Source organism: Streptomyces turgidiscabies Car8 (genome assembly GCF_000331005.1).
GTDB lineage: Bacteria > Actinomycetota > Actinomycetes > Streptomycetales > Streptomycetaceae > Streptomyces > Streptomyces turgidiscabies.
Window position 1 is genome coordinate 1 of sequence record NZ_AEJB01000123.1, and the last position, 57,671, is coordinate 57,671.

41 protein-coding genes and 1 pseudogene (1 of these 42 running past the window's edge) are annotated in these 57,671 nt (G+C 70.8%); 20 read left to right on the forward strand and 22 right to left on the reverse strand.

What is annotated here, in order from left to right; all coding sequences use genetic code 11:
- Nucleotides 1-238: 238 nt before the first annotated feature.
- From STRTUCAR8_RS07440 to STRTUCAR8_RS07470, 7 genes are all read right to left on the reverse strand, one after another.
- Entirely contained in the window at nucleotides 239-3,850 is a 3,612-nt protein-coding gene (locus STRTUCAR8_RS07440) for a DUF4082 domain-containing protein (protein ID WP_006374951.1), read from the reverse strand.
- Between the two features lie 76 nt (nucleotides 3,851-3,926).
- On the reverse strand, nucleotides 3,927-5,045 hold the full coding sequence (locus tag STRTUCAR8_RS07445) for a DegT/DnrJ/EryC1/StrS family aminotransferase (protein ID WP_006374938.1): 1,119 nt from the start codon (nucleotides 5,043-5,045) through the stop codon (nucleotides 3,927-3,929).
- The gene (locus tag STRTUCAR8_RS07450; RefSeq protein ID WP_006374920.1) at nucleotides 5,042-5,734 is read right to left on the reverse strand and encodes an acetyltransferase; all 693 of its coding nucleotides are present in this window, start codon (nucleotides 5,732-5,734) and stop codon (nucleotides 5,042-5,044) included. Before STRTUCAR8_RS07450 ends, STRTUCAR8_RS07445 begins: the two co-directional genes overlap by 4 nt.
- The gene (locus tag STRTUCAR8_RS07455; RefSeq protein ID WP_006374930.1) at nucleotides 5,731-6,870 is read right to left on the reverse strand and encodes a DegT/DnrJ/EryC1/StrS family aminotransferase; all 1,140 of its coding nucleotides are present in this window, start codon (nucleotides 6,868-6,870) and stop codon (nucleotides 5,731-5,733) included. The genes STRTUCAR8_RS07450 and STRTUCAR8_RS07455 overlap by 4 nt, the downstream gene beginning before the upstream one ends.
- The gene (locus STRTUCAR8_RS07460) at nucleotides 6,867-7,859 is read right to left on the reverse strand and encodes an NAD-dependent epimerase/dehydratase family protein (RefSeq protein ID WP_044471796.1); all 993 of its coding nucleotides are present in this window, start codon (nucleotides 7,857-7,859) and stop codon (nucleotides 6,867-6,869) included. The genes STRTUCAR8_RS07455 and STRTUCAR8_RS07460 overlap by 4 nt, the downstream gene beginning before the upstream one ends.
- 29 nt (nucleotides 7,860-7,888) lie before the next feature.
- Nucleotides 7,889-8,944 (reverse strand): Gfo/Idh/MocA family protein, encoded by a 1,056-nt coding sequence (locus STRTUCAR8_RS07465; protein ID WP_006374949.1) that lies wholly within the window; start codon nucleotides 8,942-8,944, stop codon nucleotides 7,889-7,891.
- A gap of 23 nt (nucleotides 8,945-8,967) precedes the next feature.
- On the reverse strand, nucleotides 8,968-10,407 hold the full coding sequence (locus STRTUCAR8_RS07470) for a sugar transferase (protein ID WP_048818724.1): 1,440 nt from the start codon (nucleotides 10,405-10,407) through the stop codon (nucleotides 8,968-8,970).
- Nucleotides 10,408-10,693: 286 nt separating this feature from the next.
- Between STRTUCAR8_RS07470 and STRTUCAR8_RS07475 the strand changes: the two genes are divergently transcribed.
- Genes STRTUCAR8_RS07475 through STRTUCAR8_RS07485 form a run of 3 tightly spaced genes read left to right on the forward strand, consistent with a single transcriptional unit; the run spans nucleotide 10,694 to nucleotide 13,892 of the window.
- Entirely contained in the window at nucleotides 10,694-11,542 is an 849-nt protein-coding gene (locus STRTUCAR8_RS07475; protein WP_006374945.1) for a glycosyltransferase family 2 protein, read from the forward strand.
- Nucleotides 11,543-11,566: 24 nt separating this feature from the next.
- The gene (locus STRTUCAR8_RS07480) at nucleotides 11,567-12,838 is read left to right on the forward strand and encodes an MFS transporter (protein ID WP_006374922.1); all 1,272 of its coding nucleotides are present in this window, start codon (nucleotides 11,567-11,569) and stop codon (nucleotides 12,836-12,838) included.
- Nucleotides 12,839-12,869: 31 nt separating this feature from the next.
- Complete coding sequence (locus tag STRTUCAR8_RS07485; RefSeq protein ID WP_006374936.1) at nucleotides 12,870-13,892, forward strand: TolB-like translocation protein; 1,023 nt, start codon at nucleotides 12,870-12,872, stop codon at nucleotides 13,890-13,892.
- 69 nt (nucleotides 13,893-13,961) lie between these two features.
- Here the strand turns inward: STRTUCAR8_RS07485 and STRTUCAR8_RS07490 are convergent, their stop codons facing one another.
- The 6 genes from STRTUCAR8_RS07490 to STRTUCAR8_RS07510 all read right to left on the reverse strand — a co-directional run bounded on the left by STRTUCAR8_RS07490 (nucleotide 13,962) and on the right by STRTUCAR8_RS07510 (nucleotide 22,100).
- Nucleotides 13,962-15,245 carry an SGNH/GDSL hydrolase family protein gene (locus STRTUCAR8_RS07490; protein ID WP_006374963.1) on the reverse strand — a complete coding sequence of 428 codons (1,284 nt, stop codon included), beginning with the start codon at nucleotides 15,243-15,245 and terminating at the stop codon, nucleotides 13,962-13,964.
- A gap of 4 nt (nucleotides 15,246-15,249) precedes the next feature.
- Nucleotides 15,250-17,667 (reverse strand): glycosyl hydrolase family 95 catalytic domain-containing protein, encoded by a 2,418-nt coding sequence (locus tag STRTUCAR8_RS07495; protein WP_006374961.1) that lies wholly within the window; start codon nucleotides 17,665-17,667, stop codon nucleotides 15,250-15,252.
- Between the two features lie 33 nt (nucleotides 17,668-17,700).
- Entirely contained in the window at nucleotides 17,701-19,512 is a 1,812-nt protein-coding gene (locus STRTUCAR8_RS07500) for an alpha-galactosidase D (protein ID WP_006374905.1), read from the reverse strand.
- Nucleotides 19,513-19,649: 137 nt separating this feature from the next.
- Nucleotides 19,650-19,787 carry a hypothetical protein gene (locus tag STRTUCAR8_RS52375; RefSeq protein WP_006374927.1) on the reverse strand — a complete coding sequence of 46 codons (138 nt, stop codon included), beginning with the start codon at nucleotides 19,785-19,787 and terminating at the stop codon, nucleotides 19,650-19,652.
- A gap of 2 nt (nucleotides 19,788-19,789) precedes the next feature.
- Entirely contained in the window at nucleotides 19,790-20,971 is a 1,182-nt protein-coding gene (locus STRTUCAR8_RS07505; protein ID WP_006374913.1) for an ROK family transcriptional regulator, read from the reverse strand.
- A 97-nt stretch (nucleotides 20,972-21,068) separates the two neighbouring features.
- Nucleotides 21,069-22,100, reverse strand: a complete 1,032-nt coding sequence (locus tag STRTUCAR8_RS07510) for a WD40 repeat domain-containing protein (RefSeq protein WP_006374925.1) — start codon at nucleotides 22,098-22,100, stop codon at nucleotides 21,069-21,071.
- Between the two features lie 242 nt (nucleotides 22,101-22,342).
- Between STRTUCAR8_RS07510 and STRTUCAR8_RS07515 the strand changes: the two genes are divergently transcribed.
- On the forward strand, nucleotides 22,343-25,207 hold the full coding sequence (locus tag STRTUCAR8_RS07515) for a helix-turn-helix transcriptional regulator (protein WP_052350864.1): 2,865 nt from the start codon (nucleotides 22,343-22,345) through the stop codon (nucleotides 25,205-25,207).
- A 99-nt stretch (nucleotides 25,208-25,306) separates the two neighbouring features.
- Here STRTUCAR8_RS07515 and STRTUCAR8_RS07520 read toward each other — a convergent pair whose 3' ends face one another.
- Complete coding sequence (locus STRTUCAR8_RS07520; protein WP_006374962.1) at nucleotides 25,307-26,761, reverse strand: amino acid permease; 1,455 nt, start codon at nucleotides 26,759-26,761, stop codon at nucleotides 25,307-25,309.
- An 826-nt stretch (nucleotides 26,762-27,587) separates the two neighbouring features.
- Here STRTUCAR8_RS07520 and STRTUCAR8_RS07525 point away from each other — a divergent pair.
- From STRTUCAR8_RS07525 to STRTUCAR8_RS07585, 13 genes are all read left to right on the forward strand, one after another.
- Nucleotides 27,588-28,322: a FadR/GntR family transcriptional regulator gene (locus STRTUCAR8_RS07525; RefSeq protein WP_006374954.1), complete on the forward strand. Its 735-nt coding sequence runs from the start codon at nucleotides 27,588-27,590 to the stop codon at nucleotides 28,320-28,322.
- Nucleotides 28,323-28,437: 115 nt separating this feature from the next.
- Nucleotides 28,438-29,907 carry an APC family permease gene (locus tag STRTUCAR8_RS07530; RefSeq protein ID WP_006374950.1) on the forward strand — a complete coding sequence of 490 codons (1,470 nt, stop codon included), beginning with the start codon at nucleotides 28,438-28,440 and terminating at the stop codon, nucleotides 29,905-29,907.
- Nucleotides 29,908-30,074: 167 nt separating this feature from the next.
- Nucleotides 30,075-31,418 carry an amidohydrolase gene (locus STRTUCAR8_RS07535; protein ID WP_006374952.1) on the forward strand — a complete coding sequence of 448 codons (1,344 nt, stop codon included), beginning with the start codon at nucleotides 30,075-30,077 and terminating at the stop codon, nucleotides 31,416-31,418.
- Nucleotides 31,408-32,466, forward strand: coding sequence for a LacI family DNA-binding transcriptional regulator (locus STRTUCAR8_RS07540; RefSeq protein WP_006374959.1), 1,059 nt, complete (start codon nucleotides 31,408-31,410; stop codon nucleotides 32,464-32,466). Before STRTUCAR8_RS07535 ends, STRTUCAR8_RS07540 begins: the two co-directional genes overlap by 11 nt.
- A gap of 74 nt (nucleotides 32,467-32,540) precedes the next feature.
- Nucleotides 32,541-33,302, forward strand: a complete 762-nt coding sequence (locus tag STRTUCAR8_RS07545) for a glutamine amidotransferase (RefSeq protein WP_006374946.1) — start codon at nucleotides 32,541-32,543, stop codon at nucleotides 33,300-33,302.
- Nucleotides 33,302-34,030 (forward strand): purine-nucleoside phosphorylase, encoded by a 729-nt coding sequence (gene deoD, locus STRTUCAR8_RS07550; RefSeq protein WP_006374948.1) that lies wholly within the window; start codon nucleotides 33,302-33,304, stop codon nucleotides 34,028-34,030. The genes STRTUCAR8_RS07545 and deoD overlap by 1 nt, the downstream gene beginning before the upstream one ends.
- Before the next feature lie 99 nt (nucleotides 34,031-34,129).
- Nucleotides 34,130-35,224: a BMP family lipoprotein gene (locus tag STRTUCAR8_RS07555; RefSeq protein WP_006374932.1), complete on the forward strand. Its 1,095-nt coding sequence runs from the start codon at nucleotides 34,130-34,132 to the stop codon at nucleotides 35,222-35,224.
- A 16-nt stretch (nucleotides 35,225-35,240) separates the two neighbouring features.
- Nucleotides 35,241-36,821, forward strand: coding sequence for an ABC transporter ATP-binding protein (locus tag STRTUCAR8_RS07560; protein WP_006374910.1), 1,581 nt, complete (start codon nucleotides 35,241-35,243; stop codon nucleotides 36,819-36,821).
- The gene (locus STRTUCAR8_RS07565; RefSeq protein WP_006374923.1) at nucleotides 36,818-37,957 is read left to right on the forward strand and encodes an ABC transporter permease; all 1,140 of its coding nucleotides are present in this window, start codon (nucleotides 36,818-36,820) and stop codon (nucleotides 37,955-37,957) included. The genes STRTUCAR8_RS07560 and STRTUCAR8_RS07565 overlap by 4 nt, the downstream gene beginning before the upstream one ends.
- Nucleotides 37,957-38,922 (forward strand): ABC transporter permease, encoded by a 966-nt coding sequence (locus STRTUCAR8_RS07570; protein WP_006374912.1) that lies wholly within the window; start codon nucleotides 37,957-37,959, stop codon nucleotides 38,920-38,922. The genes STRTUCAR8_RS07565 and STRTUCAR8_RS07570 overlap by 1 nt, the downstream gene beginning before the upstream one ends.
- On the forward strand, nucleotides 38,919-40,091 hold the full coding sequence (locus STRTUCAR8_RS07575) for an esterase-like activity of phytase family protein (protein WP_006374956.1): 1,173 nt from the start codon (nucleotides 38,919-38,921) through the stop codon (nucleotides 40,089-40,091). Before STRTUCAR8_RS07570 ends, STRTUCAR8_RS07575 begins: the two co-directional genes overlap by 4 nt.
- A 113-nt stretch (nucleotides 40,092-40,204) precedes the next feature.
- Entirely contained in the window at nucleotides 40,205-41,425 is a 1,221-nt protein-coding gene (locus STRTUCAR8_RS07580) for a metallophosphoesterase (RefSeq protein WP_006374914.1), read from the forward strand.
- Between the two features lie 131 nt (nucleotides 41,426-41,556).
- Complete coding sequence (locus STRTUCAR8_RS07585) at nucleotides 41,557-42,324, forward strand: Stf0 family sulfotransferase (protein ID WP_006374918.1); 768 nt, start codon at nucleotides 41,557-41,559, stop codon at nucleotides 42,322-42,324.
- Here the strand turns inward: STRTUCAR8_RS07585 and STRTUCAR8_RS07590 are convergent.
- The 6 genes from STRTUCAR8_RS07590 to STRTUCAR8_RS52380 all read right to left on the reverse strand — a co-directional run bounded on the left by STRTUCAR8_RS07590 (nucleotide 42,289) and on the right by STRTUCAR8_RS52380 (nucleotide 48,927).
- Nucleotides 42,289-42,936, reverse strand: a complete 648-nt coding sequence (locus tag STRTUCAR8_RS07590) for a DUF5825 family protein (protein ID WP_006374915.1) — start codon at nucleotides 42,934-42,936, stop codon at nucleotides 42,289-42,291. The two genes, STRTUCAR8_RS07585 and STRTUCAR8_RS07590, sit on opposite strands and share 36 nt — an antisense overlap.
- Entirely contained in the window at nucleotides 42,933-44,876 is a 1,944-nt protein-coding gene (locus STRTUCAR8_RS07595; RefSeq protein ID WP_234372687.1) for a RiPP maturation radical SAM C-methyltransferase, read from the reverse strand. Before STRTUCAR8_RS07595 ends, STRTUCAR8_RS07590 begins: the two co-directional genes overlap by 4 nt.
- 26 nt (nucleotides 44,877-44,902) lie before the next feature.
- Complete coding sequence (locus STRTUCAR8_RS07600; RefSeq protein WP_006374953.1) at nucleotides 44,903-45,694, reverse strand: hypothetical protein; 792 nt, start codon at nucleotides 45,692-45,694, stop codon at nucleotides 44,903-44,905.
- Nucleotides 45,691-46,707 (reverse strand): multinuclear nonheme iron-dependent oxidase, encoded by a 1,017-nt coding sequence (locus tag STRTUCAR8_RS07605; protein ID WP_006374907.1) that lies wholly within the window; start codon nucleotides 46,705-46,707, stop codon nucleotides 45,691-45,693. Before STRTUCAR8_RS07605 ends, STRTUCAR8_RS07600 begins: the two co-directional genes overlap by 4 nt.
- Complete coding sequence (locus STRTUCAR8_RS07610; RefSeq protein ID WP_006374947.1) at nucleotides 46,704-48,713, reverse strand: B12-binding domain-containing radical SAM protein; 2,010 nt, start codon at nucleotides 48,711-48,713, stop codon at nucleotides 46,704-46,706. The genes STRTUCAR8_RS07605 and STRTUCAR8_RS07610 overlap by 4 nt, the downstream gene beginning before the upstream one ends.
- 61 nt (nucleotides 48,714-48,774) lie before the next feature.
- On the reverse strand, nucleotides 48,775-48,927 hold the full coding sequence (locus STRTUCAR8_RS52380) for a hypothetical protein (RefSeq protein WP_006374937.1): 153 nt from the start codon (nucleotides 48,925-48,927) through the stop codon (nucleotides 48,775-48,777).
- A gap of 218 nt (nucleotides 48,928-49,145) precedes the next feature.
- Here STRTUCAR8_RS52380 and STRTUCAR8_RS07615 point away from each other — a divergent pair, with 218 nt between their 5' ends.
- From STRTUCAR8_RS07615 to STRTUCAR8_RS53985, 3 genes and pseudogenes are all read left to right on the forward strand, one after another.
- Nucleotides 49,146-52,232 carry a lantibiotic dehydratase gene (locus STRTUCAR8_RS07615; protein ID WP_199791672.1) on the forward strand — a complete coding sequence of 1,029 codons (3,087 nt, stop codon included), beginning with the start codon at nucleotides 49,146-49,148 and terminating at the stop codon, nucleotides 52,230-52,232.
- Nucleotides 52,233-52,888: 656 nt separating this feature from the next.
- The gene (locus STRTUCAR8_RS07620; RefSeq protein ID WP_006374944.1) at nucleotides 52,889-54,028 is read left to right on the forward strand and encodes an ABC transporter substrate-binding protein; all 1,140 of its coding nucleotides are present in this window, start codon (nucleotides 52,889-52,891) and stop codon (nucleotides 54,026-54,028) included.
- Between the two features lie 243 nt (nucleotides 54,029-54,271).
- Nucleotides 54,272-54,901, forward strand: a pseudogene (locus STRTUCAR8_RS53985) (zinc-binding dehydrogenase); the annotation flags it as partial.
- Nucleotides 54,902-55,125: 224 nt separating this feature from the next.
- Here STRTUCAR8_RS53985 and STRTUCAR8_RS53990 read toward each other — a convergent pair.
- Both STRTUCAR8_RS53990 and STRTUCAR8_RS07635 read right to left on the reverse strand, forming a co-directional pair.
- Nucleotides 55,126-56,511, reverse strand: coding sequence for an MFS transporter (locus STRTUCAR8_RS53990; RefSeq protein WP_006374943.1), 1,386 nt, complete (start codon nucleotides 56,509-56,511; stop codon nucleotides 55,126-55,128).
- A 950-nt stretch (nucleotides 56,512-57,461) separates the two neighbouring features.
- Nucleotides 57,462-57,671, reverse strand: the 3' portion of a protein-coding gene (locus STRTUCAR8_RS07635; RefSeq protein ID WP_006374916.1) for an alcohol dehydrogenase catalytic domain-containing protein. The gene runs 906 nt beyond the window's last position; 210 of the gene's 1,116 nt are visible here — the last part of the coding sequence; its start codon lies off the right edge, out of view; it ends in the stop codon at nucleotides 57,462-57,464.

Sequence of the window (57,671 nt, forward strand, 5' to 3'; positions counted from 1 at the left end):
ACGCCTTCCACCTCGCAGCGTCCGCAGTCGCGGATGCCCCGAAGGCTGCCGTCCCGATCCTTGTGGCCGCAGTCGACGGCGCTCGAAGCTGACCCTTCCCGGATCGTCCGGCGGACCCCGTAGGGGGAGGGTCGGCGAACTTCCTCGGGGTCCCCGTCCCGGCCGAGTTCTCCGCGCCGGGACCTTCACTCAGTACCGCTGAAGAGGCTTCGAGGCACCGACAGTGGGTTGTGGTCGGTCAGTTCTTCTTGCGGACGGTCTTGCTGGTGAGGCTCCAGACCCGGGACGTCACCGTGTGGTGCTGCTTGTCCCGGGCCGTGACGGTGATCTTGAACCGCGTGCCGTCGGGCAGCGGGGCGGACAGGTGGACGGACACCTTGTGGGTGGCCCGGTTGTAGGAGAGGACGGCCTTGACCTTGAGCTTCCCGGCGGCCGCGGCCTGCGCGCCCGGCAGGACGGTCACTGTCGCCTTCACCGTGGACAGCTTGGCCGTGCTGGGCAGGGAGGCGACCAGCGCGTTGTCCGCGTCGGCGGTGTGTGCCAGCGAGGAACTGGTCACCTCCGAGAACGAGTTGCCCGACGTCAGCGACGCGGACGGGTCGTCGGCGGTGAAGATCGGACCGACCCAGTAGTTTGCGGATCCGTAGGACCCGTTGGGGAAGGCCACGTCACTGCCGTACCGGTACAGCCCGTTGTGGGCCGTGCTGATGTCGGCGGTGGCGGTCAGCGGGTACGACTTGTGGGCCGACGCGAAGTAGCCGCCGTCCACCGCGTAGTTGCCGTTGGGCGCGTGGTAGGAGACGACGTACGCCGTGTCGGCGCTGATCGCGACCGGGGTCGCGAACGTCATCGTCTGCCAGCCGGAGGCGGACTCGGTGGTGAAGGTGCCGGAGGCGAGGAGCGTGCCGTCGGCGGACCAGAGGCTGCCGGTGTGGGTGCCGGTGTTCGTGGCGCCCTTGTAGAAGGTGACACCGGTGACCCAGCCGCTCGCCGAGGACTGGAACCTGGTGCCCAGTTCGAGGGAGTTGGGGTCGTCGGTGACGGCCGTCCTGGCCGGCACGGTGCTGGTGTTCCACAGCGTGCAGGGGCAGGTGACCGCGGGCGGGGTGGAGCTGGTGGTGAACGACCACGTCACCGGGGCCGTCATGGCGTTGCCCCACAGGTCCTCGGCCTGGACGGACGCGGTGTACGTGGTGTGCAGTTCCAGCTCGGTCGACGGTGTGAAGGTCGCCTTGTTCGACGCGGGGAGCGTGTTGACGCCCGGCACGGTGTTGCCGTTCGGGTCCTTCAGGGTGAACGTCAGCGTGTCGGCGTCGATGGCGTGGTCGAAGACGGCCGACACCGGTGCCGTGATCGACGCGCCGGTCGCCCCCGACGTCGGTGAGGTCGAGGTGACCACGGGCGGGGTCGTACTGGCCGTCGCGGTGTCCAGCACCACGTCCACCCAGTAGTTGCTGCCCGAGGACGCCGAGGACGGGAAGGCGCTGGTCGAGCTGTAGCGGTAGACGCCGTTGCCGCCGTCGGTGCCGGACTGGAGCGCGGTGAGCGGGGCCAGGCCCGCGGCACTGCCGGAGAAGTAGCCGCCGTCGTAGGAGTATCCGCCGTTCGGGGCGAAGTACGAGGCGACGTAGGTGGTGTTGGCCTTGACGGTCACCGGGGTGGCGAAGTTCAGCTGCTGCCAGCCGGAGGCCGTCTCGTTGGTGAAGGTGCCGGTGGCCAGGCGGGTGCCGGAGGCGCTCCACAGGCTGCCGGTGTGGGTGCCGGTGTTGGCGGGTGACTTGTAGAAGCGGACGCCGGTGATCGAACCGGCCACCGTGGTACGGACCTTGACGCCTAGCTCCAGCGGACCGGCGTCACCCGCGTTGAGGGTGCCGGGCACCGCCGTGGCGGGCCAGACGGTGCAGGGGCAGGCCTGGGGGCCGACGGTCACCGAGCGGGTGGTGACGGCACCGATGTTGACGCTGTCGTCGACCGCGCGGACCTTGATGGACGCGGCGCCCGGGGCCGTCGGCGTCCAGCTGTAGGTCCAGGACGTGAGTCCGGTGGCCGCGTTCCAGGTCGTCCCGCCGTCGGTGGACACCTCGACGCGGGCCACCACACCCCCGCCGGAGTCGGTGGCGGTGCCGCTGATGGTGACCGGCTTCAGAGCCGGGACGGTGACCCCGGAGGCCGGGCTGGTCACGGTGATGGCCGGGCCGGTGGTGTCGGTGGTGGCCGTGGCGCTGACGAGGTTGCTCTGCCGGGTCAGCGGCTGGACGCCCATGTCGGCGAGGATGTTCACCGTCGCCTGCTGCATACGGGAGTCCTCGGTGACCACCGCGTCATCGGGGTCGTACGTGGGGAGGTTGGTGAGACCCCACGACCACTGCACGGTCCCCGACCCGAACACCAGGGCTCCGGAGTCCTGGTCGCGGAACTCGACGAGACTGTGCGTCGCGGTTCCGTTGCCGTACATGTTGCCCCAGTCGAGGCGGTACTTGCCGTCGTTGATGTCCACTGTCGTGGACGACACGTTGATCGCTCCGGCAGGTCTGGTGCTGTTGACGATGTCGCTGTCCCACTCGTACCCGAGGGTGCCGGTCGGGAAGGTGGCCGTCTGGCTCGCCGTGAGGTTGGCGATGGAGGTGTTGCGCCAGATCCGGTTCTTGCCGTATGAGCCGGGGACCGTGATCGCGTCGTCGCGGGAGCCGTTCACCTGGAACATGGAGCCGGTGAGGATGTTCGGCGGCTGGTAGGTCTGACCGTAGGAGGTGCTGGTCGGGTCCATCCAGGTGCCGGTCCAGGTGCCGCTGGGGTCGGCGATGCCGTTGCCCTGCGCCATCTTGGTCATCTTGTAGCAGACCATGGTCCGGTTCGCCGTGCTCGTGCCGTCGTTGCTCGCGGCGAGCCGGGTCTTCCAGAAGACCTCGTTGCCGCTGAAGAAGGCCTGCCGGACGCCGGCCTTCCTGGCCGCCAGGACGTTGGAGTACTGGCTCTGCGTCCAGTACTCGTCGTGCCCTGAGGACAGGTACACCTTGTGCTTCGGCAGCAGGGTGGCGCCGTTGGTCGACACGTCCACGCCCGACAGATAGCTGACGTCGTAGCCGTTGCGCTCCAGCCAGGACAGCATCATGAACTCGGAGCCGTAGATGCCGTTGTCACCGCCGATGTCCAGCGGCCGGTTGTAGCTGACCTCGTAGGCGCGGCCGTCCGGCGCGGGGCCGGCGCCTCCGTAGAGGTCCTGGCCGCCGTAGTCGTTGTAGGCCTGCCAGGTCTCGTCGCTCGTCTGCACGACGATGTCGGAGGTGCTGGAGTCCTTGCGGACGACGAACGGGTACGGCATCAGGCCGTCGCCGTCGTTCTGTGTCAGGTTCGCGATGTACAGGCCGGACACCGCGTCGCTGGGCACCGTCCAGTTCACCGTGACGGGCCAGTTGCCGCAGTCGACCAGGCCTGTGCTGCTCTTGGTGGTGCAACTGGCGGGATTGGCGTTCGAGTTGTAGTTGGCCGGGTAGTTCACGGCCACCTGGGCCGGGGTCGAGATCAGGCGCGCGCCGTCGCCGCCGTACCAGCCGAGCCGGTAGATCTCCACGTGGTACGTGACCGGCGACTGGATCTTGAACTGGACGGTGTCACCGGCCTGGACGCTCTCCTTGGTGGAGAACCCCTTGATGTCACCGTAGGCGTTGGGCGAGTACCAGTCGGACATGGGGCTGCCCGTCTTGGAGTTCTCGCAGACGACCGGGTTCGAGCCCGTTCCGCACGGATCGGACGCGGCCTGGGCCGGGATGGCCTGCGGAAGCACCGCCCATATCAACGCTGCTACGACGGCGAGGCGCCCGCCCCGGATCCGTCTGCTCCATCTGTTCATGTGTACCTCTCAGCGGTGCTGTGCACTGTGCCGGGCCGACCCAGAGGCCGGGGTGGAGCGGGAGTGTGGGGGCCGATCAGCTTTCGAGCGCCTTGGCGAGCGTGTCCACGACGCGCTGCTGCTGATCGGGGCTTATTTGGGGGAAGAGCGGCAGCGACAGGATCCGGTCCGCCGCCTTCTCCGCGTGGGGGAAGTCGCCCCGGGCGTGGCCGAGATGCCGGTACGCCTCGGTGAGGTGGACGGGGGCGGGGTAGTGCACGCCGGCGCCGATGCCCTCCGCGTTGAGCTTGCCCACGAGGTCGTCGCGGTCCGTGCCGGATACCTGGACGACGTAGAGGTGCCAGACGTGCAGGTTGCCTGCGGCGGTGGCCGGCAGCACGACGCGCCCGGCGGACACCAGGTCGGCGAGGAGCGCGTCGTAGCGGGCCGCAGCCGACCGCCGGGCCGCGTTGCCGTCCGCGAGCCGCGCCAGTTTCGCCCGCAGGACGACGGCCTGCAGCCCGTCCAGCCGGCTGTTGAACCCGGGGACGTCGTGGCGGTACTTGGCGACGCCACCGTGGTTGGCGATCGCGCGCACCAGGTCGGCCGACTCCTCGTCGTCGGTGAGCACCGCGCCCGCGTCGCCGTAGGCGCCCAGGTTCTTGCCCGGGTAGAAGCTGGTCGCCGCGATCCCGCCGCTGCCCGGTGACCGGCCGTCGCGGGTGGCGCCCTGGCACTGGGCGGCGTCCTCGACGACCCTTACGTGGCTGGGCAGTTGGCCGGCCAGTTGCGTCACTTCGGCCATCTGGCCGTACAGGTGCACCGGTACCACCGCGCGGGTGGCCGGGCCGACCGCGTCCAGGGCGGCCTGCGGGTCGAGCAGGTAGGTGTCGGGCAGGCAGTCCGCCAGGACGGGCCGCGCGCCGATCCGGGCCACCGCGCCCGCGGTGGCGATGAAGGTGTTGGCGGGTATGACGACCTCGTCGCCGGGCCCGACCCCGCTCGCGCGCAGGGCGAGTTCGACGGCGTCGGTGCCGTTGGCGACGCCCACGCAGTGCGCGACACCGCCGAAGTCGGCGTACTCGCGCTCGAAGGCGCGCACCTCGTCGCCGCCGATGAACGCGGTGTCGGCCAGGATCCGTTCGAATCCGGCCCGTACCTCGTCGGCGACTTCCCGGTGGGCCGCGTTCAGGTCCACAAGCGGTATCTGGTTCATCTCAGCGGTCCCCCCACTGTTGTTCCTGTCGTGAGTTCGTCGAGCGCGGGCGTCGCCGCCTCGCGCAGCCGGCGGGCCGGGCTCCCCACCCAGACCTCGCCCGGCGGCACATCGCCGAGCACGGCGCTTCCCATCCCGATCAGCGACCAGGCGCCGACCACGGTGCCCTCCCTGACCAGGGCGCCGGAGCCCACATAGGCGCCCCGCTCCAGCCGCGCTCCCCCGCCCAGCCGGACGCCGGAGGCGAGCGTGGCGAAGTCCTCGACCACGTCGTCATGGGTGAGGACGACCTGTGGCATCACCGCGACATGCGCGCCCACCTCCACGGCCGCGGTCAGGACGCAGTGCGCGAGCAGCACCGAGCCGTGGCCGACCCGCGAGGTCGCCGACACGGACGCCGTCGGGTGGATCACGGTGGCGTAGCGGTCCGCGGGCAGGCCGAGCCTGCGGACCAGGCGGGCGCGGGCCGCGTAGTCCCGGGGGTTGCCGACGCAGATCACGACCCGCGCCTCGGGCAGGCCGTGGACCAGGTCGCAGCCGCCGAGTACGGGTACGCCGTCCACCTCGGTGCCGTGCAGGTGGGCGTTGTCGTCGAGGTGCCCGAGCAACTCGACGTCACCCGCGTCCCGTACGGCCTGGGCGGTCTCCCGGGCGAAGCCGCCCGCGCCGATGATCAGCAGTCCGCTCATCTTCGGGCCTGTTCACGCAGGGCCGCCACGACGCGGTCCTGCTGGGCCTCGGTGAGCGTGTGGAACAGCGGCAGGATCAGCGAGTCGCGGCTGATCCGCTCGGTGACCGGCAGGGGGGCGCTGGGGTGGCCCTCGTAGGCGGGTTCGAGGTGCGAGGCCATGATCCCGCGCCGGGCGGAGACGCCGGCCTCGGCGAGCGCGCCGAGCAGGTCGTCCCGGCCGACGGGGAAGTCCTCGTCCAGCAGCACCCAGTAGGACTGGAAGTTGCTCTGCCCGTGCTCGGGGTCGCGTACCGGCGTGAGTCCGGGGACGTCCCGCAGCAACGCGTCGTAACGGGCCGCCAGTTCGCGGCGGCGGGCGATCATCGCGTCGAGCTTGCCGAGCTGGACCAGGCCGATCGCGGCCTGGACGTCCGTCATCCGGTAGTTGTAGCCGACCTCTAGGTAGCTCTCCAGGACCGGCTTGCTGCTCGAATGGCGTTCGGCGGCCGAGGCGTTCATCCCGTGCTCGCGCAGCCGGCGCAGGCGTACCGCCCACTCGGCGTCGTCGGTGGTGATCATGCCGCCCTCGCCGGTGGTGACGAGCTTGCGGGGGTGGAAGGACCAGGCGGCGATCAGCGCGCCCTGTCCGACGGGCTTTCCGCCGACGGTCGAGCCGATGGCGCAGGCCGCGTCCTCGACGAGGGGCAGGTCCCAGTCGGCGCAGGCGGCGCGCAGCCCGTGCACGTCGGCCGGTACACCGCCCTGGTGGACGGCGAGGACGGCCTTGGTGCGGGGGGTGCGGACCGCGTCCACGGTGGCCGTGGTCAGGTTGCCGGTGTCGGGGTCGACGTCGGCGAACACGGGTTCGGCACCGACGTAGCGCACGGCGTTGGCGGTGGCGATGAACGACAGCGAGGGCACCACGACCTCGTCGCCGGGTCCGAGTCCGAGCGCGACGAGCGCGAGGTGGAGCGCGGTGGTGCAGGAGCTGACGGCGATGCCGTGCTCGGCGCCCACCCGCTCGGCGAAGGCCTGCTCGAAGGCGGCGACGCGGGGGCCCTGGGCGACCCACCCGGACAGCACCGCGTCGGAGGCGGCCTTGGCCTCCTCCTCGCCGAGCCAGGGGATCATCACCGGGATGCGGTCGGTGCTCACTTGGCTGCCTCCGCGGCGGCGTCGGCGGCGCGCTCGGCACGCCACCACTCCACCAGGTCCTTGAGCCCCGTACGCATGTCTATCCGCGCCGTGAAGCCGAGCCGCTCGGCGGCCTGGGTGGTGTCCGCGAGCCGCCGGACCACCCCGTTCACCGCGCGGGCGGGCCCGTGCTCCGGCTCCAGGCCGGACGCGCCCATGGCCTCCAGCAGGCCGTCGGCGAGCTGACGCAGCGAGGTCTCCGTGCCGCTGGCGACGTTGAACACCTCGTCCGTCACATCCGACTCGGCGGCCAGCACGTTGGCTCTGGCGATGTCACGGACGTCGACGAAGTCCATGGTCTGGGTGCCGTCACCGAGGATCAGCGGCGGCTCGCCCGCCTCGATGCGTTCCATCCAGCGGATGAGCACCTCGGTGTAGAGGCCGTGGATGTCCATCCGGGGGCCGTACACGTTGAAGTAGCGCAGCGCCACGTAGTCCAGTCCGAACATGGCGTGGAAGCTGCGCAGCATGCCCTCGTTGAAGGCCTTCGCCGCGCCGTAGAACGTGTCGTTGTTGTACGCGTGGTGGCGTTCGGTCGTCGGGAAGGTCTCGGCCATGCCGTAGACGGACGCCGAGGACGAGGCGATCACCTTGCCGACTCCGGCTTCGGCCGCCGCCTCAAGGACGTTGAAGGTGCCGTCGACCATGACCTCGTTGGCGAGGCGGGGTTCCTGCGCGCACTGGGTGATGCGGATCGCGGCCAGGTGGAACACCAGGTCGGCGCCCTCGGTGACCTTCCGTACGGTGGCGGCGTCCCGGATGTCACCCTCGACGACCTCGACCACGCCGCTGGGCATGGCCTTGGCGAGGTTGGCTCTCCGGCCCCGGACGAAGTTGTCCAGCACCACGATCTCGCGGGCGCCGCCCTCGGCCAGGAGGTCGACAAGGTTGGAGCCGATGGTGCCGGCTCCCCCGGTGACCAGGATCTTCTTGCCTCGTACGCTGCTCAACTGCCCTGCCCTCTCAGTGATGGTGACCGTCAACGGCCGGCACGCAGGCCGACGACCGCGCCCTTGAATTCCAGGCTGCGTGACGCCGCCTCGAGAATGTCCAGCACCCGCAGGCCCGCCCGGCCGTCGGTCAGCGGCGCCCGGCGCTGTCTGATCGAGTCGCCGAACTCGTCGACCATGCTGCGCAGCGCTTCCTTCTCGCCGATGGCGGGCGCGACCATGTCTCCGGAGCGGTAGGAGACGAGCATGTCCCGGCGCTCGTCCGCACCGATCTCCTGGGGCGCGGACAGGTCCACACCCCGGTCGAAGATCGCCACGCGCTGGGCGGGGTTGAGGTCGTCCCAGATCAGGGTGCGTTTGGCGCCGCCCACCATGGTGGTGCGTACCTTCGTCGGGGACAGCCAGTTGACGTGCACGTGGGCGATGGCCCCCGTGTTGAGCTGGAGCGTGAGATAGGCCACGCAGGCCTGTCCCGCGCCGATCGGGTCGGCCCCGTGGGCGGCGACGGCGACCGGCTCGACGTTGTCGGGGAGGATGAAGTCCAGGATCGACAGGTCGTGCGGGGCCAGGTCCCACATGACGTCGATGTCCTTCTGGACGAGCCCCAGGTTGATGCGTACCGAGTCGACGAAGTGGATCTCGCCGAGTTCGCCGGAGCGGACCAGTTCCCGGATACGGCCCACGGCAGGTGTGTAGCAGTAGGTGTGGTCGCACATCAGGGTGAGACCGCGTTCCTCCGCCTCGTTGACCAGGCGCACCCCGTCGGCGTAGGTCGCCGCGAGCGGCTTCTCCACGAGGACGTGCTTTCCGGCGCGCAGGGCGGCCAGGGCGATGTCCAGGTGGGTGCCGGCGGGTGTGGCCACGGCGACGGCGTCGACGGAGGGGTCGGCGAGGACGGCCGCGTAGTCCGCGGTGGCCTGGACGGTCGAGTAACCGCCGAGGACCCGCTGGGCCCGGTCCACGTCGAGGTCGCACAGCCAGCGCAGCCGGAACTGCTCGCTGGCCTGGAAGTTGCGTACGAGGTTGGGGCCCCAGTAGCCCGCCCCGACGACCGCGATCCCCAACGGCTCCGTGGTCTGCGTCACTTGGCTCTTCTTCCTTCGGTCCATCAGTAGGCCCCCGTTCCGCGCACCACCGCGGACCCGGTGCGCGCCAGAATCTCCAGGTCGAGTCCCATCGACCAGTTGTCCACGTATCCGAGATCGAGCCGGACCGCCTCGTCCCAGGGCAGGTCGGAGCGTCCGCTGACCTGCCACAGCCCGGTGAGTCCTGGCTTGACGAGCAGTCGGCGCTTGACCTCCGGCGTGTACTCCTCGACCTCCTCCGGCAGCGGCGGGCGGGGGCCGACGAGCGACATGTGACCGCCGAGCACGTTGATCAGCTGCGGCAGTTCGTCGAGCGACGTGCGGCGCAGCACCGAGCCGACCCGGGTGATCCGTGGGTCTTCCTTCACCTTGAACAGCAGGCCGTCGCTGTTCTCGTTGAGGTGTTCCAGTTCCGCCCGGAGGGACTCCGAGTCGGGCCGCATGGTGCGGAACTTGAACATGGTGAAGTGGTCGCCGTACCGGCCCACCCGCTGCTGCCTGAACAGCGTCGGCCCGGTGCTGTCCAGCCGCACGATCAGGGCGATCAGCAGCAGGGGCAGCGCGAGGACCGCCAGGAGTACGGCGGCGAGCAAGCGGTCCAGGAGTTCCTTGGGGAGCCGGGAGATCCGGGTGAGGTTGGGTGCCTGTATCCGTACCAGCGGCACCCCGTTGGTGGGGCGTACCGCCAGCCGGGACGCGGCCACGTCGGTCAGTACGGGGGCCAGCAGGAAGTTGACGCCCTGCACGGCCGCGGTCCAGGACATCCGGCGCAGGACGGAGGCGTCGGCCTCCGGGACCGGCAGCGCGACCACGGTGCTGATGCCCATGACCCGGATGACGTCGTCCATGTCGCCGACGCCGCCGAGGACGGGAAGCCCCAGCTCATGGATCTCCGACCGGTTCTTCGGATCGCTCAGGCACACCCCCGCGACGTGCAGTTCCTGCGCGCCACCGCGACGCAGTACGGCGACCAGCTCCACGATGCCGCGAGAGGGCCCGACCAGGAGGGTCGCGCTCCGGTCCCGGCCGCGCGCCCATCTTCGGTGCAGTCGGCGGCGGAGTGCGTATCTGCCCGGCAGGGCGATCACGACAGCCGGCACCGTGGCCATGATCATGTCATGGAGGAGTCCCTCGTCGTGCGCGAACACATAGTGCGCGACCGCGGCCAGCGCCGGGAGCACGAGGGCCCCACGGAGCACCCGTCGGTACTCCTCGGTTCCCAGCCCCAGGGCGGTGCGGTCGTAGGAACGGTGGGCGACCATGGCGACGATCCACATCGGGGGCAGCACCAGTGCCACCGCCCAGCGGCCGTACACCGCGTGGATCAGGAAGGCCGCGACGACGGCGGCGAAGCCGTCAGCGACCAACAGGGCGATCCGGTATTTGCGATCCCAACGTCTTCGGCGAGCTTCCGGAGTCCTGCGTTCCACAACCAGTTGCTCATGCGTGACCTCAATGGCCATGCTCCCCCCACCACATGCGCGGCTACCCCCCGATCGAAGTGCCCTCCACACAGCGACACTGGAAAGCGAGGGAGCGTGAGCGGTTCCCCAACCGCCTCATGCCCCCCAGCATGCTTTTCCTACAAGTTCAAATTCGTGCAAAAAGCCGCACCGTGACATGTAGTCAAGGACAAGTTCCCCACCCAAACCGGTCCGGCGGCACTCAATCTAGACCACCAAACGCAGTGACGGGAACGGTTGAACGAAACACACATCGCATTAGTGACACTGACGGCATACTGCCCACGTGACGAGCATCGTGATACCGGCCCACAACGAGGCACGAGTCATCGGCCGACTCCTCGATTCGCTGGTGGCCGACTCCCCCGAGGACGAGACCGACATCGTGGTCGTGTGCAACGGCTGCACGGACGACACCGCGGGAATCGCGGCCGCGTACGGACCGCGCGTCCGGGTGGTCGAGATCCCCACCCCCTCGAAGCACGCCGCTCTGCGGGCGGGCGACGACCACGCGCACGGCTTCCCCCGCCTCTATGTGGACGCCGACGTCGTGATCACGGGCGCGGACGTACGGGCGCTGACCGAGCCCCTGGACGACGACACTTCGGACATCCTCGCCACCGCGCCCGACCGGCGGATCCCGCTGGCCGGCTGCGCCTGGCGGGTCCGCGCCTACTACCGGGTGTGGCAGCGGCTCCCCGCCGTCCGTGAGGGGCTGTTCGGCCGGGGCGTCATCGCGGTCTCCAAGACCGGGCACGCCAGGATCGCCGCGCTGCCGCCGCTGATGGCGGACGACCTGGCCGCGTCCCTGGCGTTCACCCCGCAGGAGAGGCTCGTGGTCGACGGGGCCGCTGTCGTGGTCCACCCGCCGCGCACCTGGCCGGACCTGATGAGACGGCGCGTCCGGGCCGCGGTGTCCACCGCCCAGGTGGAACAGCACCAGGGACCGGAGGAAGCCACGGCGCGCACGAGCGTGGCGGATCTGAAAGCCCTGGTCCGCAGGGATCCGAAGCTCCTGCCCAGTGTCGTAGTCTTCGTCGCGGCGGCGGTCGCGGCCCGGCGGAAGGCCGGAAAGGCCATCCGAGCACAGGACTTCGGCACCTGGCTACGGGACGAGAGCAGCCGGCAGAACTGAGCACCGCACCTGGAGTTCCCGATCATGTATCTCACCGACCGTTCCGCCCCCGCACAGGCGGACACCGAACAGGGCCGAAGACGTGGCCCGGGGCGCAGGGTCGCCCCGGTGGTGCTCGTGCTCGGCTCGGTCAGCCTGATAACCGACATCTCCTCGGAGATGGTCACCGCCGTTCTGCCGCTCTACCTCGTCACCACCCTCGGCTTCACCCCGCTGGTGTTCGGCACCCTCGACGGGGTCTACAACGGCGTCAGCGCGCTGGTCCAGCTCACCGGCGGCCACATCGCCGACCGGGTGCGCAACCACAAGCTGATGGCCGGGCTCGGGTACGGCCTGTCCGCGCTGTGCAAGCCGCTGCTCCTGCTCGTGAGCAGCATCGGCGCCCTCGGCACAATCCTCGCCCTGGACCGCACCGGCAAGGGTCTGCGTACCGCCCCGCGCGACGCGATGATCTCCCTGTCCACGCCTCCCGAGCGGCAGGGCCGCGCCTTCGGCGTGCACCGGGCGATGGACACCACGGGCGCGATGCTGGGCCCGCTGGCCGCCTTCTTCATCCTGCGCGCGGCGACCGACGGCTACGACGCCGTGTTCGGCGTGAGCGCGTGCGTCGCCGTGCTCGGTGTGCTCGTACTGGTGCTGTTCGTACCGGGCAGACGGCGGGACGAGCAGCCGCCCGAAGCGGACGCGGCCGACGGCAGACCGCCCGTGCGCGTACGGGAAGCGCTGGCCCTGCTGCGGATCCCCCGGCTGCGGGCGCTCGCCCTCTGCGCGGCGCTCCTCGGCCTGACGACGGTCAGCGACGCCTTCGTCTACCTGCTCCTGCAACGGCGCGCCGGCATCGCCGACGAGTGGTTCCCGCTGCTGCCGCTGGGCACCGCCGCCGTGTTCCTGCTGCTGGCCGTGCCCTTCGGCGCGCTGGCCGACCGGGTCGGGCGCCGCACCGTCTTCCTCGCCGGGCACGTCAGTCTGCTCACCGGCTACGGCCTGCTGCTGTGGGCCCCGGCCACGCCGGCCCTGCCCTTCCTCGTACTCGCCCTGCACGGCGTGTTCTACGCGGCAACCGACGGCGTGCTGCCGGCCGCTCTCGCCGACGTCGTGCCCGAGCAACTGCGCGCCAGCGGCCTCGCCATCGTCGGGACCAGCCAGGCGCTGGCCCGGTTCTGCTGCTCACTCGCCTTCGGCGCCGCCTGGACGGTGTGGGGCGACGGTCCCGCGCTCGCCGGCTCGGCGGTCGGTCTGCTGTGCTGCGCGGTCGTCGCGGGCATGGTCCTGCGGCCGAGCGGTGAGACCCGATGACCACCACAGCCACGACGCCCCAAGGATCCGGATGACTTCGCTGCGCCGCCGCCTGCTCATACTCGTCGCGGGAGTGCTGGTCCTCGCGGGCGTGGGAACCGGTGTGGTCCTGCACGCCGCCGACCGTGCTGACCGGGCGAACCGGTCGCAGCCCGGCGGGCCCGCCGTCAGTACGGGCAGGCTGACACTCGACCAGAAGAGCCGCCTGACGTTCGTCAACGCCGCCGCCGGCCCGCACCGCACGGCGGTCGCCTCGGTCCCGTCCACCGACCCCGGCGCCGGCCGGACCGCCTCGGACCTGAAGTGCGCGCGCTTCTACGCGGCGGCCGGCACAGGCGTCTGCCTCCAGTCCGTCCCCGGGGTCCTGAAGCAGAGCAACCGCGCCCTGCTCCTGGACGCGAACCTCCGCACCGTACGCACCTACCCGCTCGCGGGCGCCCCCAGCCGGGCCCGGGTCTCCCCCAGTGGCCGCTTCGTCGCCTGGACCGTCTTCGTGTCCGGCGAGTCCTACGCTTCCGCCTTCTTCTCCACCCGGACCTCGGTCCTGGACACCCGCACCATGAAGCTGACGCCGAGCCTGGAGACGTTCTCCGTCGTCCTGGACGGCAAGCCGTACCGCGCCTCGGACGTCAACTTCTGGGGCGTCACCTTCGCCGCCGACGACGACACCTTCTACGCCACCCTCAACACCGGCAACAAGACGTATCTGGTCCGGGGTTCGCTGTCCGAGCGCAAGGTCACCACCCTGATCGAGAACGTGGAGTGCCCCTCGCTCTCCCCGGACGGGACGCGTGTCGCCTTCAAGAAGCGGGTCCTGTCCCGTACGGCCCTGTGGCACGAGTACGTCCTCGACCTCGGCACGCTCAAGGAAACAGCGCTCGCCGAACGCCACAGCGTCGACGACCAGGCCACCTGGCTCGACGACGACACGATCGCCTACGCCCTGCCCACCGACGGCAAGGTCGGCAGCAGCGACCTGTGGACCGTGCCCGCGAACGGCACGGGCAGCCCCCGTCTGCTGATCGCCGGGGCCTCGTCCCCGGCGCCCCTGTAGACGGCGAAGGGCGGTGACACGCCCGCGTCCACCTGGTGGACGCGGGCGTACGGGCCTGTTCGCCGGGGTTCAGGGAGCGTCGCGGTCGCAGGACAGATCCGGCAGCCGTACCGCGTCGGCCATCGCCTGCATTCCGGTGTCGTTCGGGTGCAGGTGATCGCCGTTGTCGAAGAACGGCAGGATCCGCTCCTGGTCGTAGGGGCTGCGCAGGACGCGGTCGAAGTCGGCCACGGCGTCGAACTCGCCGCCGCCACGGATGAATTCGTTGACCTCCCGTCGTACGGCCTCGGCCGGCGCGTCCCACTCGGACCAGCCCTTGAAGGGACCGACCGTGGCCCCGACGACACAAACGCCGGCCGCATGGGCTCGGTTGATGATCCGGCGGTAGCCGTCGATCAGATCCGCGGCCGTGACACCGGTGTGGGCCTTGATGTCGTTGACCCCCTCGAAGAGGAGGACCGTGCGGACGCCGGGGTGGGAGAGCACGTCCCGGTGCAGTCTGTTCAGGGCGCTCTGCCCGGCTCCGTCGGCGAGGACCTTGTTACCGGAGATCCCCTCGTTGGCCACTCCCCCGATGCCGGTGCCGGCGCCCGCGTCGGTCTGGAGACGACGGGCCAGGTAGTCGGGCCAGCGCCGGTTCAGGCCGGTGCTGGACTGCCAGCCGTCGGTGATGGAGTCGCCCAGAGCGACGACCGCCCCGACGTCCGAGCCGGTCCGCACGGTGACGGCGTCCAGGTGGAACCAGGAGCCGGTGGTGCCGGTCCAGTTGTCCGGGCCCTCCTCCGCCACGTGATCGCCCGTGGAGGTGTAGGACGTCTGCATGGCCATACCGTGCCCCGTCGCCGGGCCGCCCGCCTCCGCCGCGTACAGGCTGACCGCCAGCGAGGTGGCGGCCGGCAGCCGTCCGGGCAGCGGATCGCTGAGCACGGTCTCACCGGCGGGCACGGTGACGGACCACTTCCCGCCGAACGCCAGAGGCCTGTTGCTGCCCCGGACCAGGGCGGCACCCTCCTTCTGTACGCCCACGTACGCCCGGCCGAGAGTCAGGGGCCGGTCGCCGAAGGCGTTGGACAGCCTGACACGCAGGTGGGTTCCGCCCGCACTGGTCCGTACGACGAGCCGGTAACCGCGGTCCGAGGCGGCCTCGCCCATCCGGTCGGCGCTCGCACCCCAGGTGACGATCTCGTGCGTCAGGGCAGTCGCGGAACTCGTGGCATTGGCGGAATTCGGGGCACTCGCGGCAGGGGCTGCCGTCGCCGATCCGGTCAACAGCTGCGCGGCGGCGGCATACGCGACCACTGGCACGGCGAGCCGCCGCAGTACGCCCGCGACGCTGACGGTGTGCCGACGCACCGCGTCACCGCCCCAGGTCGCGCAGCGTCACGGACCGGCCGGGCGACAGGGTGACCTTCCGGGACCTGTCCCCGTACGCCACCGTGGTCGTGCGACCGCCGACACTCGTCACCGTGACCTCGGTCGGTCTGCCGTCCCGCCAGCTCAGGTCCACGGTGAAGCCACCGCGTACGCCCACGCCCGTGATCGATCCGGAGTCGGACCAGGCCTCGGGCAGCGCCGGCAGCAGTTCGGTGCGGCCGGGACGGGAGTACACCAGCATCTCGATCATCGCGGCGGGCGTACCGAAGTTGCCGTCGATCTGGAAGATGCCCCGGCCCCGCTCGACCTCGTAGATGTCGAACAGGTTGGGCGCGGTGCCGTTGCTGCCGCCGGCGGAGGGCCGCAGGTTGTTCACCACGAGCCGGTAGGCGTTGTCGGCGTTCTTCAGGCGGGCCCAGCACAGGCTGCGCCAGGCGTTAGCCCAGCCGAAACTCTCCATGCCGCGCGCGGTGAGCAGCGCCGTCGCGCCCTCGACGATCTCCGCGGGCGTCGAGCCGTCCGGGCGGATCCGGTCGCCGGGGAACAACTGGACAAGGGGGGACAGATGCCGGTGGGTGGTCTCCCCCAGGTTGTCGGGGGACATCCACTCCTCCAACCAGCCTGTTCTCGGGCTCACTCGGGGCAGGTGGAGCTGCTTCTGCAGACCGGCGACCGTCCGGGCGTACGCAGTGTCCTTGCCCAACACCCCGCACGCTGTGCGGTAGTTGTCGAACAGGGCCCAGACGAGTTCCTGGGCGTAGGTGATGCCCTTGGCGTCGAGCGGGCCGTGTTCGGGCGACCAGTCGCTGTCGGCGACGAGGACCTCCCGTGTCTCGCCGGTGTCGGGGTCCGTGACCGTCGTCGTCAGCAGTCTCGCCTCCCAGAACTGACATGCCCCCTTGAGCATCGGGTGGATACGGGCGAGATGGGCTCGGTCCTGGGTGAACTCGTAGTGCTCGTAGAGGGAGTTGCACAGCCAGGCGTTGCCGGCGGGGTGCCACCACCAGCCCATGCCGCCGTGGATGTTGGTGGAGACGGCGACGGTCCAACCCGCGTTCTTCCCGCTGGAGTTGCGGTAGCGGTTGCGGGGGTCGTCGAAGTGGGTGCGGGTGAGTTCGGTCCAGGAGGGCAGCTGGGCCAGGCAGTAGTCGGTGAAGGCGTCGAAACAGTCGGACAGGGCGGCCCGGTCGGCCAGCCAGTAGTTCATCTGGAGGTTGATGTCGGTGTGGTAGTCGCCCATCCAGTCGGGGTCGTTGCCGTCGAGCCACAGTCCCTGGAGGTTCAGCGGCAGACTGCCGCGTGAGCCGGCGATCATCAGATAGCGCCCGAACTGCAGGTAGGACGCCTCCAGTTCGGGATCGGGCGTGTCATCGGTGTGGCGTGCCCGGATCCGCTCCCAGGTGTCCATGCCGCGTTGCAGCGCGGTGGAGGTACCGAGGGACACGTCCATGCGCTCGAACAGCCGCCGGTGGTCGGCGACATGGGTGTGCAGCAGGGTGGCCGCGGAGTGCTCGGCGGCGTCGAGGACCTTGGCGCGGGCGAGTTTTCGCGGGTCGAGCGACGGATCGCGGTAGCCGGCGGTCGCGTCGGGCGCGTAGTCGGTGCCGCCGGTGACTATCACCGTGAGGCTCACGCAGTCACGGAAGGAGATCCGTGCCCCGTCGACGGCGACGGTTCCCCCGCTCCCGTACGCGGTGACGGCCGCCCCGTACCGCAGTCCGCCTGGGAACTCGGCGCCGTAGGAGGCGTATCGGCCCGACCGTACGCCCGTGGTGGTCTCACCGTGGGTGCCGTCCAGGCTGATGGCGCCGGTGTACCGGCCGCCGCCGTCCTGGGTGAAGTGCAGGACGACGACGTCGTCGGGGAGGCTGGCGAAGACCTGCCGCCGGTACGTCACACCGGAGCGCACGTAGGAGGCGGTGACCAGGCCCTGGCGGAGGTCGAGGGCGCGTCGGTAGCCGGAGACGGCCGACAGGTCGTGGTCGGGTATGTCGACGGTCAGCTTGCCCAGCAGGGTGAACGACCCGAAGTCCGCGCGGCCGTACGGGAACTGGCCGTCGTCGTCGAGGGTGCTGTTGGGTCCGCCGGTCCACATGGTGGCGTCGGTGAGGAACAGCCGTTCCCGGCCGGGGTCGTTGCTCACGAGCGCGCCGAGGCGGCCGTTGCCGACCGGCAGACCCTGGGTGATCATCGAGCCGTCGTCGGCGGGTGCCTGCCACCACAGTTCGGTGCCGGCGCCCTTGGACAGCATCGGGGAGTGGGTGGGTCTCGTGGGTGCGGCGGAGGCGGCGAACGCGGGTGTCCCGCCGAGCGCGGCGAGGGCTCCGGAGACGGCGGCGAAGGAGAGCAGGCCGCGCCTGCTGGGAAGAGTCGGTGGCGAATCGGGGCGTGGGGTGTCCATGGATGCGCTCCCTTGTGACATGCGAGTGGGCCGTCAGGACAGGTTCGGTACGTCGACCCGGTCGATGTCAGGGGCGTAGCCGTCGCCGCTGTCGAGGGTGATGGTGTTGACGCCGGCCTTCAGGTTGAGTGGCACACTCACCGTCTCGACGGTTCCCCAGTCGCCCGTGGAGGGGAACTTGTGGCCGGTGGCGGACCCGCCGTTGGCGGAGATCCGCAGGGAGCGCGCGTCGCCGCTGACGTAGGCGATGTCCACCACGTACCGCCCCGCCTTCGCGACCTTGACTCCGTTCAGGGTGAGCTTTCCACCGAGGTAGAGGTTGCCGACCTTCTTGGCTCCGGAGCAGGCGTCGCAGCCGGCCACCGAGGCGTTGCCGCTGAGGGTGTTGGCCTCCGCCTCGTAGGCCGTCTTCGTAAGGGCGGGACCCTGCGGGGTGACGGTGAACAGGCGCGAGCCGTGCGTGGGCAGTGCCTGGGTGACCTTGTCCTTGTAGGTGCCGAGGTTCTCGTGGTTCCACAGATCGCGGACCCTGGCCTTGCCGGAGAACCCGAGGGTGGACCAGTCGGCGGTGACGGAGGCGGGCGCGTTCCCGAGGTTGAACAGGGCGACCGTGAAGCTGCCGTCGGAGTTCTTCGCCGCCCAGACCTGCTGGTCGTCGGAGGGGGTGACCGGCCTGGCGGGCGGGGTGTCGCCCTGGTCGACCGCGATGACCTCCTTGTTGGTGAGGAGGGAGAGCCCGTACGAGTCGAGGCGTGTCAGGTCGTCGCCGGTGTAGAGAGGTGACTTGGCGATCGCCCACAAGGTGGCGTAACTCTGCCGTTCGGCCTTGGTGAGTCCGTCCATCTCGCCGTTGCCGACGTTGAGGGAGTCCAGGTCGTTCCAGCCGCCGGGGCCGGCGTGGCGCGTCCAGGCGGGGGTGTCGTCCCAGCGGTCCTCGACGGAGTTCTCCCAGGTGACCAGCGTGTTGCAGTAGCACTCGACGTCGGTGTCGATGCGCCAGCCGTTGGAGTACCGCTTCCAGTCGGCGGCATGGCCGATGTCGAGGGACCAGGACAGTTCGAGGTGGATCGGCCGTCCGGTGGCGGCTATCGCCTTCTGCCATGCGGCGACGTCGGCGACGTTGTCGTAGTTGTCCCCGCTCTTGAACGAGCCCGGGCCGACACCGTCCAGTTTGAGGAAGTCGTAGCCCCAGTCCGCGAACAAACGTGCCTGGGAGTCGATGTACTTCTGGGCGCAGGGCCGCGAGAAGTCGAGCTTGTACGCGCTGTCCCACCCGTTGGTGGTGCGCAGGTCGCCGTACACCACGTCGGCGGTCGTGCAGTCCCCGGCGTTCCACAGAGGCACCCTGCCCTCGCCGTACGCCTCCTTCTCCAGTCCGGCCGGCAGGTAGATACCGGCCTTCAGGCCCTTGGCGTGGAGGTCGTCGGCGACGGCCTTCATCCCCCGGGGGAAGCGCCCGGGATCGGCGGTCTGTCTGCCGAACCCGTCGAAGCGGGGCTTCCAGGCCGTGTCCCGCCACCAGCCGGCGTCGATGTTGACGTACTCGTAGCCGTACGGCTTGAGCTTGGCGGCGAGTGCGTCGGCCTGCTTGAGCACGTTCTTCTCGGTCAGATAGCTGTAGTCGCCGTCCGGGTTGAGTCCCGGGTACCTGGACGACTGCATGCTCCAGCTCGTCCAGCCCATGTACGGCCGGGTCGACGGCGCCGGGAAGGTGTCTGCCGCCGGGGTCGCCGTGGCGGCGGGGGTGAGCGCCGCGAGGCCCGCTGTCAGGGCGAGGACGAGCAGGGCTCTGCCGGTGCGGCGGACGGGATGGGCGCGGTCGGCGCGGTGGGGGGACAACGGCATGACTGTGACCTCCAGGTCGGTGAAGGACGTACGGGTTGCCGTGCGGGGACGCCCGGTTGCGGGCGCGCGGGATCACACGCCCTGGGCTGTGCGCCCAGGGCGGGGAGATGGGGGGTGACGAGACGGAGCGGCGGGCCTCAGCGCTCTCCGCGTCCGATGACGGTCTCCGGGTGGGCGGTGGCCCCTGGCCCGGACATGCCGCCCGGCTCGCCACGGTTGAAGTCGTTACCGGCGGGGGCCGGTTCCTGTGACGTGAAGCGGCTCTGCGACGACATCGCTACTCCTTGGGCGGGTCTGATCTGATGAAGGACTGGATGGCGGTGGCCGCCGCTCCACGGGCCCACTCCTCGAAGGGCAGCGGACGCGTCCTGACGTCGCATCGCGCGGCGGCGCCGAAGGCGGAGGCGGCGAAGGTGTCCCTGATCCGCTCGGCGAACAGGTCGTAGGCGGCGAGCCCTTCGCCGGAGATGATCACTCGTTCGGGTCCGAGCAGATTGACCACGGAACCGATGGCCCGTCCGATGGCCGCGCCGGCCCGCGCGTACACCTCGCGGGCTCCGGCATCGCCGCGGTGGGCGAGTTCCAGTGCCTCGGCAGCGTCCGCCACGTCGATCCCGGTCGCGGCCCGTACGTCGCGCACGATCGCCGAGTCGGAGGCGATGGCCTCCACGCAGCCCCGGTTGCCGCAGTGGCACGGCGGGCCCGCCGGGTCGAGGGAGAGATGCCCGATCTCACCGGCCACCCCGTGGGCGCCGGAGACCACCCGGCCGCCCACGACGAGCCCGCAGCCGATGCCGGCACCCACCGTCACCAGCGCGAAGTCGGACAGCCCCACGCCGGCGCCGAACCACTGTTCGGCCACCGTGAGCGCACGGACGTCGTTGTCGACGGTGACCGGCAGACCGGTGGTCATGGCGGCGAGGTTCGCGAGCGGAACGTCCCGCCAGTCGAGAAACGGGGAGTACCGCACCATGCCTTCCGCACGGTCCACGTCGCCGGAGACTGCGACCCCCATGCCTTTGACCGGCGCCCCGAACTCCTCGGCGGCGGTGCGCAGTTCGAGGACGAGGTCGCTGAGGGTGGCGAGAACACCCCCGGGCTGTCGGTCGCCGAGCGGGATGTGCCGGGCGACCCTGATGCGGCAGCACAGATCCGTCAGTACGGCGATGATCTCGTCGCCGGTCACCTTGACCCCGAGGAACAGCGCGCGGTCGCCGTCGACCCGCACCGGGTTGGCGGGCCGGCCGAGCACCCGCCTGTGCTCCTCGTCGATGTCCTCCAGCAGGTATCCCGTCTCGATCAGCGGCCGCACCGCCTTGGTCACCGCCGCGGGGGACAGTGCGGCCCGCCGTGCGATCTCCGCGCGGGTGAGCGGGCCGTGGGAGAGCACGATGGTGAAGATCTGGGCGGCGGCGGGCGTTTGGGCCGGGAACGTCTCGGAGGGGGGCGACGGGCGCATGGCCGGAACGTACGGTTCATTCTTTTCTGTTGTCAATAAAAGAAGCAGGATTACTGTGAAGCCGCTGTGGCCGGCCCCTCAGTGGCCGTCCCCACACTCACCGGTCGATCTGCTCCATCACGTTCCACACCCGCGCCCCGTCGTCGTACCCCACGGTGACGATCAGCGGTGGCCCCTCGGACGGCTGGACCTGGCACGCGGCGCGTACCCAGCCGTGGCCGCTGAGGAAACCCGCCAGGTCCGTGCCGAGGTCGCCGACCCGCTCACCGGTGAACGGATCCCATACGGCGGTGCCCGGGCCGTCCCCGCCGACGACGAGGAGGATGCGGTCCCCGGCGGTCGCCCGGCACAGGGCGTACACGGGCCCGGAACCCGGTGTGAGCGCCCCGGCCTCCTCCCGCTTCTCCAGATCCCACAGCCGGACGACCCCGTCCCGGCCACCGGTGGCCAGCAGCCTGCGGTCGCCGTCGGAGACCTCGCACAGAGTCCACACGAACCCGTTGTGCGCGGTCAGCGACAGGTCCGACTCCGCGGACTCGACGTCCAACAGGTCCACCGTGCCGTTGCCGTGGCCGACCGCGAGCTGCGTCCGGCCGTCCCGGCGCACCTCGCACAGGGCGAAGATGTATCCCTTGCCCTTGCCGGTGTCGATCGCGCGGACCAGTCGGCCGTCGCTCGGGTCCCAGATGCACACGATGTGGTCCCGGCCCGCCGATGCCAGCAGTTCCTGTCCGGAGACCCGCACCGTACACAGCGCGTAGACCCAGCCGCGGTGACCGCTGAGGGTCGCCACCATCGAGCCGTCCTCGACGTTCCAGAGCCGGACGGTTCCGTCCCGTCCGCCGGATGCCAGCAGGGACGTACCGTCCACGTGGACCTCGCACAGCGCGCGGATCCAGGTGCGCGAAGCCTGGAGGACGGACACGTCCTCCCGCTCGGCCGGGTCCGCGAGCCGGATCGACCCGCGGTGCCCTGAGTACGCCAGGAGTTTCCGGTCGCCGACGGTGATCTCGCAGACCGCTTCGAACGACGGCCGGAACCGCCACCTGCCCGGGTACTTCCGGATCTGCCATACGACGATCACGGCGATCACCACGACGATCCCCACCACTGTGCCGGCGATCAGCATCTGCCCTCCCCGAAGTGCCCGGAACTTCCCCGATGGGGCAACAACCGTGCTCCGCCCGCCAGTTGATCGTTTCGCGTTCGCCGGGTCCTGCCGACCGTGGTGTTACGTAGGCAGTTACGTACTTCTTCGCACTCAGCTGTGACCCACGAGGTGTGAGACCCCGGGCACCAACTCCGCAGGTTGTCGGTGGCGTACGACAGGATGAGCAGGGGGAACCACCTGACGTGGAGAGATACGAGGTCATGACGACGGAACGGACACCACTGGCCGGCCGGGAACCGGAACTCGGACGACTCGACCGGCTGTTGGCGGACCTGACGGGTGACCAGGCGGGGGACGCGCACGGCCGCCCGGCGGTGCTCGACGTCAGCGGTGAGCCGGGCATCGGCAAGAGCCGTCTGGTCCACGAGCTGTGCTCGCGCGCGACGCGGCGCGGGGCGACGGTGCTGCGCGGCCGGGCGACGGAGTACGAACACCACATCCCCTTCCAGCCGTTCATCGACGCCTTCGCCGACCTCGACCCCGAGGCTGTCGCGTCCTTCCCGGCAGCCGCCGAGGTCGCCCCGGTACTCAGCGGCGCCCCGCGCCACGCGGACCGTTTCGGCCTGCACCGGGCCACCGCCGCCCTGCTGACCCACGCCGCGGCCTCCCCGCTGGTCGTGGTGCTGGACGACATGCACTGGGCGGACGACGCTTCCCTGGAACTCCTCGACCACCTCGTACGGCATCCCGTGCGCGCCCGCGTCCTGCTGGTCCTCGGCCGCCGCGACCGGCAGAGTCCCGCCCCGCTCGCCGCGACCCTCACCCGCGGCGCGGACACCGGCGCGGTACACCGGACGGTCCTCGGGCCGCTCGGCGAGCGGGAGTGCGTGGAGCTGCTCACCCCGGACCTGGCCCACGACGAGGCCGTACGGCTCTACAGGGCGAGCGAGGGCAACCCGCTGTACCTGCTGTCGCTGCTCCAGGCCCGCCGTGAGGGAGCGCCGGTCAGCAGACTGTCCACGACCGGGCTCGACGCGCTGCTGCTCGACGAGCTGACTCCGCTGACGCCCGCGCAGCGCCGGCTCGTCGAAGCGGTGGCCGTGCTGGGCGACCACGCCACGCCCGCTCTGCTCGGTCCGGTCACCGGCCGTGAGCAGGCCGAACTGGCCGCGGACCTCGCGGTGCTGACCCGCCGGGATCTGCTGCGCACCGGCCGGCACGGGCGGCTCACGCTCCGGCACCCCGTGCTGCGCGGCCTGGTCCACGACGGGACCGACCCATGGCGGCGCACGGAGACCCATCGGCTGGCCGCCGCCGAACTCGCCCTGGCCGGGGCCCCGCCGGCCGAGCGGGCGCATCACGCCGAGCGATCCATGACCGGCTGGGACCCGCAGTCGGCGGCCATGCTGACCGAGGCCGCCGAGCAGGCCTCCCACACGGCGCCCGCGAGCTGCGCACACTGGCTGGAGGTGGTGCTCAGACACCTTCCGCACACGCCGGAACACCTGCGCAGGCGGGGCGAGTTGATGCTTCTCCGCGCCCGGTCACTGGGTGCCTGCGGGCGACTCCGGGAGAGCCGCGACCTGTTGCACGAGGTGATGGCGCTGCCCGACCCGGGCGACGGCAGCGGATCGCGGACGTCCGCCGTCGTCCTGTGCGCCGTCATGGAACGCCACCTGGGGCGCTACACGGAGGCGGTGGCCCTGCTCCGCCGTGAACTGAGCCGCACCGACCCCGCGCCGTCACCCGCCGACCAGGTCGCGCTCGGGCTGGAGTTGGGCCACTCGGCACCGCACCACACGTCGTACCCGGCGGTGCGTTCCACCGTGGCACGCACGCTGGAGGTGGCCCGCTCCCTCGGGGACGAGGCCGGCGTGGCGGGCGCACTGGCCGTCGGCGCGCTCGGGGAGGCGTACGAGGGTGCCACAGCCACGGCAGCCGACTTCGCCCGCCGGGCCGCGGCCCTCGTGGACTCACTGCCGGACGACGACCTCACCGGCCTGTGCGAACCGCTGGCCCGGCTCGGCTGGGCCGAGGCGTTCCTGGAGCGCTTCGCCGACGCCGAGCGGCACGCCGACCGCGGCCTCGTCGTGGCCCGCCGCACCGGCCAGCTCCACCTCCTGCCGCACCTGCTGCTGTGCAAGGCACACGTGCGCATCCAGAGCTGCCGGCTCGCGTCGGCGGTGGAACTGGCCGACGAGGCGGAGGACATAGCCCGCGGCATCGGCAGCGACGAACTGCTCGCCTTCGTCCTCGGCACCAAGGCCCACGCCCTGGTGGACGCCTGCCCACCCGGCGATCCCCGGCCGCTCACGGTCGCGGAGGAAGCGGTGGCCGCGGCGGGGCTGGGCCTCAACTGGTGGGCCTCCATCGCCTGGTGCGCGCTCGGCTACGCGGCGCTCACCGCCGGCGATCCGGTCCGTGCCCGGGAGGCGATGCTGCGCGCCGGCGGACCCGGTCTGCACCGGCTGCAGCCGTCGATGCGCCCGCTGTTCATGGAGATCCTGGTCACCGCCACCGTCGTCACAGGTGACCTGGACGAGGCGAAGGAATGGGCCGAGCGCGCCCAGGAGGAGGCCGAGAGCCTCGACCTGCCCGTGCAGCGGGCCTCGGCCATGCGCAGCGCGGCGCACATCCACCTCGGCCTCGGTGACGGCAGAGCGGCGGCGGAACTGTTCGTGTCGGCGGCCGACGAGAGTGCCCGCAGCGGAGCGGCGTTCTGGCAGGCGTTCTCCCTGCTGCTCAGCGCGCCTGCACTGGCGGCGGACCCCTCCCCGAACGGAGCGCGGCGCGGGGAGGCCGCCTGGCGGCGCGGGCAGCGGATCGCCGCCGCCGGGGGCTGCGGGATGCTGTCCGGCCTCGCCGAGGCGGTCCGCCCCGCGGTGGCCGACGCCGCCGACGGCCCGGAGCGGCGTCTCGCCGAACTCACCGCCCGCGAAAGGGAGATCGCCGGCCTCGTCACCGAGGGCCTCACCAGCCCGGTGATAGCCGCCCGTCTCTGCCTGAGCCGCCGCACGGTGGAGACCCACATCTCCAAGATCTACCGCAAGACCGGTGTCTCGTCACGAGCAGCGCTGGCGGGCCTGATGACGGGGCGACCACCTGGGCACTCGTTCAGCGGTTGAGCAGGCAGTGACAGTCGCTCAGCACCACTTGCCCTCATGGCACCCACCGTCGCCGAGTGACGGAACCGGCGGTAGGGGCGGCCGGTACGGACCGGTCTCCTACGAGGGGCTGCTCACCTTCTGCCGGGTTTTCCGTGACGGCCGCTGGCGGACCAGCGCGAGGGCCACCACGCCCAGGGCCACCAAAGTGGACAGGACGACCTGGTCCCGGCCGCCGCCTGAGGCGGTGTCGGTGAGCATGTAGCCGAGGACGAACACGATCAGGGCGATGGTGGCCCAGGTCAGATACGGGAAGAGCCACATGCGCACGACGAGCTTCTCCGGCGACTCCGCCTGGATGATCCGGCGCATGCGCAGCTGCGAGAAGCAGATGACCAGCCAGACGAACAGGGCGATGGCACCCGAGGAGTTGAGCAGGAAGAGGAAGACGGTGTCGGGCCAGGCGTAGTTGAAGAACACCGCGACGAAGCCGAAGACGACCGAGGCGAGGATCGCGGTCTGCGGCACGCCCCGGCGCTTGGTGCGGCCGAAGGCGGCGGGTGCGTCGCCCCGGCGGCCGAGGGAGAAGGCCATGCGGGAGGCGGTGTACAGGCCGGAGTTCAGGCAGGACAGCACGGAGGTGAGAACGATGAAGTTCATGACCTGGCCGGCGTGCGCGATGCCGAGGGAGTTCAGAGCGGCGACGTACGAACCGTCCTTGGTGATGGCCGGCGAGTTCCAGGGCAGCAGGGTCAGCACGATGAAGATCGACCCGAGGTAGAACACACCGATCCGCCAGATGACGCTGTTGGTGGCCTTGGTGACCGCGCGCTGGGGGTCCTCGGACTCCCCGGCCGCCAGGGTGACGATCTCGCTGCCCATGAAGGAGAAGACGACCATCAGCACGCCGGTGAGGATCGTGCCGGGTCCGTTGGGCAGGAAGCCGCCGTGCGCGGTGAGGTTGGACAGCCCGGTGGTGTCGCTGTGCGTGCCCGGCAGGATCCCGAAGACCGCCAGGAGGCCGACCCCGATGAACGCGACGATCGCGACGACCTTGATCCCGGCGAACCAGAACTCGAACTCGCCGTAGGAGGCGACCGAGGCGAGGTTGGAGACGGTCAGCACGATCATCACGATCAGGGCCCAGGCCCACTGCGGCACACCCGGGATCCAGCCTTCCAGGATCTTCGCGCCGGCCGTCGCCTCCACGGCGAGCACCACGACCCAGAAGAACCAGTACAGCCAGCCGATGGAGAACCCGGCCCAGCGCCCGAGCGCCCGGTCGGCGTAGGCGGAGAAGGAGCCGGAGGTCGGGTTCGCGGCGGCCATCTCACCCAGCATGCGCATCACGAGCACGACCATGGCGCCCACGAGTGCGTACGACACGAGGATGCCGGGCCCCGCGGCGGCGATGCCCGAGCCGGAGCCGACGAACAGGCCCGCGCCGATCACACCGCCGATCGCGATCATCGACAGGTGACGGTTCTTCAGCCCGGCCTGCAGGCCGGGTCCTGCTGGGGCGTTTTCGGTGGTGGTCACCGTTTCGGGAGCGGTGTCCGGGGGACGTGTTGTCATCTCGACATCCAGGGGTCTGGCGGGGACGGGGGACGGAACCGGCGACAGCGGACGGAGGTGGCCGTTCGGATTCCGCCGGGCGGGGCGTGCGGGGGTGCCGGGTCATCGGCGGAGCCGGGTCGGGGGTGGCGATCACGGTCGCGAGGAGGGCATGGTGGGGCACGGCCGCCGGCCGGTGTTCCGCTGTTTCGGCCGCCCGGTGACGCTCAGGAAAATAGTTCACCACGATCAGAAAAAACAAGGGCGCGGGCGCCCGGCCGACGGCATCCCCCTGCCGCCTTCGGGGGCACCCACACCTCCCGGACGCCCCCTCGCACCCCCGTCGCCGTACCGCGCACACGCCTCCACCGAGACGCGAATCCCCTGCTCAGGGCCATGCCCGCCCGGCCGACGGCCCGGGCCTCTCCCCCGCTTGCGAACCGGCCGCAGCAAGGTCTTGTTTAACTGTTCACCTTGCTCTAATTTTTCCTGCATCGCGGCCCGCCACTCCCGGCACGACACCCGCGCCATGCCGTGGCCCGGTTTTTCAGGGCTGCGCCGGAACCTTTTCCGACGATCCCCACACCACCCCGGGAGCCCCCTTGCACCACACCGTGGCGTCGTCGCGGGAACCACCGGCGGCCCTTCCCACTGCCCCGGTTCCCGCGCGAGCCCGTCCCCGTTGGAGCGGCCGCCGACAAGCCGACGCGGGACACGCAGGAGACACAGGACACGCAGGACACCGACCGGAGTGAGCGCGCCCCCGCGACACGGGGTCCGACCCGGCGCGTCGGACCGCGGCCGACGCGTGCCGCGCCCGCGTTCAGCAGGCCGTTAGGGTGGCGTCGTGGTGAACGCAGCGGGCAAGTTCGGGCCTTACAACCAGCCGGGCCCGGCTCGGACGACGCCGGTCACCGGCGTGGGACACGCCCGCGCCCTGCCCGGCGGGGGCCAGAACGGATCCGATCTCGTCCGGTCGAGGATCGCACTGCGGGTACGGCTGCGCTCCGTGCAGCCGGGGGACCGTCTCCCCGATGCCGGGGTTCTCGCCGAGGAGCTGGGGATCAGCGAGATCACCGTGCGTCGCGCGCTGGAAGGCATGTGCCAGGACGGCCTGCTCGACCGGCGACGCGGACGGGCGGGCGGAACCTTCGTCGCACAGGACTGGGACACCGTCGTGGCCGTGATGCACGACGCCGAGGAGGCCGCTTCACTGGACGCCTTCCACCTGCTGCTCGAATGCGGTCTCGTGGCGCACAGCTCGGGAGAGGTCCCGGCCGAGCAGCTGGAGGGCCTGCGGGCCCTGGTCGAGGAGACGGAACTGACCGACGACCCGGCCCGCCTGGCCGAGTTGGAGGCCCGATTCCATCTGGACCTCGCGGAGACGCTCGGCGGCGGCGGAATGCGCGAGTTCGCCGCCGATCTGCTGGGCCGGCTCTGCCTGCTGCTCCCCGCACCGGACTCCGCGGCGGTGCGGGCGCAGAACCACTGCCACGCCGAACTGCTCGCCGAACTGGGCCGGGGCGCGACCGATGCGGCCGTGCAGGCGGTGAAGGCACACCAGCGTTCCCGGCATCGCTGACATCCGCTCGTGCCGACCGACCGTAGAGCACCCGCACCCGCACCGGCGGCCGGAGCGACACCCATCAGGCCATCATCACCGCACAAGGGCCGTCACCGCACAAGGAGTTGCCGCCATGCCCGACCCCGGAACAGGCCCGCTGTCCCCACCGGGTCCCGCCGGTGACGCGCCCCAGCGGCTGCGTGGCGGCGTCCTCGGCATGGCGGACATCGCCGCCGCCACGATGGCCAACGTCGGCCCGGCCATGAGCTTCTTCTTCGGTTTCGCCTTCCTGGCGACCACCGCGGGCGTGGCGTCACCGCTGACCATCGTCGCCGCGGGCATCGCGGTCGCGCTGCTCGGCAACACCCTGGCGGAGTTCTCCCGGGCACACCCCTCGGCGGGCAGCTTCACCACCTTCGTGGGCAAGACCTTCGGACCGGTCAGCGCGGTGACCACCGCCCTGCTGGCGGGGCTCGGCTACATCATCGCGATGGCCTCCGTCATCGCCATCTCCGGCGGGTTCGTGCAGATCACCCTGCACCACTACACCGGCGTGGACCTGCCGTGGATCATCTGGACACTGCTGCTCACCGGGCTGGCCGTAGGGCTGATGCTGCGCGGGATCGTGGTCTCCACCAAGTGGGCCGGCTATTTCTTCGGCGTGGAAATGCTGGTCCTGGCCGTCGTCTCGGTCGCTGCGCTCGTGGAACACCGGGGCTCCCTCTCCCTCGACCCGTTCCTGCCCAGCCACATCAGCCACGGATTCAGTGGGCTGGCGGCGGGTTTCCCGCTGGCGGTGTACCTGTTCGTCGGCTGGGAGAACTCGGCCGCGCTCGCCGAGGAGACGGAGAATCCGCGGCGCAACGTCGGCCGCGCGGTGTTCTCCTCCATCGCGATCATGACGGTGAGCTACGTCCTCTTCTCGTACGCCACCGTGACCGGCTTCGGCTACGACGTGCACCGACTCGGGGCCTCCCCGATCCCGTTCATCGAGGTGGCCCACCACACCCTCGGCGCGCTGGCGTTCCTCACCTATCTGGGCGGTCTGACCTCCACGCTCGGCGTGCTGATCGCCGGTATCAACTCCCAGGCCCGCCTGGTGTTCAACGCCGGACGCGAGGGACTGCTCCCGTCCTTCTTCGGCTACGTACACCCCACCCGCCGCACCCCGAACAACGCGATCATCACCTTCGCCGCCACCGCTCTGCTGATCATCGGAGGGTGGGGGCTGGGCCACCTGCTGGGATCCGGCGACGGCTCGATGAACCCGGTGGTCTTCTTCACCGAGTCCTCGACCCTCGGGACCATCCTGATCCTGCTGGTCTACCTCGCCTCCAACATCGCCCTGCCGCTGTACTACCGCAGATACCGGCCGCAGGAGTTCAGGGTGGTCAGGCACCTGTTGCTGCCCGCGCTCGGCACCCTGGCCATCCTGGTCCCGCTCTACTACCTCGCCAAGCCCGGCCAGCCCGCCCCGTACAACTGGTTCCCCTACGCGGCCCTGGCCGCCATGCTCGCCGCCGTCGGCTACGCGGCCCTCCTTGTCCGCCGCGATCCGACGCTGGCCGAACGCGTCGGTTCCGTGGTCGCCGACGCGGACTGACGCCGGCTGACGCGGCGGTTTCCTCCCCCCGGGACAGCGCGCCGGGCCGCCTCGCGCCGTTCCCGGGCACCGCCCGAAGGCTGAGGGACGCCGAGGGACCCGGTTCGAGCGGGGCTTGTGCAAAACGTTTTGGATCCTTAACGTCCGTTTCGAACGGAAGGATCCACATGACGCGCCGACTGATCGTGACCTCCTGCTCGGTGCTCGTGACGCCCGAGCAGGGCCCCTGCCGAGTGGACACGGACCAGGACATCCTGGTCGAGGACGGGATGATCGCCTGGCTGGGCCCGGCGGGCTCCGGGCCGGAGACAACCGGGGCGGAGACCGTGGACGGCACGGGACTGGTCGCCGTACCCGGGCTGGTGAACGCCCACACGCACGGCCCGATGACGCTGATGCGCGGCGCCGCCGAGGACGTGAGTGTCGAGGCCTGGTTCAACGAGCGGGTGTGGCCCATGGAGGTCAACCTCACTCCCGCCGACGTCGGCCTCGGCGCGGAGCTGGCCTGTGCGGAGATGCTGCTCAGCGGGGTGACCACGTTCGCCGACCACTACTTCCACGCCGAGCGGATCGCCGACGCCGTCGTGCGGACCGGGATCCGGGCCGACATCGCGCCTACCTGCTTCAGCAGCCGGGGCCGCGCGGCCCTGGAGGAGAGCGCCGCGACCGCCACCGCCCTGCACGGCACGGGCGACGGACGTGTCACGGCGTCGCTGGGCCCGCACGCGCCGTACACCGTCGACGACGCCGACCTGGTCCGCCTCGCGGAACTGGCCCGGGAGACGGGCCTGCGCGTCCACATCCACGCCGCCGAGCATCTGGAGCAGACCGAGTCGAGCCTCGCCCGGCGCGGCATCACCCCCATCGGGGTGTTGGAGCGGACCGGGGTGCTGGACGCGGGCGCGCTGATCGCGCACGGGTGCGGCATCGTCCCCGAGGACCTGCCGACGCTGGCGGCGCACCGGGACCGTACGGGCGTGGCCTGCTGCCCCAAGGTCTACCTGAAGCACGCGCTGCATCCGCTCACTCCGGTACGGAGCCTGCTGGACGCCGGTGTCGCCGTCGGCGCGGGCACGGACGGGGCGGCCGGGCACAACACGCTGGACGTGTGGGAGGCGATGCGGCTGATCGCCCTGACCCAGAAGCAGGCCGAGCGGGACGCCACCTGGATGACGGTCTCCGACACCATCCGGCTGGCCACGCGCGGCGGGGCCCGGGCGCTCGGCCTCGGGGACCGGATCGGCGCGCTGGAGCCGGGCCGGGCCGCGGACATCGTGCTGGTCGACCTGGGCGGAGCGCACTGCCGGCCGGTGCACGACCCGGTGGCGGCCCTGGTCTACAGCGCGCGGGCGAGCGATGTGCGCACGGTCGTCGTGGACGGGCGGGTCGTGGTGCGGGACGGCCGGCTGCTGACCGTGGACCTGCCCGGGCTGCTGGCCGAGATCGAGGCACGCGTGCCCGCGCTGCTGGACACCTCGCACGGCAGGGCGGTGCAGCACTATGACCCGTGAACGGGACGAGGATCCGGCCCGCCGCCGGGTGCGGCGGCCCGCGTCGATCAAGGACGTGGCAGCCGCCGCCCGGGTCAGCCCGACCACGGTGTCCCACGTACTGACCGGCAACCGGCCGGTCGCGGAGGAGACCGCCGAGCGGGTCCGCACGGTCGTCAGCCGGCTCGGCTACGTCCCGGCCTCGACGGCCCGCAACCTCCAGGCCGGCTCCACCAACGTCATCGGGCTGCTCGTGCCCGACATCACCAACCAGTTCTTCGCCGAACTCGCCAAGGGCGTCGACGACGCCGCCCACGACCTGGGCTACGGGGTCATCCTGTGCAACACCGAGTTCGACCCGGACCGCGAGGACCGCTATCTGGAGATGCTCCGGGGCCGGTTCATCGACGGCATGGTGTACGCCTCGGGCTCACCGCCCTCCCGTAGCCGGCTGGCGTCACTGCTGGGACGGTTCCCCATCGCCCTGGCCGACGAGGTCGTCCCCGGGCTGCTGGAGCAGACCATCCTGGTCACCGCCGACCACCGTGCGGGCGGCCGGCTGATCGGGCAGCACCTGCGGGAGCTGGGTCACCGTCAGGTGCTGGCGATCAGCGGGCCGGTGGACCTGGTCAGCAGCCTGGAGCGGATCGCCGGTTTCCGCGAGGCGTTCGGCGACGCGGGTGTCACCGAGGTCGAGGGCGCGTTCGTCGAGCGGTCCGGCTACGACCTGGTCGCCGCGGCCCTGGACGGCGGCGGCCCGCGCCGCTTCACCGCCGTGTTCGCCGCCAACGACCTGATGGCGCTCGGTGCGGTCGCCGCCCTGGAGGACGCGGGCCTGCGTGTCCCGGACGACGTCTCGGTGGCGGGCTTCGACGACATCATGCTCGCCTCGCGGGTGCACCCCCGCCTCACCACCGTCCACCAGCCCGCCTACGACGTCGGCCGCACGGCCGGCGCCCAGCTCCTGAGCTACGTCCACCGGGACGAGGTGCCCCCCGCCTCCCGGCACATCCTGCCGGTCCGGCTGAAGGTCCGCGCCAGTACGGCGCCCGTGCGCCCGCCTTCCTGACCGGGACACCGCCGCTCCAACCACCGCACGTCACACCTCACCACCCCACACCGCATATGAAAGGCCGTGCAGCGATGCCCCATGTCCTCGTCGTGGGTGAGTCATGGTTCACCCACTCCGTCCACCAGAAGGGGTTCGACTCCTTCTTCACCTCCGAGTACGTCGAAGGCGCCCAGGTCTTCCTCGACGCGCTGCGCGACCGCGGTCACACGGTGACGTACGTCCCCGCGCACGAGATAGCGAGCGGAGTCCCCGCCACCGCCGAGGGGCTGGAGCCGTACGACGTCGTCGTGATCAGCGACGTCGGGGCCAACAGCTTCCAGCTCACCGCGCAGACCTTCGCCCACTCGGTCCCCGTGCCGGACCGCACGGAACTGCTCCGGGGCTACGTCGAGCGCGGTGGCGGCCTGCTGATGGTCGGGGGCTACCTCACCTTCACCGGCATCGACGCCAAGGCCCGCTGGGGCCGCACCCCGCTGGCCGCCGCGCTGCCGGTCGCTCTGCACGACCGGGACGACCGGGTGGAACTGCCCGCCGGGGCCGCACCCCGGGTTCTCGCCCGGCACCCGGTGGTCGACGGACTGGACGCGACCTGGCCGGACCTGCTCGGCCTCAACGAGGTGGCGGTGCGGGACGGCGCGGACCTGCTCGTCGAGTGCGCGGGCCATCCGCTGCTGGCGGTGGGCGGCTACGGCGCGGGCAGGTCCGCGGCCTTCACGTCCGACCTGGCTCCGCACTGGGCCCCGCCCGCCTTTCTGGAGTGGGAGGGCTACCCAGAGTTGTGGGACCGGCTGGTCCGCTGGCTGGCCGGCGCTCCGACAGTGGAGGAGGCCTGATGGTCACCGCCCACATCTCGGCCGCTCCCGGCGACTTCGCGCCGGACGTGCTGATGCCCGGAGACCCGCGCCGGGCACGCCGTATCGCGGAAACGATCCTTCAGGATGCCCGCCTGGTCACCGACGTGCGCGGCATCGAGGGATACACCGGCACGTACCGAGGGGCGCCGCTGTCCGTGATGGCCTCCGGTATGGGCATGCCGTCCGTCACGATCTACGCGACCGAGCTCTTCCGCTTCTACGGCGTGCGCCGCATCGTGCGGGTGGGCACGGCGGGCGGCATCCCCGCCTCGGTGGGGTTGCGGGACGTCGTCGTGGCCACCGCCGCCCACACCGACTCGGCGATGGGCAGCCGCCGTATCGACGGGGTGCACCTCAGTCACGCCGCCTCCTTCGGCCTGGCCGCGGCAGCCGCAGGGGCCGTCGGGGCCGGTGGCGGGGTCGGGCCGCGCGTACACACCGGGCCGGTCTTCACCACCGACCACTTCTACCTGGAACGTCCGGCGCTGTTCGAACGGCTGGAGACGCACGGGACCCTGGCCGTCGAGATGGAGGCCGCGGGCCTGTACGCGACCGCCGCCGCCGAGGGCGGCCACGCGCTCGCCGTCCTGACGGTCAGCGACCACATACGCCACACGGAGTCGCTCACCCCGGCCGAGCGGGAGACCGACTTCGACAGGGCCGTCACCATCGCGGCCACCGCGCTGCTCCCGGAAACAATCTCCTAACGCGAGAGCGCACAAACACCCATAGCCAAAACGTTTTGCATTGCATAGCTTTCGGCCAATGAGTAGGAACTACCACCGTAGAGAAAGAGAATTCCGGCGATGAGCAAGATCAGAATTCTGGGAGGCGTCGCGGCGCTCTCCCTCACCCTCGCCGCATGCGGCGCCTCGACGGACGCCGACTCCACCCAGGCCGGGAATTCCGGAAAGCCGAGAATCAAGTTCGTCATCAATGGCAACCTCGGCGACCGTTCCTTCTTCGACTCGGCGTACGCGGGTCTGCAGAAGACGGAGAAGGATCTCGGTTACAGCCTGAAGGTCGTCGAGCTGGGCAGCGACCGCACCAAGTGGGCCTCGGGCTTCGAGGACGCCGCCGCCGGGGACGACTACGACGTGCTCGCGGCGGGCACCGTCGACACGGTCGACTTCGTCTCCGAACTGGCCCCGGAATACCCGGACAAGAAGTTCTGGCTCTTCGACGGTTCCGTCGACTACACGGGCAAGAGTGGTTGCTCCAACAAGTGCGCGAACGTCTACTCGGTCACCTTCAAGCAGAACGAGGCCGCCTATCTCGCCGGATTCCTCGCCGACAAACTCGTCGCCGGCAAGTCCCTTCCCGGCAGTGCCGGAAACGGCAAGGTGGGTGTGATCGGCGGAGTGAAGATTCCGGTCATCGAGGACTTCGTCGTCGGTTTCAAGGCAGGCTTCGAGGCGGCGGGCGGAAATGCGTCCTCCGGTGTTCTCGTGCAGTACGTCGGCGGCGACAACCCGTTCGGCGACCCCGCCAAGGGCAAGCAGATCGCCTCGGCGATGTACGGGCAGGGCGCCGAAGTGGTGTGGCCCGTCGCCGGATCCTCCGGGCTCGGGGTGTTCGAGTCGGCCGTCGCCGCCAAGCGGTACGCCTTCGGGGTCGACTCCGACCAGTACAAGACGCTCACCGACGCCGATCAGCGGCAGACGGTCGTCACCTCGATCCTCAAGAACGCGGGCAACGCCCTCTATCTGGCGGCCAAGGCGAACAAGGCCGGCACGCTCGCCTACGGGAAGCCCGCCGCCGTGGGCCTGGCCGAGGACGGCGTGGGTTACGTGGACAACGCGAACTTCGACAAGCTCGTCCCCGCCGCCGTACGCGCCGAGCTCGAGGCGCAGGCCGCGAAGGTCAAGTCCGGTGCTGTCAAGGTCCCTTCGGCCTTCTGACCTCCGAGGAACACTGGTGGAACCCATCGAGGAAACCGACGCGGCCGTGCACAACGCCGCGCAAGAGGCCCCGCCCGCCCTGGCGGCCGCGGGGCTGGGCAAGACCTACCCCAACGGCACCCGCGCCGTGATCGACGTCGACCTGTCGGTGCCCGCCGGCGAGATCAGGGCGATCGTCGGGCAGAACGGCGCCGGCAAGTCCACCCTGATGAAGCTGCTGTACGGACTCGAGCAGCCGTCCGCCGGGCAACTCAGCGTGCACGGCAGGCCGGTCAGGTTCTCCCGGCCGCAGGACGCCATCACCCTCGGGGTGGGAATGGTCCACCAGAACCTCATGCTGGTGCCGTCGTTCACCATCGCCGAGAACGTCGTCCTCGGCGTCGAACCGGGCCGGCCCGGCCGTGTCGACCGCGTGGCCGCCGCCGAACGTACGGCCGCGCTGGCCGAGGAGGCGGGGCTCGCCGTCGACCCGGAGGCCAGGGTCGACGCCGTGTCGGTGGGGATGCGTCAGCGCGCCGAGATCCTCAAGGCCCTGCACCGCGGCGCCCGCATCCTGATCCTCGACGAGCCCACCGCCGTGCTCACCCCCCAGGAGACCACCGACCTGTTCAGCGCGATCCGCAGGCTGCGCGACTCGGGCATGACCGTGCTGTTCATCTCGCACAAGCTCAAGGAGGTACGGGAGATCAGCGACCGCGTCACCGTCATGCGCGCCGGGTCGGTGATCGGCACCGTACGCACGGAGGAGGCGACGCCCGCTCAGCTCGCGTCCATGATGGTCGGCCGGGAGATGTCCCTCGACGTGAGCAAGCCGCCCGCCCGCCCCGGAGCTGGAGTGCTACGGGTACGGGGGCTATGCGGCCCCTCGGTGCACGACGTGTCCCTCGACATCGCGGCCGGTGAGATCGTCGGCCTCGCGGGCGTCGAGGGCAACGGCCAGACCGAACTCGTGGAACTGCTCGCCGGACTCCGCCGCCCCACCGCCGGATCGGTCAGCGTGGACGACGCCGACGTCACCCACCTCGACGCGGCGGGTCACCGCCGGGCGGGCGTCGCCCACGTGCCCGAGGACCGGCTGTCCAACGGGGCGGCCCTGGACCGCTCCATCGCCGACAACCTGATCGTCGACCGCCACGACCAACCCCCCGTAGCCCGCCACGGCATCCTGCGCACCCGCCGCATCCGTGAACTGGCCGAGGACCTGATCGGCCGGTACGCGATCCGCGCTCCGCATCCCGACGCGACGGCCGGTTCACTGTCCGGCGGCAACCTGCAGAAGGTCGTCGTCGCCCGCGAACTGTCCGCCCGGCCCCGCCTGTTGCTCGCCGCACAGCTGACCCGGGGCGTCGACATCGGTGCCATGCACTTCATGTACGAGCGGCTCGTCGAGGCCCGGGACGCGGGCGCGGCGGTGCTGCTGGTCTCCGCCGACCTCGGTGAACTGCTCGCGCTCTCGGACCGGTTGCTGGTCATCAAGGACGGGCGTCTCGTCGCCCGCTTCGACGACCCCGCCGGGCTCACCGAGGAGGCCACCGGCCTGTACATGCTCGGCGTGGAACGGCATTCCGACGAGCGGATCACGGCAGGTGTCCGATGACCTCGACACTGAAGCCCGGCGCGCAAGCGGAACGGCAGGGGCGGCCCGAGTCGCAGGGACGGCGGGAGTTCCTCGCCACCCGGCGCCGTACCGCGGTCGTCGAGCTGACGATGACGGTGCTGACCGTGGCCGTCGCCGTCCTCATCGCCTTCCTGGTCGTCCTGGCCACCGGCAAGGACGCCACCGGCGCGCTGAACGCCCTGCTCACCGGCCCGCTGGAGCGCACCCCCCGGATCGGGCGCTGGCTCGCCGACGCCACCACCCTGGCGCTGCTCGGCCTGTCGGTTTCGATCCCCTTCCGGGCCCGGCAGATCAGCCTCGGCGCGGAGGGCCAGGTATACGCCGGCGCCCTGGCCAGCGCCCTGGTGGCGATCCACCTGCACCTGCCGCCCGTCGCCGCCGTCCTGGTGCCGCTCGCCGTCGCCGCCCTCGCCGGGGGCGCGCTGGGCGCGGTCCCGGGGGTGATGAAGGCCCGCCTCGGCGCCAACGAGATCGTCGCCACTCTGATGCTGAACGCCGTCGTCGTACGCGTCTTCGACTATCTCCTCACCGACCACATCAAGGCGCCCGACAGCAGCGCCGTGCAGTCCGCCCCGGTACGGCCCGACTCGGCGCTGCCGCTGCTCTCGGACTTCTTCGGCGTGCCCCTGGACCAGGCGAACATCGGCCTGTTCGGGATGCTCGCGGTCGCGGCGGCCGTGTGGTTCCTGCTGGCCAGGACACCGCTCGGCTACCGCATCCGGATCACCGGCTCCAACCCGGACTTCGCCCGGTACGGCGGCCTCGACGTACCCCGCACCATCGAGTGGACCTTCGTCATCGGCGGCGCGCTGGCCGGTCTCGCCGGGGCCCACCTCGCGCTCGGGATCTACGGCGGGCTCCAGCCCGACATGGCCGGCGGTCTGGCCTTCGAGGGCATCGTCGTCGCCCTGCTGGGCCGCAACAACCCGGTCGGCGTGGTCGCCGCCGCGCTCCTCTACTCGTATCTGCGCGTCGGCGGCGATGTGATGGAGCAGCAGACCGACGTCGGCTCCGAGGCCGTGACCATCATCCAGGCGGTCATCGTGCTTCTCGTGACCGCGCGGGCGCTGCCCGAACTCGTCAAGCGGTACCTCGCCCGAAGGGAGGCCCACTGATGGGCCCCGTCCTCGACGTCGTGCTCAGCACCGGATTCCTCGCGGCGATCCTCGGGGTGTCCACGCCGTACGTCCTCGCCGCCCTCGGCGGTCTGCTGGCCGAGCGGGCCGGTGTGCCCAACATCGCCCTGGAGGGCTCGATGCTGACCGCCGCCTGCACGGGCGCGCTGGTCGCCGGGTACAGCGGCTCGGTGTGGGCCGGGGCCGTCTGCGGGATCGCCGGGGGCGCGCTGCTCGCGCTGCTGCTCGGCGTGCTGCACCTGTACCTGGGCGCGGACGCCATCATCGCGGGCATCGGCCTCAACCTCCTGGCGGCGGGCGCGACCGCGTACACGGTGTACGCGCTCCTCGGTGACAAGGGCGGGACCAGCCGGCTGCACAGCGGGGCGCTGCCCTCGGTCCGGCTGCCCCTGGTCGAGGACGTTCCCGGTCTGGGCGCGGTGCTCAGCGGGCAGAACGTGCTGACCTGGGCCGCCCTCGCCGCCGCCCCGGCGGTCGCCTGGCTGCTGTACCGGGCCCGGTTCGGCTTCCATCTGCGCGCCGTCGGCGAGCATCCCGAGGCGGCCCGCTCGGTCGGTATCCACGTCCACCGGGTCCGGTTCCGGGCACTCGCGCTCAGCGGGGCGCTGGCCGGGGCGGCCGGAGTGTTCCTGAGCATGGGCGCCGTGTCCTTCTTCGTCACCGGCATGACCGCCGGCCGCGGCTACATCGCCCTGGCCGCCGTCTTCCTCGGCGCCCTGCGTCCCTGGGGCGTCTTCCTCGCCGCCCTGGGCTTCGGCACCGCCGAGGCCCTCGCAGTCCAGCTCGGCAACCTGGACATCCCGTCGCAGCTGGTCTCAGCGATCCCGTACGCCTTCACCCTGCTCGCCCTCGCGTTCTTCGCATGGCGACGCCGGCGCGCGTCCCGTACCGCGCCCGCGTCACCGCCCGGCCTGCCCACCCCACAACTCACGGAGACCACATGAGCATCCGCGCCACCCGCGCCCGGATCATCGCCACCGCCGTCGTCCTTGCCGCGCTTCCCGCCCTCTCCGGCGCCCCGGCCGCCGCCGCCCACGACAGCGGCGTACGGCTGGACTTCCTCGGCGAACGGGAGCTGCCGGACGCGACGACCTTCGAGGGCACCACCGTCGGCGGGCTGTCCGCCATCAGTTATGACGCGAAGTCCGGCGCGTACTACGTGATCAGCGACGACCGGTCACAGACCGGCCCCGCCCGCTTCTACACCGCTCACGTCGACCTCGCCGACGGCACCCTCAAGAGCGTCGAACTCACCGGCACGCACCCCTGGCTGCGCCCGGACGGCACGACCTTCCCGCCCACCTCGACCGCCTCCGGCACCGTCGCCCCCGACCCGGAGGGCATCTCCGTCGACCCGCGCGACGGCAGCCTGGTCTGGACGAGCGAGGGCGAACGCATCGTCCCGTCCGACGGCCCGGTTCTCCTCGGCGACCCCTGGATCCGCCGCGCCACCCCGACCGGCGCCTACACCGGCCGGCTCCAGCTGCCCCCTCAACTGCACATGAACTCGCAGGAGTTCGGGCCCCGCAAGAACCAGACCCTCGAAGGAGTCACCTTCACCCCGGACGGACGGCGGATCGTCACCGCCATGGAGGACCCCCTCTACCAGGACGGTGACGACCCCACCCCCGAGGACGGCGCGCTCACCCGCGTCACCGTCCACGACGCCCGCACCGGACAGCCGCTGGCCCAGTACGCCTACCCGCTGGAACCGTTGTTCGCCACTCCCCCGGCGGGCGGCACCGACACCAACGGCGTCAGCGACATCGTGTCTCTCGGCCGCGACCGCTTCCTGGTCCTGGAGCGCGCCTCGATCTACGCTGACAACAACTGGAAGGCCCGGATCTACCTGGCCGACCTCCACGGCGCCACCGACGTCCTTGGCCGCGACTCCCTCACCGACCCGGCCGCACGGCCGCTCCGGCCGGTCCGCAAGACGCTGGTGACCGACCTGTCCGACGTACCCGGCCTGCCCCGGGTCGACAACGTCGAGGGCATCACCCTCGGCCCCCGCCTCCCCGACGGCCGCCGCACGGTCGTCCTCGTCTCCGACGACAACTTCGCCGCCCGCCAGGTGACCCAGTTCATCGCCTTCGCAGCCCACGGGGTCTGAGGTGCCGGTGTCAGTGTCTGGACCGTGGGAACGGTTCCGCGAACGCCCCTCCGGCCGGCCCGAGGAGACCGGATACAGTGCGCGGGACGGCAGCCTGGTCAGGAAGGCGAAGCGTGACCGACACCAGCGACACCCGGCCCGCCGAGGGCGAAGCGCAAGCGCCACGGCAGAGCCGACTGCACCGCGTGATGCGCTACCTCCCCCTGATCGCCCCCGTACTTCTGTGGACCGTGCCCTGCTGGGTGCTCCTGTACACCGGCCAGCACTGGCCGCTGCCCGTCACGCTGGTCGGCACCGCCCTGTTCGTCCTCGGCCTCGTCGGTATGCCGCTCGCGATGGGGCGCGGCCATGGCCGGCGTCAGCAGGACCGGGCGGCGATCGTCGGTGACACCCTGCTGGGCACCAGCTGGGTTCTGTTCACCTGGTCTGTTCTGCTCGGCGTCCTGTTGCGGCTCGCGCTGACCGTGTCCGGCGTCGGCGAGGGTCAGGACCGGGCCCGGATCGTCACGTGGGCCGTCCTCGGCGTAGCCGCCGTACTGCTCGCCTGGGGGTACGCCGAGGCCCGCCGCGTGCCACGCGTGCGCCGACTCGACGTTCAACTCCCGCGCCTGGGTGCCGGGTTGGACGGCACGCGCGTCGTCCTCATCACTGACACCCACTACGGCCCGCTCGATCGCGCCCGCTGGTCGGCGCGGGTGTGCGAGACGGTGAACACCCTGGAAGCCGACCTCGTCTGCCACACCGGCGACATCGCGGACGGCACCGCCGAACGCCGTCGCGCCCAGGCCGCCCCGCTCGCCACCGTGCGGGCCACCCGGGCCCGGGTGTACGTCACCGGCAACCACGAGTACTACAGCGAGGCCCAGGGCTGGGTCGACCTGATGGACGAGCTGGGCTGGGAGCCGCTGCGCAACCGCCATCTGCTGCTCGAACGCGGCGGCGACACCCTCGTGGTCGCCGGCGTCGACGACGTCACCGCCGAGTCCTCCGGCCTGCCAGGTCACCGCGCCCACCTCGCCGGAGCCCTGCACGGCGCCGACCCCGACCTCCCCGTCCTGCTCCTCGCCCACCAGCCCAAGTTCGTCGACAGGGCGGCAGCCGCCGGCATCGACCTCCAGCTCTCCGGCCACACCCACGGCGGCCAGATCTGGCCCTTCCACCACCTGGTCCGCCTCGACCAGCCCGCCCTCGCCGGCCTCAGCCACCACGGCCCCCGCACCCTCCTCTACATCAGCCGCGGCACCGGCTTCTGGGGCCCGCCCTTCCGCGTCTTCGCCCCCAGCGAGATCACCCTGCTGGTACTCCGCTCCCCGCACCTGCCCGCCTCGCCGTAACACCGCGCGGCCCGACACATGCGCGAATGCCGCTGCGGTGCGCGTCGCTGTCGTGCACCGCGCACCGCGCACCGTGCCTGGAGCGCGACGGAGCGGTGACAACCACTGGTGCCGGGCACGAAGGTGTTCGCATGGTGCTGCGCTATCGGACCAACGGTCCGGAGTTCGACTTCCCGCCCTTCGCAGGTCTGCCGCCGGTCCGTTACGTGCTCGCGTCGACCCCCCGGTGCGGCAGCAACATGCTTGCCCGCGCCCTGTGGCACACCGGGCTGGCCGGTTTCGCCGAGGACTACTTCGCCGACGCCTTCGTGCTGGACTACTTCGAGCGGTGGGGATTCGACTCCAGCGATCCGCAGGAGTTGGCTGCGGCCTACGTGCAGCGGCTCATGACGTGCCGGACCAGCCCCAACGGCGTGTTCGGGCTGCGGATCCACGCGGGGCACCTCGGGAGCCTGGAGGTCGACCCGTACGACATCCTCCAGGCACCCCGGTACATCTGGATCCGACGCGGGGACCGGTTGCGGCAGGCCGTGTCGTACACCATGGCCGAGCAGACCGGTGTCTGGATCCTGGACGGGACCCTTCTGCCGGAGGGGCGTGTGCGCGCCGCTCCCCGGTACAGCTATGAGGAGATCGGCCGGCATCTGCGACTGCTCGACCGCGACGCGTCCGTCTGGGAGGACTACTTCGGCAGGCACGGTGTCGTCCCGCATGTCGTCGTCTACGAGGACTTGGTCGCGGACTACGAGGCGGGCCTGCTGGGCTGCCTCGACTTCCTCGGCGTCGGCGCGCCCGAGTCGGTGCCGGCTCCGGGGATCAGGCGTCAGGCCGACGAGTTGACGGAACGGTGGGTCGAGAGGTTCCTACGGGATCGTCGTGCTGAGCGGCCAGCGTCGTAGGCGGTACGGCGTCCACCACAGGTAGCGCCCGGCGCGGTGGAGCAGGTTTTCACGCAGGTGACGTTCCAGCGCACGCTCCGTCGACGCCGACGCGACCGCCGGGACGCCGTCCAGCAGCCCCTGGAACGCCGTGCTCCGGGGGGCGTGGACGACCAGGCGTCGGAACGAGCCCCAGCGGTGGTCGCGGATCTCCAGGAAACCGGGGCCGCGGCGGTAGCCGCACTTCGCGACATGGAACGAGCCGCGCCATGCGGTGACCACGCGTTCGTCGTTCTCCTCTCCCGTGGAGCCGCGGAAGACGCCTGCCGGGGGATGCAGATGACTCAGCGCCCGCCACTGGGCCGGGTCGGCCATGCGCAGTGTCCAGTCCACCGCGATGCCGTGGCTGGTGAGTTCCCGGACGACGAGGAGGACTGCGACCGCGGACGCGCCGTCCGGATCGGTGAGGTCCACGGGTTCGTGCACCTGGACGAACTGGACGCCGTCGGCGGCGACTCGTCCGACGGCGGCCACCGGGTCGTCGGGCAGCCCTTCGAGGGTGCCGCAGCGGATGCCCGGCAGGCGCATGGCCGCCGGATCGCGGTCCTTCCACAGCGTCAGCGCCGGTTTCATCGGGTGTCTCCCCCTCCCGGGGTCGCCAGGGCGGGGACGAGCGACGTGTCGTCCCCGTGCAGTCCGTCGCCGTCGAGCCGCAGCAGGTCCTGGTTGGCCACGGCGGGCGCGACCTGGACGTACTGGCCGCCCTCGGCGAAGACCAGGCCGAGGGCGCGCCAGCGCGCCAGCAGCCCGGTGAGGCGCTCCTCCGTCACCTCTCCGGCAGGTTCCCCCGCGTTCGCGCCCCGGGCAGCGGCTTTGCGCAGCAGCGCCGCCGGGCTGTGCGGTGTGTCGAGCAGCCGGAACACCGTCACTTCGAGCGGGTCGGTGAGGTCGAGGAGCCGCCAGGAGAAGCCCGGCCGGGTGTCGACCAGGACGATGTGTCCGCCGAGGTCGCAGTGGGTCAGGCGGCTGCGCGAGTACGCCCGCGTCCAACTGGCGACGGCCGTGCGCAGCCGGTTCAGGCAGCCGTCGGCGATGCCCTGGTGCGGTGAGTCGAAGATGTAGACCAGGTCGGCGAGCTCGTTCTCCGGCAGGTCGTAGATGTGGTGGTAGTGCGAGGCGGGGCGCAGTTCGCCGAAGCCCAGTTCCGGCCGGTCGAAGTAGGGGCTGAACCGCTCGACCTTCAGCCGGGTGGAGTTGGCCGGTGGTCCGAGGTGGTGCAGCGCGGGCAGCTGGTCGATTATCTCGTCGTAGTCCTGCTCGGTCTCCCCGGGGAAGCCGTAGAGGTAGTTCCAGCTGAGGTTGACGCCGATGGTCTCCGCGTCCCGCAGCAGCCGTACGTTCTGGCAGCCGGTCACCCCCTTGTCCATCAGTTTCAGCACCCGGCTGCTGAGGCTCTCCACGCCGGGCTGCACGTAGCTGATACCGGCCGCGTACAGCGTCGCCAGCTGCTCGCGCCGCAGGTTCGACTTGATCTCGTAGCACAGCCGCAGGTCGTACCCGGACTCCTGGAGAAGGGGGGCCATGGAGTTGAGGTAGGCCATGTCGAGGATGTTGTCGGTGACCCACACGTCGAGTACGCGGTGGCGCTCGACCAGGCCGAGGATCTCCTCCACGAACCGCCGTGGGTCCTTGCTGCGGAACTCCATGAACGAGCCGTTGAGGCCGCAGAAGGTGCAGTGGTGCTTCTCGCCCCACCAGCAGCCTCGCGAGCCCTCCACCACCAGCCGCGGCTCCACCCAGCCGCCCGCGGTGGACCGCGCGTGCCGCTCGAAGTAGTCGCCGTAGTCCGGGGTGACCAGTGCTCCCGGGGGCAGCGGGGCGGCGTCCATGAGATGGGCCACGGACCGGCCGTGCGGATCACGGCGGCACAGGCCGGGGATGGCGGCCAGGTCGTCGGTGTCACCGTCGCGGAGCGCGGCGAGCAGTCGCGGGAAGGCGATCTCGCCCTCGCCGCGCACCACGAAGTCGACCTGGGGGAAGTTTCGGTGCAGCGCGGCGCCCTGCGGGCCGTCGCAGTTCGCGCCGCCGAAGACGGTGGTGGTGCCGGGTGCCAGTTCCTTGACCACGCGGGCTGCGGCGAGGGTGGCCGCGTTCTGCGCGAACGTGGTGGTGAAGCCGACCACGTCCGGTGCCGTGGCGGCGATCTTGGCAGCTGTCTCCCGGACGAACAGTGGCGCGAGTTCGTGCAGTTCCCGCGCTTTGGCCAGCATGCGCTCCGGTATCCTCCCGCCGAAGTGTTCCGTGAACTCCGCCACCCGCCAACGGGGTTGACCGTTGAGGGCGGCGGAGAAGATCCACTCACTGTGTCCGGAGAAGTACGAGGACGCGCAGAAGTCGTACTCCTCGAAGCCGTACTCGGTACGAGCGGCCACCCAGTCGGCGAAGTCGAGGTTGGCGTGCACCACCTCGACGTCCGCGGCTCCGTCGGGAAAGACGTCGAGGATCCGGCGTCTGAGAATGCCGAGTGCGAGGGACGGCGCGTCGAGCGACGACCACGGCATGTCCACCAACACGATGTGCAAGGCGGTTCCTCTCCCCGTCACCACAGTCCGCGGCGTGCCAGCGCCCGCCGCGCGGTCTCCCGCCGGGCCGTCGGTTCGGCCTCGAAGGCCGCCGCCACCCGCCCGGACACCACGCCGTGAGCCAGTCCCTGGGACGTGGTGAAGTACGCGTATTCCACTGCTTCCGTGTTCGCGGCAAGCTCGGTGGCCTCGGTGCCTCCTGTGCCGGCACGCTCCCCCGGGGTCGTCCCCCACGTGGCCACGGACGCCGCCGCGTAGGCACGCAGGGCGGCGTGGCCTCGGTCGGTGGGGACGATTCCCTCCGCCTCGATCACGAACGACAGCGGCTGCTCGCATGTCAGCGCGGTGAACAGGGCGATCATCAGCTCGTGGGTCACCGTGTCGCGCAGCGCCCCCGCACCGGCGTCGTCCAGCAGGTAGGACGCGAACGCCTCCTCCGCCGACAACCCGGGAGCGGTGTACGGGATCAGCCGGAACCGGGAGAAGTGCTGCGAGCCGAGGAATCCGGTGAGCAGGCAGGACTCCGTGGCACCGGCGTCCTGGAGCAGCTTCAGACTGCGCGGGAACGTGGTCGCGAGACTGCCTCCGCTGCCGGGCCGCCACACCTGGGAGCGCAGCCGGCGCGCGGTGATGTCCAGTTCGGCCAGGTCGACGGAGGCCAGGCACTCCAGCTCGCCGGGATCCGCCGCCACGCCCCCGGCGCCCTCCTCGGCGAGCCGGGCCCTCAGGTCCGTGTCCAGCAGAAGCCGTAGGAGCAGGTCGGTCAGCCGCTCGCCGTCCAGCGACGCGCCCGGCTCCACCGTGCTCACGCCACCTCCCCGCGCTGCCAGGCGGCGACAATGTCCCGCAGCCGCGCGTAGTTGCGCCGGGACTTCTCGACCAGTTGTCCGTCCTCGCGGTACATCGGGTCCTCGTAGGTCACCCCGAGGAGGTTCGGGCAACGCGGCAGCAGATACTCGGTGAGATCCACCTGCTCGTCCAACAGGACGCCGTGGTGCAGGTCGCGGAATCTGCCTCCCACGATCTGGCAGCCCGAAAGGTGCAGCTCCCGGCAACGGGCCAGGGGCAGCGCCTCGATCCCGTCGTACATGCTGCTTCCGGTACGTCCTCTCAGCCACTGGTAGCTGAGCAGATGGCCGACATCGAGCGTCACCCACACGTCGGCGTCCTGAGCCAGCCGGGCGAAGTACCCGAAGGCGTCCATGTGTCCGAGGACGAACGAGCCGCCTTCGGTGAAGCCGGGGAACTCGACATGCAGCGGCGGATCGAGCAGCCGGGCCGCCTCCGCCACGTTCCGGGTGGCGATCTCCAGCCCCGGCTCGGTCAGCGGCGGCGGGAGCGGATAGGGCATCGGTATGCCGCGCAGGCTCCAGATGCCCAGGTCCTCGACCACCCAGGAGAAGCCGTAGCGGGCGGCCAGTTCGTTGGTGAACTCGGCGGCCGGGCGGCGGTCGTAGCGCTCGGGCGTGCCCATGTTCAGCTCGGTCTGGTGGAAAGCGCGGGCCGACCCGGCAGGCAGCGCCTCGAAGAAGCGGTCGTACGCGCGCACGTAGTCGGCCGTCCGTACGCGGGCGCGCGAGCGCGGCTGGAACGCGAGGGCCGAGTAGGCGAAGTCGCCGCCGTGGCGGCTCAGGAAGGCGCGGACCCGGTCGGTGATGTCTCCGCCGCCGTCGTCGCTCTCCACGAATCCGACACCGCGCCTGCCGAGGCGTCCGCCGCCCCACGGCATGTCCATCAGTACCCCCAGGCCCATTCGACGCGGGGATTCGGTGACGGTGACGGTTCGGGCGCCGCCGGGTGCGGAGCGCGGCGGTTGTGTCATGACGAGCTCCTGGCTGAGGGGGCCGGGTCGGCCGAACGGGCCGGGTCGGGGGTGCCCGCTGCCGCGTCGGCCAGGCGGGCCAGCAGTCGGCTGCCACGGTCGGTGCGGGCCGTGAGCAGGCCGTCGGCGCCCTGTTCCACGTCGGTGCGGGGAAGCGCGTAGAACCGCTCGCGGACGACGTCGGCGAGGGTGACGCGGTCTGCCGTACGGTCGTCGGCGTGCGCGGGCACGGTGCGTACCCACGGGTGCGGGCGCAGGGCCGCGACGGCTGGCGCGCGACGGTCGTCCGGGGCGGGGCTGGAGGGTGCCGAGGCGTTCGTACGGCCCGGCCTGACGGTGCGGAAGGTCCGTATCAGCCGGTCCAGTGCCTCGGTGCGTGTCGGGCCGCCGCGGACCGCGAGCGGGCGGCCGACCCGGCCGGCCAGGTAGCTGAGCTCGGGGTTGCCCGCGAGGCGGTCCGAGGTGTCGAGGGCGAGGCCGTAGTCCTGCGGGCCGGTCACGAGTCTGCTGCCGGGCTCCGCCACCATCAGTTCCAGCGCGTCGATGTCGATCCGCCGCTCGTTGTCGACGAGGAAGCGCAGGGATGCCTCGAACTCGTCCGGCGTCTCGTCCAGGACCTGGCCCATCACGGTGAACCGGACGGCGATGCCCGCTGCGGCGAGGTTGTCGAGGATCCGCTGGTAGTCGGCCGCGCGCACGCCCCGCTCCAGCCGGTCCAGCAGGCGCTGCGAGGTGCCCTCGTAGCCGACCGCGATCATCGCGCAGCCGGCGGTGGAGAGGTCGTGGCAGAACGCCGGGTCGGTCAGGACGGCCTCCAGCCGGCTGCGTACGCCGAACCGGACCCGGATGCCACGGTCGCGTGTCGCACGCATGGCCTTCAGGATCAGCCGCAGGTTGGTGTTCTCGTCCGCGACCGACACGTACCGGGTGCCCGTGGCACGCACCACGGCCTCCACGGCGTCGGCGATCTGGGCCGCGGTGCCCTGCTGGTACCCGCCTTGCGGAAGCGACCGGTTGCCGTACGAGCAGAACGCGCAGCGTCCCCAGTAGCAGCCGACGCAGGAGACGATCGCGAGTTCCAGGGCGTCGTTGAGATAGGAGCGGAACGGCAGTCCGGTGAAGTCCGGAGGTCCGAGATCACGGAAGCGCAGGGTCACCGGGGGACCCGTGCGCGGCCCGGCATCGGAACGTGGCAGCCAGGTCATGCCGGGCACGGCGGCGAGCGGAAACGTCCCGTCCAGCGCGTCCAGCCAGCGTTCGAGCGGCTCCTCCCCGGCGGTTGTGCAGAGGGCGTCGACCGTTGCCCGGACGCCGGGCAGCCGGACGAGGCTGTCGTGACGGAGCATCACCTGCTGACCGCCCAGACAGATCCGGGTGTCCGGCGCCAACTGCCGGACCCAGGCGGCGATCAGCAGCGCGGGCGCGAGCTGGCTGAAGAAGGCCACAGACAGACCGACCACGCGGGGGCGATGCCGGCCGAGCAGCCCGGTCACCAGGCGGTGCAGCACTGCGACCGGTACGCCCGACGCGACGGGCGGCTCGTCCGCGGCCCGGCGTACGGCATCGTCGAGTCGGCCGAGGTCCTGCCAGGTCCGGGCCAGGAAGGTGTCGCGGACCAGTAGTTCGAGGGCCAGGGTGGCGAGCCGAACCGCGCGGTGGGGGCCCAGCTCGCCGACCGACTCCTTGTGCAGGACGTGGGCACGCAGCTCGCCGATGTGCGCGGCGAACACGTCGGCCACCGCTCGGTGATACCAGTGGCTCGCGGCCGTACCGTCGTCGCCCGCGTCCTGGGCCCGGACCGCGTCGTCCAGCAGCGTGGGACATCGCAGCAGCTCGTGGAGCACGGCGATGTTCAGGTCGGCCTGGTGAACCTGCCGAGCCCGGCGCCGCAGGTGGCCGGTCAGGTAGGGCAGGCTCAGATACGGGAAGAACCTGGCCTCGGTCTGCGGCGGAAAGATCAACAGGACGTCGGTGCGGGTACGGTCCACCGACCGGCTGGACGGCACGACCTGCCTCCTCGTCTCAACCGGTCTCGTCCGTCGGAGAGTTGCCGTGCTCCCGGGATTCCTAGTCGGGGATGTCGTCCGTGCTCTCCGCCGCGATGTAGGTGTACGTGTGGTACGCCGCGCCGAGCTTCAACTCGCTGGAATCGATCACCTGGAGTTCTTCGAGTTCACCGAATTCCTCATCGGCGAGTTTCTCAGGAGATGCAGCGGTCATGATTTTCTCCCCTTCGCAAATGTGCCGGGAATGTGCCGCGTGCCGTGTGCGGCGCCCCATGCTAGCCAGACGGCACGCGCGACAACAGCCCAAACGTCGTCGTTCGGGCTGAAGGGTGTTCGCCCAGGTCAGCGACTCATGGGGACACCGCACCACCGGATTGCGCAGCAACGACGCCAAATGACCATGACTCATAATCACCCCCGCCGCCGCGCACCTTGGGAAGATCAAAGGTCGAGGACAACGCCGTCGTGCTGCTGGAGGGCTGTTTGTACCGCCATGTCGATGCGGCCGTGGTCCGGGCGGCAGTCTGGCGTCCCGACCACCCGGTGGTCTGGCCGGACCTGACCGGCCCGTACGCGCACACGGAATCGTGGCGAGCATGGCTTCAACAGACGTGGCAGGCAACCGACTTCGCCACCGCGGTCGAGTTCTCCAGTCCGGACCTGGCGAGACGGGTGCGTCAGATATGCGTCGGCGAGCCGGTGCCGGACCTCGCCGTGCGGCGCGCGGTGCTCTCGGTGGTGCGCTACCTGCTGCGCGCCCGCTCACGTGCCACTCCGTTCGGTCTGTTCGCCGGTGTCGCCGCCGCCCGCACAGGGGCCGCTCCAGTGCTGCGCGCGGGCACCGGACACCGGGCGGTCACCAGACCGGAGGCGGCTTGGACCGCGGCTCTTGTCGACGGGTTGGAGGAACACCCTGCGCTCCGGCCCCGGTTGACGCTGCTCGCTTCCGGCCTCGCGTTCGAGCGCGACGGACGCCTGACGGTCGAGCACCGCGCAAGCAGTACGAACGACAATGGCCCGCTGCACGTGGGGATACGCGCGACGGGACCGGTCCGCATGGCCATGGACATCGCACGTGCGCCGGTCGCGTGGACAGTTCTTGCCGAAGCGCTCTCCGGCGGTTTCCCGGCCGCGTCGCCCACCGCGATCGAGACTCTGCTCGCGAACCTGGTACGACAGCGCTTCCTGATCACCAGTCTGCGCCCTGCGGTCACGGCCTCCGATCCGATCGCCGCCCTGCTCGGACAGATACAGCACCTGCCCGCGGCCGAAGCCGAAGTCGGCGAGTTGTGCGAGGTCGCGGCGGAACTGGCACGGCACGACGACGCCACCGTCGCCCCCGCGGGCGCCCGCGCCAAACGCGCACAGGTGACGGCCGCGATGACACGGCTCTGTCCCACCGCGAAACCCACGCTCGCCCTCGACCTGCGGCTGGACTGGGACCTGGTGATCCCGGAGGCGGTGGCCGAGGAGGCGGCGTCGGCCGCCGCCGTGCTCACGCGCCTGGCGCCACGGGCCGCGCTGAGCCCCGGATGGACTGCCTGGCACAGCCGCTTCCTCGAGCACTACGGCCCTGGAGCGGTGGTACCCGTCCTGAACGCCATCGACCTCCTCGGCTACCCGTCCGGCTACCTCGGGTCCACAGCCGCGTCGACGGGCCCGACGCTGACCGCACGCGACGGCCGGCTGCTGAGGCTCGCGTACACCGCCGCGACGCGTCGCCGCCACCACGTCCTACTCGATGACACCGCGATCGACGAACTGGCGGTGGTGGATCCCGGCAGGCCCGTGCAGCCGAGCACCGAGGTGACCGTGCGGATCCACGCCGCGAGCGTATCCGCCCTCGAACAAGGGGAGTTCGCGCTGCACGTCGTCGGGGTGGCCCGCGCGGCCGGAACGGCCACCGGGCGCTTTCTCCCCCTGTTCGACGCCGAGGACCGCCGCCGGATGACCGACTCGTACGCCGGTCTGCCCGGCGTACAACAGGACGCGCTGATCGCGCAGATCAGTACCACCCCGCTGTACATACGCTCGGTGAACGTCGCGCACGCCCCACAGGCGGCGGGGACGGTGATCCCCCTCGGCGACTACCACGGCCCGGACACGGACCAGGTACCCGTGACGGACCTGGCGGTGACCGCCGATACCGAGCGGCTGCACCTGGTCTCGGTCTCCCGCCGCCGCCCCGTGCACACGATGCTGCTGAACGCCGTGGATCTGACCCACCACACTCATCCGCTGGCACGGTTCCTGATCGAGGCACCGGTGGCACTGTCCGTCCCGTGCACCGGGTTCTCGTGGGGAGCGGCCGTGTCCAGCCTGCCCTTCCTCCCCGCACTGCGCTACGGACGCACCGTACTGTCGCCGGCCCGCTGGACACTCGGCGTCGACGACCTGCCCGACGTACGGACGCCGTGGCCGCAGTGGGACGAGGCCCTGGCCGAATGGCGCCGTGAGGTCCTCCTGCCCCAGCACGTGTACCTGGGCGACGGAGACCGGCGCATGAACCTGGATCTGGCGGAGTCCTCGCACCGGGTCCTGCTCCGTACGCACGTGGAGCGCGACGGCAGGGCACTGCTACGTGCCGCGCCGAAGCCCGGGGACCTGGGCTGGACCGGCGGGCGCGCCCACGAGATCGTCATACCCCTGGCCGCTGTGGGCCGGACCCGCGCACCCGTCAGCGCACCGGGCGACGTCGTCGGCCGGGAGTACGGCCGCCTGCCTGGCTGCGGCGACCTGCTCTCCCTCAGGCTGCACGGACACCGCGACCGTCATAACCCGCTCCTGACCCGGCATCTGCCGTCCCTGCTCGAGGAGTTGGGAGAACCCCGCTGGTGGTTCGTTCGTCACCGTGATCCCGAGGACCACCTACGTCTGCATCTGACCTGCGCGCCCGGTTCAGTCGGCACCGCTGTCGGGCAGATCGGCGAGTGGACCCGGCGGCTTCGGCACGCGGGCCTGATCACCCACACGAGCCTGGAGACCTACTACCCGCAGACCACGCGCTTCGGCGGCCCCGCGGTCATGGAAGCCGCCGAGGAGTATTTCGCCGCCGACTCCGCCGCCGTCCTCGCCCAACTGACCGCGCAGGCGGGGCGTGGAGCTCCCGACGTCCGTGCGGTGACTGCCGCGAGCATGGTGGACATCGCCGTCGGCCTGCTCGGGGACGACAGAAAGGCGATGCGCTGGCTGGTCGGGCACACCCACACGGACAGGAGCGCCCCACCCCGAGCGGTCTACGACGAGACCATCGCCCTGGCGACCGCCCCCCTCACGCCCCAGACCCCCGGAACTCCGGTGCTGGACGCGCGCGTCACCGCGAGCTGGTCCGCACGCCGCACAGCACTGGCCGCCTACCGCAGCGCGCTCGAGGGTGCGGGGACGCTGCCCCCTCAGGACCTGCTCCCGGACCTGCTGCATCTCCACCACGTCCGCATGTGCGGGCCAGGACTACCCGAGGAACGCGCACACCTGCACCTGGCCAGAGCCGCCGCACTGAGCTGGACGGCACGCGGCTGACTGGCCAGGGCCGCGCTTCCGCATCATCGGCAAGGCCTCACCGAGGGAATTCAGCGGCGCCGCACTCCGCGTACCTGCTGTGCGCGGTCGTCGCCAGAAAGCCGGAGGTCTGGACCGCCGCCCCGCAACTCGCCCGCGAACACAAGGAAACCGTCGCCGTCCTGGCCGACATCTCGCGCTACGTCCGCAGGACATCGACGCGTTCCTCGCAGCGCCGCCCGGGGACGACGCATCGCTTACATCACACCGCGTGCACCCGTCGCGGAAAAAGCCTGACTCGTCAGATACAGTCTTGTCAGATGAACTGCTCGCGTCCGGCGTGTCCCATTCTCGACCGAAGAGCCAGATGAAAATGCTCGATTCATCGTCCTCGACCCCGACCTCGACCTTCCGGTCGGCACCATGACCAAGACCTCCGACCCTCGTCACCGGCGAGCCGGAGTCGATGCTGATCGACGCCGGACTCACCCACGCGAACGCCACCGGCCCGCCGTCAGAATCCTCGATTCGGGCAGGCAGCCAACCACCGTGGACCGGATGAGCACGCCGCACCAGGACACCGGCTTCGCCGTTCCCGCTCCCGCCGTCCCGGCCGAGGCGGTCCGCCGCCCGTACGCCGGGAACATCCCTGCCCCCACGCAGAATGGATTACCCAAATGACCGACTTCACCAGTCGACGGCGACTCCTCGCCACCGGAGCGGGCGCCGCGCTCGGCCTCGGCACGCTCGGCTCCACCGCACCCCCCGCTGCGGCCGCCCCCGCCCCCGCCTCGTGGGGCTCCCACGCCGAGGAGACCAGGACTCTCGACGAACTGTATGAGGACGCCGTCGCCGAGGGCGGCAAGCTCGTGATCTACGCGGGCGGCGACCTCGCCAACTCGGGCAGCGGCGCCGGCGCCCGGACCGCCTTCCGCCAGCGGTTCCCGCAGATCGACCTCGACCTCATCGTGGACTACAGCAAGTACCACGACGTCCGCGTGGACAACCAGCTCGCGACCGAGACCCTGGTCGCCGACCTGGTTCAGTTGCAGACGCTGCAGGACTTCACCCGCTGGAAGCGCCAGGATCGGCTGCTGCGCTACAAGCCCGCCGGCTTCAGCAAGCTGCACAAGAAGTTCAGGGACCCGGACGGCGCCTGGGTGGCCGGTATGGTCATCGCCTTCAGCTACCTGTACGACGTGGCGGCGGCCGGAACCGACGCGCCGCAGACGCCGCTGGACCTGGTCGACCCGCGCTGGAAGGGCGCCATCGCCTCCTCCTACCCGCACGACGACGACGCGGTGCTCTACCTCTTCGCCCTCTACGCCAGGACCTACGGCTGGGACTGGGTGGCCGGCTTCGCCGCCCAGCAGCCGCAGTTCGCCCGCGGCTCCTTCTCCCCCGGCACCGCGGTCACCAACAAGGAGAAGGTCATAGGCGTCGGCACGGGCGGCAACCCGCTCGCCACCAGCCCGAACCGCTGGATGATGACCGACGGGCACCCCTTCATGGCGTGGGGACAGCGGCTCGCCATCATGAAGCAGGCCGCCAACCCCACGGCGGCCAAGCTCTACCTCAACTGGCAGCTGTCCACCGAGCGTCAGACCTCCAACAACTGGTCGGTGCGCACGGACATCGCGCCGCCCACCGGCCTCAAGCCGATCTGGGAGTATCCGAACGCCAACGTGGACGGGTTTCCCCGCTTCATGGAGGACCGGGCCCAGGTCGAGCAGCTGAAGCAGACCTTCGCCCTCTACTTCGGCGAGGTCAAGGGCGACCCGACACCCGGCTGGCCCGGTCTGCACCCGGGCGCCTGACCCCCAACAGAATGCGAGACCGTCCCACGGCCGCTGCCCTCGACACGGACACGTGGGTATGACCCGCTGCTCTTCTTCACCTGGAGAGTGCTTCTTTCCTTGCAGCTGACAGGACCCTCGACAAGTCCCACCGTTGCAGGTCAGCAGCACTCTCCAGTTATTTGATCAAGGCCCGGACAGGCCCGCTCACTAAAGCGCGAGGCCAGGAGCCGCCCCGGCGATCATGCAGCTCCGTGACACCTGATGGTGAGTCCTGCGATTCCCGTCGGTTGCTGCTGTCACGTAGGCGCGCGTGCCGGTGCGGACCCGGTCAGTCGGCGTCGGGCCTCTGCTCTGCCGGTCGCCGGGGTGGCGGCGCTGCGTTCGCTGCGGGCCGCCGGGCTCGGACCGGACAAGCGGGTGTTGGTCACCGGCGCCTCCGGCGGGGTCGGCCGGTTCGCCGTCCAGCTGGCGGCGCGGGCCGGTGCCCATGTGATCGCGTCCGTAGGCTCGACCGCCCGCGGGGAGGGGCTGGCCGAGGCCGGCGCCGACGAGGTTCTGATCGGACTGGAGGGACTTGAGCGACCGGTCGACGTAGTGATCGACAACGTCGGCGGCCCCCAACTCGTCCTGGCATGGAACCTGCTCACTCCGGGAGGCAGCGTGCAGAGCGTCGGCTGGACATCCGGAGAACCGGCGGCCTTTCCGCCCTATGCGACCGTCGGCCCGGCCAAGTCGCTGACCTCCTTCGTCATCGAAGGAGATGCCGGCGCGGACCTGGCCGTTCTCACCGAACTGGCCGCAGAGGGGGCCCTCAGCGTCGAGATCGGCCGGCAAGGATCCTGGGACCGCTTCGAGGAAGCGGCCGAGGCGCTTGGCGGACGTCGGATCTCCGGAAAGGCAGTCCCGGAGGTAGCGTCCGGTCAGATGCAGGACCGCGTTGTTGCCGGCCAGGACTCCGGAATCGGTGGTTCCCGGCCCATTGGTCATGCACACGTGCAGACCACCGACTGGGCCGGGTCCGCCGCGAGCCGGCGCCGTCGCGCCGGCGGAGGACGGCTGCCGTGCAGGGCACTCGGTTCGAGAGGCCCTGTCCGGGTCAAGGACCCCGGTGCGGATCAGGTCGGCTCCGGCAAGGAGCGCGCTGTCCCCTCTGTGCTCATGCGTCCGACCGGTGCCGCATCGCCGGACGCTCGGGGGATCAGTCCGATCAGTGCCGCACCGATGAGGCCGGGTACCGCGAGGGCGTAGAAGTTCCACTGGTACGCCAGCCCCGCCCCGATGATGAGTCCGAGCAGAGGTGGCGCGAGCATCGAGCCGAGGCGGCCGAAGCCCAGCGCCCACCCGAGTGCCGTGGCGCTCATCCGTACCGGATAGTGCTTGGAGACATAGGCGAGGACGAACGTCTGGGTTCCCATCGCGCCGACACCCCCCAGCGCGACGGCCGCGTACAGCACCGCCGTGGGCAGTCGCAGACTGAGGAGCACCACGGCCGCGCCGGCCAGGAGGGACGTGGCGACGATGACCGGCTTCGAGCCGAGCCGGTCGGCGGCCAGGGAGATGAGGAGTTGGCCGACGACGGCCCCGATGTTGAACATGAGGAGGAAGCCGAGTGCCGACCCGGAGGAGTACCCGGCCCGGCGCATGATCTCCGGGAGCCAGGTGTTGTACCCGTAGATCATGAACAGGCACAGGCACGACATGACCAGGAAGCAGAGCGTCGCCACGACGTAGTTCCGCGAGAACAGGGCCTTCACCGGCGACATGCTGTCCGGGCAGGCCGCGGTCGGCGACTGGGTCGGCGCCGTCGCGTCCTGCGGTGCGCTCTCGAGGCTGATGTCCCAGCGGTGAGCCGTCTTCTCCGCCTCGGTGTACCGGCCCTTCGCCTGGAGGAAGACGATCGACTCGGGCAGGTACTTCAGGGCCACGGGCACGATGAGGACCAGCGGGAGAAGCCCGAGCAGGAACATCGCCTGCCAGCCGAACCCTGGGATCACCGATATGCCCACGAGTGCGGCGATGATGCCGCCCACGGGAAAGCCGCTGAAGATGATCGCGAAGACCAGGTTGCGTGTTTTCGGGTGCGAGTATTCACCGCTGAGGGCACTGGCGGTCGGCAGTACGCCACCGAAGCCGAGGCCCGCGAGGAACCGGAAGAGCGCGAACAGTTCCGGGGACGTCGCGGTCGCGCACAGGCCTGTCATCACTGAGCACCAGGTCAGACAGGCGATCAGCGCCTTGCGTCGGCCCAGTACGTCGGTGAGCGTGCCGACGGTCGTGGCTCCGATGAGCATGCCGATCAGTGCGATCGAACCGATCAGCCCGGCACCGGCGGGGGTCAGTCCCCACCCGCCTTCGTGCAGCAGGGACGGGATGACAGCGCCGTAGATCACGACGTCGTATCCGTCGGCGGCGATGGCGAGCCCGCAGATTGCGAGGACCAGCAGGGTCACCGGAGGCCAGGCGGCCTGGCCGTGACTTCCTCCGCGACTGTCTTCGAGCATGGCAATTCCTCTCACGTGGCTTGCGGGTACGGGTTGCTTTCGCCCTTGGAGGTGGCGTGCGTACGTTCGTCGGTGCCAGCCGCCGCCCGATCGGAGCGGTGCCAGCCGCCGCCCGATCGGAGCGGTGCCAGGGCACGCATGCGGAGGCTCTGGGCACACGCAGCCCATCAGCGAGCGTCGTTGGCGATGGCCCCAACTGCATCGACTGCGGCTTGTCGCTAAGTGTGCACACTATTAAGCGGCTGTAAAGGCGTTGCGTACGGATGGCGACGCGAAATAGGAGTAAAGGGTGTGCAGGCTCTGGCACCGCGCGTTAATGTGTATGCACAGTGGGCATCCATGGATGTCTTGAGGCATGGTGCCGGAACCGGTGCGGGCCAGCGGTGCCCGGCCGACGGCTCGGCGAGGCCGGTTCCGATGGCGTCCCGGATCCGAAGCCGGGCACGCCGAACCCGCGCGGACTGTCTCTGCGGGTCCCTGAGGCCACACGCCGCGGCACGTGTGACTGGCCGTCCTCGGCGGTAGGCCGCCGCCCTCGTCGTCGCACGGATCTCGTTCCCATGCGACTGCGGTCACCACGGTGGCCGTTGCGGTTCATCTCGTCGCGATGGCGAGCAGTCGCCGCATGGGAGTCCGGGCATACGCACGACCGGGACGCCGCGACCTGGCGGCGGTCATGGCGCCGACTCGCTCGACGGAGCGACACCGTCGCCTCCGGTGAACGGCGGCGCGGTTACGGGCGGATGGGGAGCGGCTCGTTGCTTCGTGGCAGCCGCCGAGGCGAGTCGCGGGCGGTCACCGCCGAATTGCCGGGAGTACCCGGCGGGCACGCCCACTCCCGACGTTCACGATCTGCGCAGGGTGCGAAAGGGCTGGTCGGGTCAGCCCTGATGGCGCCTGCCGGGTGTAAGTCCGGTCAGGCGCCCTTCACACCATGCGAGCGGGCGCTGTTACGCGTCCCAGTCCTCCGGGCGTACGGTGAGCGCCACACGCCCGAGGCTGTTGTCGTCCTCCATGTAACGGTGGGCGTCGGCAGCGCGGGAGATGGGGAACGTCCGGTCGACCACCGCCCGGAAGCCGTTCTCCACCTGCGTCCACAGTTCCGCCACTGCTGCCGGGTTGCCCGTGCGCACCCCGATGATGCGGTGGCAGTCGGAGTA

Excerpts from the sequence above, each read along its gene's own strand:
- STRTUCAR8_RS07510 (WP_006374925.1), bottom strand. The coding sequence starts at position 22,100 with ATGCTGATCGCCGGCACAGTGGTGGGGATCGTCGTGGTGATCGCCGTG.
- STRTUCAR8_RS07440 (WP_006374951.1), bottom strand. The coding sequence starts at position 3,850 with ATGAACAGATGGAGCAGACGGATCCGGGGCGGGCGCCTCGCCGTCGTA.
- STRTUCAR8_RS07585 (WP_006374918.1), top strand. The coding sequence starts at position 41,557 with ATGGTGCTGCGCTATCGGACCAACGGTCCGGAGTTCGACTTCCCGCCC.
- STRTUCAR8_RS07545 (WP_006374946.1), top strand. The coding sequence starts at position 32,541 with ATGCCCCATGTCCTCGTCGTGGGTGAGTCATGGTTCACCCACTCCGTC.
- STRTUCAR8_RS07575 (WP_006374956.1), top strand. The coding sequence starts at position 38,919 with ATGAGCATCCGCGCCACCCGCGCCCGGATCATCGCCACCGCCGTCGTC.
- STRTUCAR8_RS07515 (WP_052350864.1), top strand. The coding sequence starts at position 22,343 with ATGACGACGGAACGGACACCACTGGCCGGCCGGGAACCGGAACTCGGA.
- STRTUCAR8_RS07500 (WP_006374905.1), bottom strand. The coding sequence starts at position 19,512 with ATGCCGTTGTCCCCCCACCGCGCCGACCGCGCCCATCCCGTCCGCCGC.
- deoD (WP_006374948.1), top strand. The coding sequence starts at position 33,302 with ATGGTCACCGCCCACATCTCGGCCGCTCCCGGCGACTTCGCGCCGGAC.
- STRTUCAR8_RS07605 (WP_006374907.1), bottom strand. The coding sequence starts at position 46,707 with ATGACACAACCGCCGCGCTCCGCACCCGGCGGCGCCCGAACCGTCACC.
- STRTUCAR8_RS07565 (WP_006374923.1), top strand. The coding sequence starts at position 36,818 with ATGACCTCGACACTGAAGCCCGGCGCGCAAGCGGAACGGCAGGGGCGG.
- STRTUCAR8_RS07590 (WP_006374915.1), bottom strand. The coding sequence starts at position 42,936 with ATGAAACCGGCGCTGACGCTGTGGAAGGACCGCGATCCGGCGGCCATG.
- STRTUCAR8_RS07620 (WP_006374944.1), top strand. The coding sequence starts at position 52,889 with ATGACCGACTTCACCAGTCGACGGCGACTCCTCGCCACCGGAGCGGGC.
- STRTUCAR8_RS07450 (WP_006374920.1), bottom strand. The coding sequence starts at position 5,734 with ATGAGCGGACTGCTGATCATCGGCGCGGGCGGCTTCGCCCGGGAGACC.
- STRTUCAR8_RS07535 (WP_006374952.1), top strand. The coding sequence starts at position 30,075 with ATGACGCGCCGACTGATCGTGACCTCCTGCTCGGTGCTCGTGACGCCC.
- STRTUCAR8_RS53990 (WP_006374943.1), bottom strand. The coding sequence starts at position 56,511 with ATGCTCGAAGACAGTCGCGGAGGAAGTCACGGCCAGGCCGCCTGGCCT.
- STRTUCAR8_RS07520 (WP_006374962.1), bottom strand. The coding sequence starts at position 26,761 with ATGACAACACGTCCCCCGGACACCGCTCCCGAAACGGTGACCACCACC.
- STRTUCAR8_RS07495 (WP_006374961.1), bottom strand. The coding sequence starts at position 17,667 with ATGGACACCCCACGCCCCGATTCGCCACCGACTCTTCCCAGCAGGCGC.
- STRTUCAR8_RS07530 (WP_006374950.1), top strand. The coding sequence starts at position 28,438 with ATGCCCGACCCCGGAACAGGCCCGCTGTCCCCACCGGGTCCCGCCGGT.
- STRTUCAR8_RS07480 (WP_006374922.1), top strand. The coding sequence starts at position 11,567 with ATGTATCTCACCGACCGTTCCGCCCCCGCACAGGCGGACACCGAACAG.
- STRTUCAR8_RS07485 (WP_006374936.1), top strand. The coding sequence starts at position 12,870 with ATGACTTCGCTGCGCCGCCGCCTGCTCATACTCGTCGCGGGAGTGCTG.
- STRTUCAR8_RS52380 (WP_006374937.1), bottom strand. The coding sequence starts at position 48,927 with ATGACCGCTGCATCTCCTGAGAAACTCGCCGATGAGGAATTCGGTGAA.
- STRTUCAR8_RS52375 (WP_006374927.1), bottom strand. The coding sequence starts at position 19,787 with ATGTCGTCGCAGAGCCGCTTCACGTCACAGGAACCGGCCCCCGCCGGT.
- STRTUCAR8_RS07570 (WP_006374912.1), top strand. The coding sequence starts at position 37,957 with ATGGGCCCCGTCCTCGACGTCGTGCTCAGCACCGGATTCCTCGCGGCG.
- STRTUCAR8_RS07505 (WP_006374913.1), bottom strand. The coding sequence starts at position 20,971 with ATGCGCCCGTCGCCCCCCTCCGAGACGTTCCCGGCCCAAACGCCCGCC.
- STRTUCAR8_RS07555 (WP_006374932.1), top strand. The coding sequence starts at position 34,130 with ATGAGCAAGATCAGAATTCTGGGAGGCGTCGCGGCGCTCTCCCTCACC.
- STRTUCAR8_RS07540 (WP_006374959.1), top strand. The coding sequence starts at position 31,408 with ATGACCCGTGAACGGGACGAGGATCCGGCCCGCCGCCGGGTGCGGCGG.
- STRTUCAR8_RS07470 (WP_048818724.1), bottom strand. The coding sequence starts at position 10,407 with ATGGCCATTGAGGTCACGCATGAGCAACTGGTTGTGGAACGCAGGACT.
- STRTUCAR8_RS07445 (WP_006374938.1), bottom strand. The coding sequence starts at position 5,045 with ATGAACCAGATACCGCTTGTGGACCTGAACGCGGCCCACCGGGAAGTC.